Here is a 57,406-nt window from a genome sequence, read left to right as displayed (position 1 = left end):
TCCGGCAATCTATTGAGCTCGGCAATCGTGGCGTCGAAGTCCTCGTATTCGCCGCGCTCGGCCAGCAATGCCAGCACGATCAGCAGCGACTGCAGATAGAAGGACTCCGAAGAGGTGTCGTCCTCCGCGAAGTTCGTGAAAGTGAAATCGGCTTCCCTGGCAAGCGGCGTGTCGGAATGGCCGGTGAGCGAGAGCGTGCGCACGCCTTTCTGCTTCAGGAAGGAAAGCAGCTGCACGCTTTCCCTAGTCGTGCCCGACAGCGAGGGGATGACCACGAGCGACTTCCGGTCCAGCCCGGCAGGTGGGTCAAGCACGACCTGGGCCGGATATTCCCCCCGCACCGGGAAGCTCGTACGGCGCTCGGCCAGCTCGATCGCGGGAAGGGTCAGAAGCTGCACGCCACCGGTCCCCATGAAATAGAGCCGCTCGACGCCTTCGGCGAGCTGTCGGCGTATCAACGCCCTCGCCTTCTCGGCAAAGGAAACGGCTCCACTCTGGATCTTGATGAAGCGGTCCTTGTCAAAGTTGAGCATGCAGGTCTTCCTCGTATTTTCTTCGGCAGTGCGTCCGCTCGTTGCAGGCACCCCGGCAGATCACCACGGTCACATCGATCCGGCTGGTTGTGAGATCGATCTCACATTTAACGCACGCATTTTGGCGGTTGGCAAGTCCCCCTTGTCGGACGAATCTGCGGATGAGCCTATTTGATCGGGCGATCAGCGCCCGTGCAGTTGCGAGACCGAGCCGCGAACAATGAGACGCGTCGGGAAGCGCGTGTGCCGCGGGGCCAGCTTCTTGCCGGCCAGACGATCGAGCAGCATTTTCGCGGCAACCGGTCCTATCTCGGATGTGGGCTGCGCGACGACGGTGATCTGGGGATCGGTGAAAGTTGCGAGATTAAAATCGTCGAAACCAACCAGCGAAACGTCGTGCGGGATCGACAGCCCCATCGAGCGCAGGCCGAGCAACGCGCCTTGGGTCATCAGGCTGTCCACGGTGAACAGGGCGGTCGGGCGATCGCGGCGGCTGAACAGTCGGATGGTGGCTTCGATGGCATGTTCCACAGTTGATCGCGACACACTAACCAGCCAGGGGTCCAAGGCAATGCCGTGCGAAACAAGAGAATTCTGATAGCCCGCAAAACGCTCCTGCGCGGTGAAGATGCGCGATTCGTCCCGCAACAAGCCGATTCGCTCGTGACCATTAGCGACAAGATAATCCACGGCCTCGCGCGCGCCGCCCTCATTGTCGACGATAACACTGTCGCAGTGCACCTCCTTGACGACGCGATCGATCAGGACGACTGGCGTGCCCTCACGGGCGAGCTGCACGATATGCTGGCTGTCCGTCGCGGAGGTGGGTGCGAGAATGAAGCCCCGGATGCTGAGCGAGCGCAGGCTCTCGAGCAGTTCCTTTTCCTGTTCGACATTCTCCTCGCTGCTGGCGATCAGGAGATTGTGGCGATGTCTGCGCAGTTCGGCCTCGATGTCATGAGCGATGCGCGCGAAGAACGGGTTCTGAATGTCGCCCGGAATGAAGCCGACGATCGGCAACTGCCCGCTGCGCAGGGCCTGCGCCACGAGGTTGGCGCGATAGCCCAGTCGCTCGGCCGCTTCCAGCACGCGCAACGCCGTCCCGTCGCCGACGTAACCATAACTGTTGAGCGCCCGCGCGGCCGTGGCGCGCGAAACGTTGGCTGCGGCGGCAACGTCTTTCAAGGTGATCCCTTTCTGCGTCACGATCCTTGTGCTCCTGAGACCTGGGCATTGGCTCAGGCCGCCCCTTCGACGGGCTTTGAGCAGCTCTTGTGCCGCATATTGGTGCCTTGCTGCAACCGGCGCCGGACTCCGGCCGGCTATCGCCCGTTCGGAGTTCGCGAACAGGTAAGATCGCAAGCTTTAGGAGCGCTTCCTCAAGCGAACCGAGCCGGCCGGAAATTGGCCAGCAACGGGTGTTCATTTCCGGTGGCGATCTCGCCTGCAAGCAGTTCTCCGGCGATCAGCCCGAGCGTCGCGCCGCTGTGACTGAAGGCAACGTAATATCCCTCAATGTCGTTCAGCCGGCCGAGAACGGGCTCGCCATCGCCCGGGATTGGCTTGGGGCCGACCCCGTAGCTTTCCAACTCCAGCTTCGGATTGCCCTCAAGCACCTTCGAGGCTTCTTCGAGGAGCCCCTGAAGGGTCGAAGCCTTCACTCCATAAGTGCCGTCGGAATTGACGATTACCTCTTCTTCGGACCACGCGGAATCGAGTGCGAGAGCTCCGTTTGGCGTCGGGCGCACGGCAACTCGCGGCGTGTTGAGGACCGCCCGAAGTGGCAGAGCGGCAGGCTTGGTCCTGACCAGCAATGCGATCGGCGTTCCGTCCGGAATGTGCTGGCCGGTTTGCGCCACCGTGCGCGGCACCTCGCTGCCCGTCGCCAAAAGGACTGCGTCAGCAGCAAATGTGGCGCCCGTCGCTGTGCTGACACCAGTGACGCGCCCATCGGCGACTGTCACCGTTGCGCGCCCGGCGTCGGTGACGAGCTGACCGCCCCGCCCTACGAATTCCGCCACAAGCAGTTTGATCAACGCCGGCAGATCGACCCAGCCCTCACCCGGGTTGAAGATCGCCCCCTGGGGCGTGACGGCGTTTATCGCGACGCCGGGCGTGGCTGAAGGGATGTCGCCTGCGCGCAAATGCCGTGCGTCATATCCGAGGCTCTTTTCATGGGCGAAAGCTTCCATGATCTCATTCGAGACGTCGTCCGCATCCCAAGTCAACCCGCCGTCGAAACGTAGCCAGGCAGCATCCGGGTATTTTGCCGACAAGGTCCGGTAGCGGTCTATACCGACCATGCGCAGCCGATGATACTCAGCCGAGCGCACACGTGCGGAGTTGAGCCAGGCGAGCGAGCGTCCGGACGCTCCACTGGCCAGCGGTCCGTCGTTGACGAGGATGGTTTCGATGCCGAGCCGCGAGAGATGAAGCGCGGACGAGACGCCGAAAATGCCGCCGCCGACAACGACAACTTTTGAGACCAGGTGTGTAGGCATGGAATATTCTTTCGCTGTGGAGAATGATCGGTGTGAGCGGACCGGGTCGCCCTGGTTTCTTCGGCTTCAGATCAAAGCACTTCGTCCAGGAAGTGCTTTAGACGCGAGCTCTTGGGGGTGTCGAAAACCGCTGCCGGCGGGCCACCCTCAACGACGCGGCCTTCGTCCATGAAAATGACCTGGTCCGCGACCTTGCGGGCAAAGCCCATTTCATGGGTCACGACGACCATCGTCATGCCGCGCTGACCGAGGTCCGCCATCAAGTTGAGCACGCCTTTGACCAGTTCGGGATCGAGGGCGCTGGTCACTTCATCAAACAGGATGACCTCCGGATCCATTGCAAGCGCGCGGGCGATTGCCACACGCTGCTGCTGACCGCCGGAAAGACTGCCGGGGCGATGGTGTTTGCGAGCAGCAAGGCCGACATCGGCAAGACGTGCCTCGGCGATGCGTTCGGCTTCCTGAGCCGGAATGCCCTTGACCTTGGTCAGCGACAGCGTGACGTTTTCAAGGGCGGTGTGATCCGGGAAAAGATTGAATTGTTGAAACACCATGCCGACGCGCCGCCGCAGCTTCTCGGGTTTCATAGCCAAGATGCTCGCCCCATCGAGCAACACATCGCCGCCCTTGGGTTCGACCAGACGATTAAGGCAACGCAACAGGGTCGACTTGCCTGAACCCGAGGGACCGATGATGCAGGTGACTGTGCCTGGCTTGACCGTCAGGCTGACGCTCTTGAGGACGTCGAGCTCGCCATAGGCCATATCCAGATTGCTGACGACGAGGCTGCCGCCCTTGAACAGGGGACGCGCCGAACCTGCGTCTGAAGTTGGACCGCTGGCGGCGCCTTCCAGTTCGCTCACCTCGGCCAGGCCACTTGTGACCACGCCAGCTTTTTGCTTTCCCGTCCGCAGCCGGTTGTCGATGTGATTGACCACATGGGTTAACGGCACGGTTATGACCAGATAGAAGACGCCCGCCAGCAGCAATGGTGACAGATTTCCGGTGACCACCGCCTGATCCTGACCGACACGGAAAATTTCGCGCTCCGATGCGAGCAGGCCGAGAAAATAGACGAGGCTCGAATCTTTGACGTTGCCTATGAACTGGTTGACCAGGGCCGGCAGGACGCGCCGGATGCCTTGAGGGACCACGATCAGGCGCATGGCTTGGCCGTAGCTCATGCTGAGCGCCCTGCAGGCCTCCATTTGGCCGCGCTCCACGCTCTGGATGCCCGAGCGGAAGATCTCGCCGATATAAGCGCCAGCGATCAGGCTGAGCGCAAGAATGCCAAGCGGATAGGGCGAAGGGCCGAAGATTTCGCGGCCGATACGGGCAAAACCCTGGCCGATCAGCAGGATCGTGACGATCGCCGGAAGCCCGCGGAAGACATCCGTATAGATTCGGGCCGGAATGCGCAGCCAACGCGATTGCGAAATGCCCATGATCGCCAGGACCATGCCTATCGCCACGCCGAGCACCGTTGAGGCGGCCGCAAGGATCAAGGTGTTTTTCAAACCGATGGTGATCATGCTCGGCAGCACGTCAGCCATGGTCTGCCAGTCGAGAAAACTGCGACGCAGGTTTTCAAGCCAGTTCATTCGGTCCCTTTCTCATTGCGCTGTGATGCGAACCCATCGGAGTGCGGCCAGTAGGTTTCCAGCCGCCGGCCCGGAGGCGGCGGCTGGGGCGGTCACTTCTTGGGGAGATACTGATCGGGCATTGGCGAACCGGGGAACCACTTTTCATAAAGTGTCTTCCACGTGCCGTCCTGCATGGCTGCATGTAGGGCGGTGTTCAGCGCGTTGCGCAGCTTGTCGTTGCCTTTGCGAATGACGAAGCCTGCCGGCGCGTCGAACGACGGAATATTGACTGCAATCTTCAGCTCCGGGTAGCGCTGGCCATAGTCCTTGGCCGCCTCGTAATCGAGAAAATGAGCCTCTACCGTGCCGTTGTTGAGCGCCGAGACGGCCGAGTTGTTGTCGGGGAATTTGACCAGATCGGTTCCGACGAAATTCTTCGCAGCATAGATCTCCTGCAGCGTGCCCTGCACGACGCCAAGACGCTTGCCCTTGAGCCCGTCAGCCGATGTGATCGTCTTGTCGGCGGTCAGGACCGACAGGTAGCCGGCGAGATAGCCGTCCGAAAAATCAACGGTCTTCTTTCTAACTTCCGTCGTGCCGATCGCAGCCACCGCGACGTCGAAGCGCCCATTGGCAACCGACGGCATCAGGGCCGAAAATTCCTGGCCGGTGAAGATTACCTGATCCGGTTTGAAGCCAAGTCGGCTCGCCACATTCCGGAACAGTTCAATGTCAAAACCCGTGAACGTGCCATCGGACTGGGTAAAGGCGTAGGGCTTCGCATCGCCCATCGTGCCAACGCTGATGACGTTGGCATCGATAAGGCCGTAGGGATTATCTTCCGCCGCGTTGGCGTGCGAACCAAAAGCTGCTCCGACACACGTAATTGTAAGTGCCACTGCCCTCGCCCGGGCCGGCGACATCAGCCATTTGAGAATTCTGAACTTGCTCACGTCTTCTCTCCACTCTGAAGGTCTGTTCTTGTTGGGCCGCCTTTCAGTCGCCTCGGCTCTGGGAAGCGGCCTCTCGCGGTGTAGTGCTCCCGCAAAAGAGACCGGTTTCTATATGCTGAGACCGGTCTCTTTTGTAAGACTATCGACCGATTGACCTTCCGTCAACATTTCTTGTAGTCGTTATCCGATGACGAAAGCCCCCTCCAGAGCTCGACCCAAAACGGTCGCCGACGTTGCCCGAGCGGCAAACGTTTCGAAAGCGACGGCCGCCCGCGTGCTGGGCGGGTATGGCGTCGTCAGCGACACAGTCCGTGCCAGTGTCACGGCAGCCGCCAAGGCTCTCGATTACCGACCGAACGAACTCGCCCGCAGCATGACGACCGGCAGGTCGGACATCATTGGGGTGGTCGTCGGCGATATCGAGAATCCGTTCTTCAGTCTCGCCGTCCGAGGCATCAGCGATGCGGCGAAAGCGGCCGGCTTCAATGTCATTCTGGCGAATTCCGGCGAGAAGATCGAAGCGGAAAAGGCCGCTGTACGGCTACTGATCGGCAAGCGCGTCGACGGGCTGATTGTGACGCCGTCGGAGTCACGCGACATCACCCATCTGCGCGACATCCATCGATCCGGCCGGCCGCTTGCTCTGCTTGACCGAGCCCTGCCCGAGCTCGATGTCGACACTGTCACTGTTGACGATCGCGAGGCCGCCATACGGGCGACGCGAGTGCTGATAGACGCAGGCCATCGCAACATCGCCTATGTCACCGCGGTGGAAGGCAACGGCCACGAATACTTCGATCTGCGGCAAATCTACACGTCCTCGGTCCGGGAGCGCATCGATGGCTTCCTCGCCGCTTGCAGGGACGCCGGAATTGATCGACCTGAGCGCCACGTCCGGCTCGGCGCGACAAGCTTCGAAGAGACACGCAGGCTGGCGGACGAACTTCTTTCCAGTTCTGAACGACCTACGGCGATCCTTGCCTCCGACAGTGTGATTGCGCTGGAAATCCTCAGGGCTATTCGTCAACGCGGCATGAGGATTCCCGACGACATTTCGTTGATCACCTTTCATGATGCGGATTGGACCGGTGTGACAACTCCGCCGATCACCGTCGTAGACCAGCCGGTCTATGCACTTGGCCACACTGTCGCGGAACTGCTCATTCGCCGCCTGAAAGGCGATATTAAACCACCGGAAAGGCTGGTCCTGCGGACCGCCATCATCAACAGAGGTTCCGTGGGTCCACCACCTGTCATGTGGTGATCTCGTTGGAGATCACGCCCACCAGGCCAAGCCGGCGCTCGGGAATGGCGAGGTCAACAAACGCTCGGCGTCCCGGTGGTGACCTTGGCCTCAAATTGCAACTTGGATAAGGTTCGTGGCATGCTGGATGCCATTCACCACGTTGCGCTGATCTGCACCGACTACGACCGGTCGCGACGGTTCTATGTCGAACTCCTGGGCCTCGATCTGATCCGGGAGGTTTATCGGGAGGAGCGGCAGTCATGGAAAGCGGATCTGCGGATCGGGTCTGTCCAGCTGGAATTGTTCTCCTTCCCTGCGCCAGTGATGCGGCCGTCCCATTCGGAGGCGACAGGTCTGAGACATCTGGCATTTGCCGTTGCCAATCTTGACCCCGTAATTCACCGCCTGGAAAGCGCCGGCGTTGCCGTTGAGCCAATCCGGATCGACCAATATACCGGGCAACGATTTACCTTTTTCAACGAGCCGGATCAATTGCCGCTGGAACTCTACGAGGCGCTATAAAAAAGTCCGCTCTCGTTGCTACGCGTGGAGGCGCGAACGCCGAAATCAGCCAACCCGGGTGCATCGAGAGGCTCCGCCGCTTGTCAACAGGCCGGCCGCTCTGCGCCTTGTCGACGCAACCGGCGGTGACCTGATCGTTGGCGCCGAGCACAAGCTGATAACCGCAATTGCCCGTAAGCGAATGGCGGGCGGTTTCGCCATAGATCTCATCAAAGTTTTTGAGGTCCTGGATGATGAAGGCCATTTTTATGTTGTAGCCGGCCACATAGGGCAGCTTGCTGGTGATCTCGGTGACCTTTCTCAGCTGCCGGAACTCGTCAAGCAGAAAGTAGATGGGCAGCGAGTTCGGCTCCTGCCTGAGCAGCAGCGTGTCGAGCGTCTGTTGGACAAAAAGTGATAGCAGTGGCTTCAGCATCGCCACGTCGGTGATGTTGGGCGCCAGGTATATCGAGATCGGCCGATGCTTCAGCGCACGAAGATCCATGTCGGTGACCTTGGTGGCGGCGACCACGCGCTCGTTGCGAAAGGGCCGCAGGGCCTTCTGCACGTCGAGCAGCGCGGAGGCGGCGGCGCGCTCCGACAGCGCGATATAGGCGTTGAAGCTTTCGAGCGTGAAACGCGACAGGTTCGGCTCCTTTTCCTTAATGAGGGTCATCAGGGCCTGGAGATCGACGCCGCTGTTGAAGAATGAAGTCACCTCGCCAAGATCGCGGCGGCCGCGGTAGAAGTCGCTCTCGTTCACGTAGCTGATGGCGCCAGCCAGTACCAGCTGTGCGGTCGCCTGCCAGATCGCGTTCTCGGAATCGGCACTCTCCGGGACGAGAATGCTCGCTATGTTGAGGATGTCCGTTGTGCGATCGCCCCGGTCGGGCCTGATGAAGTCGAGCGGATTGTAACGATGTGTTCTTTCGCTACCCGGGGCAAACAGGAACACCTGGTTTCCTTTTGCCTTGCGATACCCCGCCGTGGAACGGAAGATTTCGCCCTTGAGGTCGGTCACGATCATCGACCCCTGGTGGGTGAGTGCATTTGGAATGACGTAGCAGGTTCCCTTCCCCGAGCGCGTCGGACCGATCACCAGATGGTGGCGCTCGTCATGAACGCGAAGCACATGGCGGCCGTAGCGCCCCAGAATGTGTCCGTGGCGCCGGAACCACCGGCCACGCCGTAGCGAAGTAGCGTTTTGAAAACGAGCATTGCCAAGCGGTTCAGAAACACGTTTCAAACCGAGATAGCAGATCGCTGCGGCGACAAGGATCGAGACTGCGGCTGCGCACAGACTGATCCGCTGCAAGACGGCATTATGTGGGTAACGGGCAAGCTGCTGGAGTGCCGCGAACGGATTGGTTGTTGCCGTGACCTGCAGGATACGGCCGTCGCCGTACAGCAGCTGTAGCGACAGGCCGTAGACAAGCAGCCAGACGACAAAGCCAATCGCGAGGCAGAAAACGAGATAGGCGATGCGCAGCGTGCCAGTCATGATTGGTTCATTTTGGAGAAATAGATTTCCGACACGCCGCGCCGTCCGCCATCGCGCCTCAGCTGGACGACGATCGGGATGACGCTGCGAATGTAGGAGATAAGGTCGGCCTTTGAGTAAGCTGCCGACACTCCCGATTGCATCACCATCATGGCGAGCTGCTCATAGGCCCCGCGAGGCGTGTCGGCGTGGACTGTCGACATCGAGCCTGGATGGCCCGTGTTGATGGCACGCAAGAACGAGAACGCCTCGACTCCCCTCACCTCGCCAACGAACAGCCGGTCCGGGCGCATGCGCAGCGATGCCTCGAGCAGGTTCTGGATCGTGACATTCGCCGTGCCCTGATCGCCTTTGGATGAAAGCAGGTGAACGGTGTTGCGCTGTGGAGGAAACAGCTCGCGCGTGTCTTCCAGCGTGATCAGGCGCTCGCGCTCGTGAATGGCCTTGAGGCAGGCGTTCATGAATGTGGTCTTGCCGCTCGAAGTGCCACCACTGATCAGGATGGAGACGCGGCCGAGAATGGCGGTACGGACAAAGCCATAGGCGTCGTCCTTGCGCAAGAGCTCTATCAAGCCGCGATCGGCATCGTTCATGCCGCTGATCGCAACCGAAACCTTATCGAATGCGCCGGCGTTGCGATAATCCTCAAGCGTGAACTGGCCCACGACTTGTTTGCGGATTGAAACCGCGCCCCCCTGGGGCGCTGCCGGCGGCAGCACGAACTGGATTCGCTCTCCGGTGGGAAGTGCTGCGCTGAGGATCGGATTGGCGGGACCGATAAACTGATTTGTGGCGGCCGCTACCCGTTCACCCATGTGGACGATCTCGGAGGCGGTGAGGTTTGGAACATGATGGTATTCCATGTGGTCGGCACCAAGCCGCTCGACATAGACATGGCCAGGTTTGTTGATCGAGATCTCCACGACTTGTGGATCTGTCAGCAGCGGCTTGAGCGGTTCGAGAGACCGGTCAAGGAAATAGTGCCGGTCATTGGGGTCAGTTGAAGCCGCGCTCATGGCGAATTTCCTCCAATGCCTCTGCGACCGGGTCATCATAGATGGCGGAAAAATCGAGGTCCTGGCGCACGAAAACGAAAATCCGCTCGCCTTGCGGCACGCTGATCGTGGGCGGGATTTTCAGGCTCTCGCCAAGCGCCTGATTGGCCATGTCCGAGAACGTCTGGGCGATGGTCGAGCGTGCGATATCCTCGGCGCGCTTTGCCTCGTCGCTGCCGCCGGTAGCGGCCTGGCTACCATAGCCGGTCAGATAGCTGGCGCCGCCGCCCACGATGGAAAGCAGGATGGCCGCACCGAAGCGCTCCCGAAACTTGGTGTCAACGCGGCCGGTAAGCCCGGAGCGACCAAGACTGTCGGCGCCGATGGAGTTCAGGCGGACACTGACACCGTCATCGCGAAGCAATCGCGTCCAGATGACGAAGATCCGCCTCTGGCCGCGGGTGATTTCGGACTGGTATTCGCCGATCAGCCGCGTGCCAGTCGGGATAAGAAGGCGCCGGCCGTCGAACGAATAGACGTCATCGGCGACGATGGCGCGGATCTGACCCGGAAGGTCGCTGACGATCGCCGTCTCGAGAATGCCGGGAATGAGCGTGCCTTCCCCAATCAGAGCATCGATGCGGGCGATCTTCGTGGCCCGGGCCGAGCGATCGCCGATGCTGGCCGCTGCCGCGAGGAACTTGCTGTTGCGGTCTTCGCCGGCAACGGCGCGCGTCTGCATGTTCTCGGTCGCCGCGCCTTTGTCTTCCTCGATGGAACCCTTCTCGTCGAAGACGATCATTTTAGAACGAAAGCGTTTGGGAAACTCATCGTCGGGGGCTGCGGCAGGTTCAGGAGCAGACAAAGGCGCTGGCGGCGGCGGAACTTCAAAAGGCGTCGCCTCCGGACTTGGCTCTGCTGCGGGCGGTGGCGGCGGCAATTCGATCACTTCGGGCGCGGTGGGCTTGGCCGGCTGTTCTCGCTCACGCATGAACGAAGGCGGCCGGAAACCCGTGGTCGAGAATTCCTCGTCGCCAGTAGGCGCGTGGCCCTGCGACGGTTGACGCCCAGCCAAGGTAAAATAGCCCGCGACAAGGCCCAAAAGGATCAGGCCGACGCCACCGGCAAGGTGCTTGCGCCGCATGGAGCGATCGGCAACAGCGGGATCGTCATTGCCGGCCAAAGCCTCTAGTTCGGCACTTCGCTGGATCAATTCCCGCTCCTCCCGCGGACCTTCGCCTTGTCGTCTTGCACTGGAGACAGCACATTGGAATCGGGCGCGCCGAAATCGGGCTTTCGCAGATTGAAGATGCACAGCCACTGATTGCCGTCGCGCAGCGTGAATTGGGCGGCCACACCGTCGACCACGATGTACTCGCCCTCCTTACGAAAGTTCCTCAGCGTCTCCGAGAAGTCGGAATTGACAGCGAAGATCGCAGGGGCGCGCCGGCCGAAGCGGAAGAAAGTCTTGATGCCGTCATCGAAGAGCAAGGATGGCTTCAGCCGCTCATCGCCGGAAAATGAATAGTCGATGTTGACATTAGCTTTGTCGATGGCGGCGATGTTGGGCCAAGCCGCGCGCTGTTCGGCTTCGCTCCTCAGCGCGGCGTCGCGGTCCTTCTCCGGATACGCGAAACGGATGCCGAACACCTGCCTGCCTCCAGCGGACGCATTGTCATGCAACTCCAGAAAGTAGATGCGCCTGCTGGTCACGACATTCATGTTCGTTGTGACGTTCCTGGCGACCGGCTTGACGAAAAGGACGTTGCCCTTCGCCGCCGGAACGACCTGCCAGCTTTCGCTGTCGCCGAGCGATATGGTTTCGAACTTCTCGTCTTCGTCGAAGACGATCATTGTCGATATCCCATAGGTGGCAAAGACTTGGACAACGTTGTTTTCCTGGTAGGTGACGCTGGTGATGCGGGCGTCCAGGCGACCGCCCTTGGGCGTCTGCGCGGCCAGCGCCGGGCAGGTGCACTGGACCAGGATCAGGTATGCGACCACGACCAGACCGCGTGCCATCATTCGACGCCCAATGTCACCGTTTCCTGGTCGCGACGGTAGCTGTAGACCTGGAAGCCGAGCGGATTTTCGAAGCGCCATTCGTTCTTGAGCGGACTCTCGGTGTAGCGAAATCGCGCCACCGAAATCCAATGCCTGTCGATCGCTTCGGTCTCGCTCTTTTCGGTGGTCGAGAAGCGCACGATCGCCGTGCTGCCGTTGGGAAAACTGACGGACTTGATATCGACAAGGACGCGCTTCAGCCGCCCATATACTTTCGCCGGATTTTGCGCGTTGGCGGCGCTGAACTGCATCTGCAGGTCGCGCGCCGCCTCGCCAGTCGACAAGAGCGCCGCGATCCCGAAATATTCATCGATTGCAAAAGGATCATATCCCTCGCGGTTGCGAATGTAGCGAACGACATTGGCCTGGGTGACAGCCTCCTGATCGCTCAGATCAGAGCTCCGCGTCAGTCCCGACTTGACCTCGATGTAGCCAGTGTTCTTGTCGACCTCGACCAGATAGGGCTCGAAACTCTTCAGCGGCAGCATCAGCACCAGGGCCAGCAACGCAAGGGCTGCGACGGCGGCAAATACCAGCGTGAACAACCACGCGATGCGGCTGGAGCGTTTGGCGCCCTTGAAGATCTCGTGCTCCCAGACGTCACCGTCCTGGAAGTAGGATCGCAGCTTTTCGTCGAAGGATTCTGCCATTGGACGTCGCGGTTCGTTGGAGGATAATTCTGTTGCGTTTTGGTGTTATCGCGTCTGCGCGTTGGCGCTGATGGCGCGCTGCATGGCCTCGCGCGACAGCGTTTGAGGGCTGCGCAGTCTGGCCTGCACACGATTGACCGCGGCCTGCATTTGCCTGGCCGAGCCGGCGACAGCGGCGCGCCCGGACAGAATGCCATGGCCGGTGAGGGCTCGTGAACGCTGACCGACCGGCATTGCGAGCCCGCCGACGATGCCTTGTGCCAGCGACTGGATCTGGAAGAGAACGAAGCTGCCGGCCAGGCACAACATCACGAAGGCTGCAAGATCGCTGAGCTTCAGCTCGCGATTGCCCGAGATCTGGTTGATCTTAGTCAATTCCGGCGCCATCGCCGCAATCAGGAAGGCGGCGATCACGTAGACGAACAGGGGTATAAGCGCGTAGAGCAGGGACTGGTTCAACCATCCCATCGCATAGTTGCGCGTCACATCGAAGAACATGCAGGCGATGAAGATCGGAGCAGTGCCAAGCAGAACCCACAGGATCACCTTGGCCAGCACCAGGATGCCCAGCGCGACGGAGACGAACAGCCCGGCAAAGGCCATGATGATCATGCCGATCAAGGCGGGCAGTACGGAGAAATAGCCGGCCTGTTCGGAAAATGTCGACGCCGCCAGGTTGGCGGTCTGCCAGATCTCCGACAGGCCGTTGCTGGGGTCCGTCACCCCGGTGCCTGATGCCGCCAGTATGGCGCGCCCCGCCGCCTCCGGGACCTTGGTGATCCAGCCATAGACCAGAGCCTGGAAGTTTGACCAGGTGCTGACCAGAAGGAGGATCGCCATGACGCGGACGATGCGGCCAACGATCCCGGCAATGCTGAGCCTCGACGTTCCCAGGACCAGTTGCGCTCCGTAGAACAGCACGACCAGCATGAACAAAAGACGAAGCAGCGGCTCGATGTCTCTGCTCAGAACCTGAAATGCGCGCTCGGAGAAATTCTCGCCGGAAGCATCGATGCGCTGCAGCAGTTCGCCGATGAAATTGTCCACGTTCGCCCTATTCAGATCGAGAAGGAAGCTCGCCGATTATTGCCCATGCCGCCGGACTGTCGGGGTTGACCGCCCGCATCGGCCCGCATTCAAGCTCGGCGCCCTGCGCCGCATAGGCCGTCTCAAGGGCCGGCCGTTTGCAGGGCGCGGATTTCTCCTTTGGCGTGCCGCACCCGGCAAGCAGCAGCGCCAGGAGGCTGACCGCGATCGGTCCGTTCCGCCCTCGTATCATTCGTAGGTCAGCGCCTTCTTGGTGTTCGAGATATCGGTTAGCCGGCGCTGGTTCTCGGCCTGTAATGCTTGGACGGCACCGTTCATGACGCCGATCATTTCGTTCAGCGTCAGTCCGGTTTGGACCTGTAATTGTGTGTTCTGGTCGATTGAGCCCTTGATGTCCTGAGTCTGGCCGATCCCCTGCCCGGCGCGCTCGAGCGCGGCACGCCGCGTTTCGACAGCCTGTCGCGAGCCTGTGATCAGCGCCGACACGCCGAGCACCGTCTTGACCATTTCCTGGTAGGATTTGTCGCTGGGCAGAGAGCTTTGCTCTTTGCCTGAAAGCGATTTCACCAGCTGCATGCCGTTGATGAACATGGTCGCCGCTTTGGCGATTTCCGGGCCCATGGAGCCAAAATCCGGCACGCCGTTCTGAAGTACGCTATCGAAGGAAGGTATCGAGGAGACGCTGAAACCGTTGCCGATCGCCAGGTCCTTCAGCGACCCGGCGTCGCTGCCGCGGTTGCCGGTGACCGCCTGCAGGGTCTTTTCGACGGTGGTCAAGATATCCTTGTTGGTGTCCAGGATTTTCGCCGTCTTGTCGGCGGTGTCCTTGGCGACGGCATAATTCGTCCTGTCGATCACCGCAATATCGGCTTTGGCCGGCGTGACGATCGCAGCCGCGGTTACAAATGCTAGAGTCCGTATCATTGGAGACCTCCTTTTTGGGGTTTGAGAAGCAGCTCGACGTCCCGTTCGAGCTTCTGCACGCAGGCTTGCGCTTGGCTGCTCCAGATCAGACCGGCGCGCGCATCGCAAAAGCCGGTTGTCTGATCATCGGGTTTCGGATGGCTGCCCGAACGGCTGGCCCCCGAAAGCTCGCTGAGCGTCACCGCGTTGTTCGAATTGACCAGGTCGGCAAAACTGGCGCCGAGTTGGATCAGCCGGTTCAGCATTTCGAGATTGGCGTTGCGCGTGCCGGAATTCTGGTCCCAGCTGTCTTGAACCGTGTCGGTGGCAGCCGTGCCGAGCTGCTGATACCAGGACGCGACATCGCCTGAGCCGGCGCCGACCGCACTGGTCAGCCCCATGGCATTCAAGGTTGCGGTGCGCATGCCGTCATAGGCGGAGCCAGTGCCGCCATAGTTCAACGGAATGCCGGACTTGTCTGAGCCGCCAAAGGCCGGCAGCCACCTCTGCGTTATCGCCGCGACATAGCCCTGCGTCTCTCTGAATGGCGGGATGCCCCCGTACTTTTCGACGTTGCCGGCACCTGCGTTATACGCGGCCAGTGCAAGCGAGGCGTTTCCATTGAAACGTCTGAGCTGCTGCTTGAAGTAACGCGCCCCGCCACGCAGGTTCTGCTCGATGCTGTTTGCATCGACGCCAAGCTCGGTGGCGGTTCCCGGCATCAGCTGTGCCAGCCCAATAGCGCCAGCGCTCGATCTTGCGCAGGGGTTGAACCTGCTCTCCTGGTAGACCAGGGCAAGAAACTGGTTCTCGTTGACGCCCTCCTCGCGGGCGACGCGGCGAACGAGGCCAGCGATGGACGGATTGGCGTTCGCCGCGGCAACCGGATCGTCCTTGCGGCCTGGCCGATACATCGCGCAGGTGACGCTTTGATCGACGCTGTAGCGGTCGCGATCGGCCTTCTCGATCGCCGTGACATTGCTGTTGCGATCCTTTCGCCGTTCGAGCACCGAGCCGTCGATGATCGCCACATCGGCGGCCGAGGGCGAGGCAAGAAGCAGCAGAAGCAGGGGAAGACGCCGCATCATATGGAAGCCTCCCAGCCACAGAATTCCGCCAACCACAGCCCGGGGGCGTCACCCAGGCGCGCTCGCAAGGCCGCGCATGCCTCGACGGTCTCCTTGCGGCCCGACAGGATCTTGAGGATGTCGGGCATGGTCGAGAGATCGAGGCGGGCAATGACGGAATCGTTGCCGTGCTTGATGAGGAAGGTGCGCCGCTCCGGTGGCGTGTTCCTGACAAAGGCGAACTCCTTGGCGGTCAGCCCGAAGCGGCCGACATAGCTCTCCTCATCGGCGCGCGGATTGGGAAAGTGCAGGTTGGTCGAGGACTGCTCGATGAGGGTGTGCGACTGTGGCGCCTTGGCGATATCGGCTGCCGACTGCGTTCCGAAGCCGACGATCCCGTTCAGTTTGCGGATCGTCTTCATCTTGTCGACGATGTAGCCGGAGAAAGCCTTGTCCTGCAGAAGCTTCCAGCCCTCGTCCATGAAGATTAGGACAGGATCCCCGGTCAGCAGTTCTTCGAGACGGTGATAGAGATACATCAGTGCAGGCGTGCGCACCTCGGCATTGTCCAGCACATGCGTCATGTCGAAACCGAAGATGCGGCTGCCGGAGAAGGACAGCACGTCGCGCGGCGCATTGAACAGCCAAGCCTTCTCCCCTTCGAACCAGGGCCTGAGGCGGGACTGGAGATCGTTGGCGTTGGAGCGCGATCGTCCCATCAGCAGAGCCGACAGATTGGCGAACGTGCGCTGCGGCGCCGGCACCTGGCAGATGCGGGCGATCGCGCCTTCAAGCGTGTGCTCTTCCTCCTGCGAGAAGCCGCGGCCGTCGGCGGGTTGCAGCATCGACTTGATCAGCCGCAGCAGGAATTCGCGGTTGGCCGGCGTATTTTCCATCTGCAGCGGGTTGAATCCGGTGGGGACGCCAGGCTCCAGCACTTCATAATTTCCACCCACCGCGCGAATGAAGATCTCGGCACCGCGGTCTTTGTCGAAGAAGACCGCGCGGGGCTCAGGCGAGATGCGAAGCGCCTGCGCGAGCAGGAAGCTAAGCACCACGGTCTTGCCCGAACCGGTCGGCCCAGTGACCAGGAAATGGCCGATGTCGCGCTGGTGGAAGTTGAACCAGTAAGGCGTCTGCGATGTCGTCTCCAGGATCGCAATCGGCAAGCCCCAGTGATTGCCCGTGGCCCTGCCGGTCGCGAAATTGTGCATGGAGGAAAAGCCGGCGAAATTGGCGCTCGACAGCATGGAAGAACGCGCGATGTAGCTGTGGTTGCCCGGCAGCTGTGCCCAGAATGAGGCCTCCATATTGAGGTCTTCGCGCAGCCAGGGGATGTTCATGTCGGTGAGGCAGGCGCCGAGTTCGGATACGGATCTGTCGACGCCGGCAAGGTCGCGCGCCAGACACAGAAGGCTGAAATGATGATAGCCGAACACCGCCTCCTGGTTGACCAGGCTGTTGAAGGCAAACTCGATGTCGGTCTCGACCGTGCTGCCCGCTTCGTCAGACGCTTGGATCTGCCGCTGCAGTCTTGCGATCCGCTCTTGCGCGATCGGCTTGTCAGCGATGGTGAATGATTGGGTGAGGATGAATTCGTGGTTGAGCTGCAGCAGCCCGTCCAGCATGCCCGGCCCTGAAAAGGGCGGGTATTCCTTGATCGACAGCATGGCGCCGAAGCGATGCTCAGCCACTATCGGACCCTGCGCCTGCAGCGTCCTTTTGGAAAAGTGCAGCCGCGAGGTGCCGACATAGTTCCGGATCGCCATGCGCGGCAGCCGCATCGGGCCGGACGTCCCGCAGGTCAGAAGCGCGTTGAAGAACCCGCACGGCTCCGAATAAGGCTGGCCGTCGCAGTAGACGATGCCAAGCGGCCGGGCCCCATATTTCTGCAGGTCGCGCGTAAGGTTGGAGACCACTTCCTCCAGCTCGTTGATGCGCTCGTGAACCTGCTGCGTCTGGCTGTCCTTGTCACGGGTGCGGCTGAACAGGCCAGACAGGCTGTCGGCTACTGCCAGCGCGCCACGCATGCGCGAGCGCACGACGGTGAGATACAGCTCGTTTGTGAACATGCGGCGCTGCCTGAGCTCAGCCATGTAGCGTGAGTTGAGCAGATCACAGAACGGGTCCGAGAAAGAGCCGCCGATCTCCGGAACGACTTGCCTGCGGATGACGGTCGACCACAGCGAAAACCGGCTCGAGCCAAGCGCCCGGATCATGGTGTTCTGCACGCTGGCGCGCATGTTGAGTTCGGCCTGGTCCTCGGTCTGGAAGAACAGGCCGTCGAGCTTGATGACGCTGAGCAGCGCTCCGCTTTCAAGACCGATCACAGTGTTGGCGAGGTGGCGCATGTAAGGCACGTGCATGGCCACCGGTCGGTCGCGACGCCGTTCGCGTCCAAAGCCCAGTTCTTCGGCGACAACGTTGAGCATGATCAGACTCCGTAGGAGTTGGTTTGCCAAAAAATCCTGTTTGGCGTGCGCGGTGTCCGGCGACCCGCGGTCTGGGCCAGATCAAGGATGCGCACGTCACGGCTGCAGAGCGCAAAAAGGGCGAGGTAGGTGACAGGCGCGATTGCGGCTGCCCAGAAGCTGCTGGTCACCAGGAACGCGATGAGCGTGATGCCGACGATGATGTAGAAAGCATTGAGCGGAATCCCCCACATCATCGGCGGTCGGGTGAGCCCAATGACCAGAGGCGTCATTTGCGGCCTGTCTTCGGGGCGCTCGCTCATCACTCAGTTCCCGACAGCCGATATCATCTGATCGACGATCGCCGGCGCGCCGAACACCAGCCCGATGCCGATTACCACAGCGCCGGCGGTGAACCAGGACAGGCGTCCGGCGAAGGCCAGGAAGCCAAGGCCGATGACCGCAATGATGGCGAGCAGACGTCCGAACGGGCCGGTTATGAAATCGACGATCATCTGCACGGCCGTCTCGAGCGGTGCGAAGGCGCCGGAGGTCTGCGCAAAGGCGGGCTCGGCAATGGCGCACAGCGATAGGCTCAGGGCCAAGGCGATGCCGGCAATTCGAAATGTTCGTGTCCGTCGAGCGTTCGAGAAGCCTCGCTTCATGTCTTCCTCCGCTAGAATTGCAGGATGCCGCCGACCCATTGCCGCGGCTTGCCTGGAGAGTTCGTTCCGATTAGAGAAGGCGCCTTGCCGGCGACGCCAGGATCGGCAGCTGTGCCGGTGCTGGCCTGCCGTTCCAGGTCTGGCAGCTTCAGCTGTCTGTTGATGACCTCGGCCACGAACCGGACCGTTTCCGGGAAGGGTGGCACACCGCCATATTGATGGATCCTCGCCTCGCCGGCGTTGTAGGCGGCTGCAACGATCAGCGGATTGCGATAGGTGGCAAATAAATCCCGCAACAGCCGCACGCCGCCATCGATGTTGTCGGCCGGATCGCAGACGTCGCCGACGCCGAGACGGGCTGCCGTCGCTGGCATCAACTGCATCGGGCCACGCGCACCTTTCGGAGAATTTCGGCTGCTGTCGAGGCGGCTTTCGGCCATGGCGACGGCGATCGCGAAATCACCATCGACGCCATATCTCGATGCCGCCTGCGCGATCAGCCGTGCGATGTCTTCCGGGTTGAGGGGTGACGGCCCGCACTCGCTGCTGACGGGAAATCCGTTGTCCGTTGAAGTGGAGTCAAATTGACTATGATCGGTGAGGCGCCATGCGCTCGCCGTCTCCCCCGGCGGCGTAACCTCCAGGCCATTGCCCTCCGGACCCTGGGGTTGACGAATTCTGCCATCGGCGTCGAGTACATACTCTCTTGCCGCGTCCGCCCAGCGGGCACGGAAGATGCTGTCGATGGCGTTGCTCTCTCCCGCGCTCGCGCTGAAAACCGGCTTGTTTTGCGGCGGTTGGCGCAGATCATGGTTTTCCGCCGCGCGGGTCGACGAGAATGCCGAGGGCCAACCAAGCACGGCCGAAGTCAGCAGCAGGAGAAGCCGCCGGTTCGCCAATCTGGACAAGGGAGAAGCCATCGCACGTTCCATGCCGCCGGATCGAAGTTTCCATAAATCGGTAGCCGACGGAAAAAAGAATGTCAAATCGATATTGTTTTCCTGTTGCGTGGAGGATCGAGAATTGGCAAGGTGGATCGAAACGACATGCTATTTAGGAGCGTCCAAGATGAGAGCCAGCGTCGGCGGCGGTTTCGCCATTTGCCTGGCGTCATTGGTGCCGGCCATCGCGGCCGGATCTGTCGATCAGGCCTACATCAGGTCACTCGCCGCGCCGGGAAAGACCGTCCTGGTGGTGGAATATTACGATGGCCTAGGGAGCATCGCCGAGCGCAAGGGCTTCGCGTCGACCAGCGGCTTCAAGGCCGTCTCGCCGACCGACTTCCGCATCGATGCAAACACGGTGATCCACCTCTATGGCATCGAGCCCTGTGAGGGAGATCTGGTCAACCGCCGCGAGAATTTCTCAGGGACCTGCGCCGACTATGCCAGGAAGGGACTGGAGACGCTGTTGCAGTCGCCGAAGGTGATCTTCTGCCGCGCCTTCGTCAGCGAAGCGAACGCGCCGCGCCAGGATGCGACCTGCTACGGTTACTACAACTACCCCGGTACCCTCGACACGGTCGACATGGTCGAGGAGCAACTGGTTTCGACCGGGACGCACCGGATCGCCAGAAAACCTGATGGCACGCCGGTGCGAAAGGATCTCGCGGAAGCAGAGAAGATCGGTCGTGGCGGTTATGGCATGTGGGCCGATCCCAGGATCAAGGGGCAAGCGCAATGAGGAGCGTTCGTATTCTCCTGGCCGTCACGCTCGCAGCGGCTCCGGCAAGGGCCGCGGCACCGGGATATTTCGACCTGCGATCGGGCGTGACGCTCGAGAGTGGCGACAGCTGGGTCGAAGCCGGCACAAAGTATCGTCTGTACGGTACCCAGGCGTGCCTTCGCGGAACATTCTACGCCGATGCCGGCGGCCACCGAGCCGATTGTGGTGAAGCTTCGCTCGCGGTGTTCGCTGCCTTCATCGCCGATACCAGGCCTGAATGCGCGCCAGTCGTAAGGGTTGGCGACACCTTGCATGTTGCCTGTTTCGTCATGATCGGAGGTGATCGGGTTGATCTTGGCAGCCTCATGATCACAAGCGGATTTGCCTTCGCTGCATTGCGCGCTGACGGCTTGCCTTATCACGCCGGCTACGCCGTCGCCGAGCAGGCGGCGCGCGACAGACGCGTCGGGCTGTGGCAGTTCAAGGGTGTCCAGCATCCAGCGATCCTGCTTGGCCAGGCTGCCAGCGCAATGGCGCCGCGATGAGCATGAGACATGTGCTTTGGGTGCTCACCGGGCTCGCTTGCTCTTGCCTCTCCTCTCCTTCGTCTGGCGCTGACATCGCCAAAGCGGCTGGTGGCGGGCAAAGTCGCCCGGCTTCCGTGACCGCCAGGCAAGCTTCAAAGGCGATTGTGGGCCGGGCCACCGTGCTTGACGGCCGCACCTTGTGGTTTCCTCGATCGGCTCAGCAAGTTCGCCTGGCCAGCATCGACACCTGCGAATTGCCACAATGGGCCTTTGATCCCAAGCGTCAGGGAGAAAGTGCTTTTCTAAAGCCCATACCGTGCGGGCCGTTGGCCAAGGCCTGGCTGAAGCGGATGGTCGGCGACAGACAAATTGCCTGTTTTGACGCGTCCTATGATCGCGGCAGTGCCCTCAGAGCCAGGTGCCTGGTGGATGGACACGACCTCGCCGTGGAGATGCTGCGCGTCGGCTGGGCGCGGGTTGAGACCGGGTTCCCTGCCCACTCACAATATTTGACCTGGCAACGCCACGCCATGTCAGCGCGTCAAGGAATGTGGGCAACATACGTCCTCGATATGGATGAATGGCGCGCCGAGGCCGTCGACAGGAGTTTGGGCCGAAAACCAGTCGCGGATTCTAATCTGCTTGCCGAGCGGCGATATGAGATCACGCCGCCTTTTGTAGAGGCCAGAAGGCGCGCTTCCCGCTCGGTACGGTAGCGCCGCCGACCGCGTCCCCGCCGGCTCAGCAACGGCGAAAATAGCTGGTCTAGCGATTTTCCCTTGAGGTGTAGCGCCAGCAACCGGACGCCGGCCATTGAAGCGGGTGGCACTACGCCTTTGGATCATATCAGGGACGTCACGGGTTTTTTCTCCGCAGAAAACCGGTGATGTCCGGCTGGAATTCCCTGACGCTGGCTTCGACTTCGGCGACCTCTGCAGGCTGCAAATGCATCTTCCGCGCCAGGATTGCAGCGATCAGATAAAGGATTTTCTGCTCGGCCTCGCAGCTTTCAACGGCCTTGCGCTGGATCAATCGCCGCCGCGCAGATCGTTCAAGAAGCCGGCTTACAACCAGACCCAGCCAGGCCGCAGCGGACGGCAGACTTAAACGGCGGGCACTCCTTTTCCGGGAGAACCTGTCAACGGCGGCCATGAGCCGCCGGTGGCGTTCGATGCAACGCTGCATCCCGGTGGCGGGATTTGCGATCTTGGCGCGGCCGACGTCTGAAGCGTTTGGTGGAAATCCATCACCGGCCTTGAGCGGTCGGCACGGGGCGGCGCCATCCCGAGCGTGCCTTTGTCCCGTCATCCTTCCCACATCGACCTGAACAGATTGGCGCCAGAAGCGACCATGGTGGCCGAGATCCTTGCATGCCAGCTTTGGATCTGCTCTGGCCGGCATGTGATGAACGACATCCTTCCTCCGGGCTGGGTAGCGCGTGAAGGCTAGCGCAACAACGTCTCGGCGTTGCACTAAAGTTAAATAAAATGATGTTAACCGCCAGAAACATGTTGTTCGTACATTGATATTCCGGCGTTTCCTCCACCAGTCTTGCGCGCAGTGCAGTGGCTCGGGAACAATGCGTGCTTTGCACATCGACACTTTGGAACGGGGAAAGTCGCTCTCTAAGAGAGCTCAAGACTGTAGTTTGTTGCCCAGCTTTGAGAACACCGTGTACCAGAAGCGATAGTCCTCCTCGCGCCCGTCGAACTTCGCAGTCAGCGCGCACCATGCCGCGGCGGTCGCCGCGTCAGGGCCGTAGAGTTCGATCGTTGCCTCTACTGTTGCTGCTGGATCGGCCAATTCCCACAGCGTTAATCTGCCGTAGCCGGCGCCGGAATCGTAGGAGTGGATTTTTGGCATGCCAAGGCCTCCCGCGGGTCGGTCCGGCAGGGGCAGCTTTGCGCTGCGAGGCCGGACGTTGGGAACCCACCTGGAGTGAGCCACGATCCTGAGCGGTTACGCCCATGACGTTTCGTCGTGTCGTCCCTGGCCTTCCACAGCTTCGCAAGAAGTACTCGCGGAAGCTGGCGCAGATGCGATTTATTGCAGAGCCTTCCTGTGAAGACAACCGGTCTGCGCGCGCGACTTTGCCTGCGGTATTGGCGACCAGCGACAAGACTGGGCCTTGCCCGGGCGATGCTTGATTCTGAGGCGTGCAAAGGCCCTTAACTGATCGAATGATCTGCGAGGCGCTCGACGCCGATTAGGGGCAACACTTGCCCACCAAAAAAACAACGTCCATGCTTTGCCTAGGCAAGTTGCCCGGCTTCCCCCACGGGATTGCCGGCCGCTCACGCCCTATTTCGCACTTATCCGAAGCTCGATGGCCAAAGGCTGGGGTCGCGAAGATCCTGTGGGCCCAAACGGGTCGATGAGCCCAGTTGAGGCGATTTAGGGTCAAGCCGGACGATATGACTTTCCCGAGGCGGCCCCCGAAGCTCGCGAGTTCAGGCCCGACGCCCTCGGCACCTCCTACGCGGGTGTCTTCGATGTTGCGGCGACGGCCGAATTGGTCACAAAGACGGTCGGTCGCAATGCAGGCGTCTCACTTATGGGCCTTGCTTGCTCCAGCTGGCCGATCCCTAAATTCATCGGCGCGCCGTCCCCAAGCGCGCCGGGCTCTGACCAGAATGCCTAATCATTGCTTGGTCAACACCCCGGTATAGGTCTTTCCGGCAAGCGACAACGTTTCGGCCAGGGTTCCATCGGGCAGCATCTGAAAACTGACGTCGGCACCATTTGGAAAACGGCCAAGCCTCAACGTATTCCCTACGATCTTCCCTGCGCCGGCAGCCTCGCCCGGATTGTTATCGTCCAGAACTCCCCAAGCGTAGTTGACGGTCACCTTTCCGTTCGAGGAAACGGATTGAACATCGAGCCTTCCTTCAGATGTGCTCTCCAATCGGCCAACCCAACTGCCCGAAAAGACGGCATACTTTGCCGGAACGTCTTTTCCAGGAGGAGTGATTGTCGGCGATTGCACCATCGTTGCAGGGCCAGGTGGAACAGCCGGGCTTGATGCTGGTTCAACAGCGACGGATTGCAGAGGTTCTTGAGGTGATTGGCATGCGGCTAAGGCAAGTGCCGCGAAGACAAGTATGAGGTTCCGCATCTCGTTCTCCCAGTGTCCCCGATGAAGGAGCAGATGATGAAACACCGGTTCGCCCAACTCAAGCGGTCCTAAGTTCAAGCTCCGTGAGAGCCCGTCGCCATGTCTCACTCGGGGCCGGAGCCGAGGCAATACCGCCGAGCCTGATTGGTCGCTGCGTTGCTGGACGGCGTTAGCCTGCAGGTCTCGGCGAGCCATGGTGCACGCCACAACATCCCAGGCACAAGTCCGCGCCTCTAAGCCCAAAAGACGAATACCTATCCGAGTTCGTGGATAGTGACGCCCGGCACGATGGTCTTCGCGATCTCGCACAGGTGCTGGTGGTGCGTGAGATAGATCACCTGGCCGGCATCCGCCATTTGACCAAACAACCTGAAAACCTCCTCTGAGCGGACGTGGTCGAAGGTCTCCATGATGTCGTCGGCGATGAAAGGGACCGAAGGGCGAAACTGCGCGAACTCATAATAGCCGGCAAGTCTGAGAGCCAAATAGAGCTGAAAGCGCGCGCCTTTTGACAGCGCCTCGGTCACTTTCGACTGCCCGTCGCTCTGCAGGGCGATAAGGACTTCGCCACCTTTCACCGGTTGGGTTGTGAGCCCCGAGTAGCGCCCGCGCGTCATCAGCGCGAATGCGTCGGAGGCCCGCGCCATCATCCCGGAGCGATGGCGCTCGCGATAGACGCGCAAAGCATTCCCGGCCGACATCACGCCCAGTTTCAATTCGATGTAGCGGACCGCCTTATCCTCGATTTCCAGCAGGACCGTGCGTCGCTCGGCGTCTATGCGCGCAACGGCGCTGTCGCCACCGATGGCGTCGAGCTTGTCGCCCGCCCGCGTTTGCCGGATCAGCTGTTGCTGGATTGTTTCGTCAAGCTGCTGAAGCCGCTGCTCCCCTTCCGCTTTCTCGATTGCCAGGCCGTCGAAATCGAGCGTATCGAGGATCGAACGTGCCTGCTCGAAACCCTCCACGCCGAGTTCGGCTGCCAGCTGGTCCTCAAGTTCGGTGACTGTCGCGCGCAGACGATCGCGCTCTCGCAACAGCTCGTCGCGTTCCACGACTTCAGCAACCGTCGCTACCGCAAACGCACTCAGGACCTCGTTCTTGCGTCGGTCATGCGCCGAAATGTCAGCGTCAAGGATCTCACGACCGTCCAGGAGGCGTTGCAAATCAGCAGCGAGATTTGCCTTCGCCTCGCGCGCTCGATCGGCACGCGCCAAGCGCTCAGCCAGCCGGATCGCCAATTGTTCTGGCTCTTCGTCGTTCGCCGGCTCGCCCGCTTCAGCTGCTACCGCCGCAACATCGAGCACGAAATTTTCGCGGTCGGCCTGCATCTTCTCGATGCGCAGTTGCATCGCGTCGCGCTCCTGCAGGCTCCTGGACAGCTCACTCAGTTGGTCGAGAACGGTGCCGAGACCCGCTGCGGAAAGCCCGTTCTCGAGCCAGGTGCCTCTCAGCGCCTCGACAATGCCGGCCAGCCACTCTTCCTCACGGCGCTCTGTCACGTCCACAGCCCGTCGCCGGGTGGCCAGCTCTTCCTGTCTGGCGCCGACTGTCTTGAGCGCCTCGGCATATTCGGCGTCGACCTTGCGCTGCCGGTCGAGAAACGACTCGGCGACAGCCATGATCGTCTCGAGGCTGTCGCCGTTATCCGGACCGATGCCGACGCTCTCCAGCGCCTTGGTGAGTTCCAGCCTCAGCCGGGCCTCGTCATCGGTCGCCCGCCCAACCTTTTTGGCGGCGAGTTCGATCTCCTGCCGGGCCGCGAGCGCATCGGCGCGGGCCGAAATGCGATCCTCCATCGATTCGACGAGGCTGTCGAGCGATGCCCCCAGACCTTCGCCAAGCAGGTCGCTGGCTGCCGCGCGCATCTGCGACAATGCGGCGTTCGCCTCCATGTCGGTCTGCGCAAGCTTGTCGCGGATACGTTCAATGTCGGCTGCTGTTTCCGCGAGGCCGTGCGTTACCGCCCGGACATCGGCAAGCGCGCCCGCGCCAGCCAATCTGCTCGCACCGACATCGTCGTCGCGCGCCAGCGCCGCGGCGAAGGCGTCGGCTGTTTCGCCGCTCAGCGCACCGCGATGCCTTGCCCACGCTTCGTCGCGGCTACGCCGGATGCCGGCGGCCACGTCATCGTCGGGGACGTCGACCGCGGCGCGAAGCGCGCGCAGACGCGCCGCAAGCAGTTCGTGGTTGCGCTGGTGTTCGGCAACACGTTCGGACAGAACGGTTTTGTTTCTGCCAAGCTCCGCGGCAAGCGTTTTCCAGACGCCAATCTGTCTAGCGCTCGGAACTGCGATGCCAGCCAGCCCCCGGGCGTCGCCGGACCAGGGATGCAAACGGCCAAGTGCCGCCTCCCATTTGATCACGCCGGCGTCCTGCGTCTCGCGTGCCGCCTTGATGTCGCCGAGGTGGCCGCTCGCCCTCGCCTTCGCTAGGGCCGCGTTCAGCCTGGCTCTGGCCGGCTCGGGCACCGCCCGCTCCTCGCCAACACGGTCTCGCGCCGCCTGCAGCGCATCGAGGGCTGCCGCGGCCTCGTCGCGGGCAACGCGTGCTGCAGTGGCAATCCCGGACCGCTGCTCGACCATGGTGCGAACAGCGCCGATAATAGCGGCCGGCAAGAGCAGCGCAGCGGGGTCGCGCTCTGAAGATCGTCCGAGCGCGGCAAGGCAGCTCGCCACGGCGTTGTCGAGGATTTGCAGGTCCATCCTGCGATTGGGAAGGTCGAGGCCCGCCGAGACATGGCGCACCTTGCTTTCCGCCAGGCTGCGGATGCGCTCCGAGACGCCGAGGATCGCCTCATCGACGTCGACCGAGGCAATCTTCGTTTTCAGCCGCTCGACCTCGTCGACGTTTGCGGACAATCGCGTTCTCAGGCTGGCATCGTCATCGATCAGTCCGGCAACGCTGCCTGTCCAGGTCCGCGCCGGTGAAGCGATGTTCGGTAGGTCGGCCAGCCGGGCTGTCTTGCGCCGGATGTCAGCGAGGATCGGACCGGCGCGCAGGTATCTGGCAATGGTGTCAAGCCGGGCCGACAGCACCGATCGCTCGGCGATGGTCCGGTCATAGTGTTGTGCCGCCTCACGACGCTCGGCTTCCAGGCTCTCATAGGCCGAGGCCAAGGTGTCGATCTGTTCCCTGCTGGATTTCAGCTCGGCAAGACGCTTTTTAAGCAGCGCAAGCTTGGTTCCATGCGCCTGTTTCCGGTAAAGCCCGTCCGCTTCGGTCTCGAGCGCGCTCAACGTGTCGCTGGCATGTCCAAGACCAGCGCTGGCTGTAAACAGCAGCTTGCCGAGGTCGCCGCGCGATTCCAGGATCGACTTGCCGCCAGCTTCCAGCGTTTCGTCGTCCAGGGAAAACATGGTCTGGTAGGCATCGCGCGACAGGCCGGCCAGATGAGCCGCTATCGCCATTTCGCTCACAGGTTGGCCCATGGCGTCCAAGAGCGAGTTGCTGCGCTGTTTGGTGCGCGTGAAGGCGTGCTCCGTGCCAGCCAGTTCGAGCACCCCGCCAATGCGCATGGCGCTGTACTCGTGCAGGAAATTGTAGCGGCTGCGCTCCTCGATGCCGAACAGCAGATCCAGATAGCCCGACAGCGCCGTCGACTTGCCGGCCTCGTTCAGGCCGAACACGATATGCAGGTCGGGGCCTGATTCCGGCTTGGGTCCGAAATCGATCATCCTGTCGGTGAACTTCCCGTAACGGATAAGATCAAGGCGCCGCAGCCTCATTGCGCGCCACCTGCCTTGAGACGGGCCGTGACGAGGTTGGCACCGCCGGCGAGCACCTTGTCGAGGAAGAGCTCCAGCCCGGCCTCGTCCTTTCCGGCGAAGTCGCGCCCTTCGGCCGGCAGATCCGCGATCATCTTCTGCACGAACGCCCTCGCCTCGGCCCGGAAGGCTTGCGAGCCCGCGTCGGCACGCATCGATTGCGCGAGCTCGAAAATCGGATCAGCTCCGTCCTCGGCCGTTCCGGCCCTGGGCGGACCGAGATCATGCTCCAGCTTTTCCACCCAGGTGTCGCCCACCTGTTCGGCTGCCTGCTCGGCCTCGGCGAGCAGCAGGTCGCGGTCGCGGATCAGTGCCCATGACACAGGTGACGCGCCCGTCAGGCTGAGGCGGATGACAGCATGACGCGACCTGACGGTGGTCCGGATAGTTTCGAGCGCGGTGCGGACGCGCCCAACGACTTCAGGCCATTCAACAGTGCCGGTCAGGCCGACGCTCGCGCGCTCGAATTGCGCGACACTGGTCAGCCTTTCCTCGATCTCGATCGAACGGTCGTCGTGTATAGTCACAAGGGTGACGGACTTTGCGCCGGCTTCGTTGATGTCCCTGCCCTGCGGTATTCCCGGCATCACTACGGTGCTTGTTCCGGGATGGACTTGGCGGACATGGATGTGCCCGAGCGCCCAGTAGTCGAAACCATGGCCGTGCAGGTCGGCGAGACTGCACGGGGCGTAGACGTCGTGACCTGGCGACCCTGCCAGGCTGGTGTGCATGATCCCGACATTGACCGCGCCCTCGCGGGCGGCCGGATATTTCGGCAGCAGACTGTCTGGCGCCTTGGGATTGGCAAAGCTCAAGCCATGGAACATCACATCGAGCCCGCCGGCTGTCTGCAGCACCGACTGGGGCCGGGCGCCGAAGATCGTCACGGTGTCGGGAAACACCAGCTGTTTCGATATTCGCGACAGCGCATCATGGTTGCCGCGGATCTTGAACACCCGGATGCCGGCCTGATGCAGGCGTGCCATTTGCGACGCGAGGAAACGTGCCGTTTTCATCGACGTCTGGTCGCCGTCATAGAGATCGCCGGCGATGACCAGCGCATCGACATGCTCGGCAAGGCACAGATCCACGATCGAGACGAATGCCTGGCGGCTGGCATCACCGACGAGCTCGGCAAGCTCGCGGTTTCGCAACGCGAGCGAACGCAGCGGCGAGTCGAGATGAATGTCGGCGGTGTGTACGAATCGAAATGCCATGACGGTCTCCAGCCTCCGAACATAAGGGGTTCAACAGAGGCCGAGGAGAAATTTTTCTACGGGGCGTGTCGTGAGATTGAGCAACTACTCACTTCGCTTTTTTGCGAACGTGTTTGCCAGCCCCTATCGCTTTGAGGGTGCGAATGGCGGCAAGGCTGCCAATGCCCTAGCCACCACCCATCGGGGCCGTCGGTTTTCGCTCGGAGAACGTGGCCCTTCCTGAAGCGGGACGACAACTTCCTTCCAAACGTCAAACTTAGCTTCCTTTCGATTTCGTACCGATCAAAAGCGTCTGTAACCTAAAGCCCAAGCGCGCAAAGTCGTTTGCGACACAGGCACCGAAGTGTCCGCTTTGCGCCCAATGGCGGTCATAGAGGTCAACCTCGTCACTGCCTGAAAGCAGACATCGCTGGGGACCATAGTAGAGGTCACAGTTGCGTCATATTCGGACCTACGCGGGGACAAGCGTGAACGTCTCAATTCCGTTACATTCCAGTCCAAACGAACGCGCGTCTCGGGCGCGCAATGAGCCAAGCTCGCAAACAACGTTGTCGGAATCCACGCAGATGGTGCGACCTCAACGGCTCAGGGCGTCCAGCGCCCTTTGTGCCGCGATGAGGTCGACGATTGTATACCTAGTGTTAAATGTGTGGACCACCGCTTGCAGACGCGTCGCGGCCTCATGGACACGACCTTGACGTGCCAGAACCGGTGCTAGTTGCGTTGCGGCGCGAAGCTCGAAAAGTCTCGCTTGCTGCCGACGGGCAGTAGCAATCGCTGCTTCGAAAAGGTGCGCGGCACCCGTCAGGTCACCTCTATCTGCTGCGATCCGGCCACGAAGGCGGATACATTCTGCCAGATAGCTCGCCTCGTCCGTGTCGCAAATGAGGGTATCGACATCATCAAGCATTTGCGATGCATCTTCGATGCGACCGGCCCGCAGGAGAAGATCACAAAGTTCGCATACTTTCTCAGGGGTATGAAATACGACGCCCTGCCCACGCCAAAGAACCACACTCTCCCGGACGTCATCGATGCCGGCATCCAGGTCACCTAGATGCGAGCGGGCATGGCCACGCCACCTGAGGCCACTGCTTCGACGCGCCGTGTAGCCATGCCGTTCGCAAATCTCGACGATCTTCTTAGCGTTATCGAGTAATTCCTTGTATTGGCCGAGTAGCGCGCACAATTGGCACTGCACGAGAAGATGCCACGCGAGGTCGAAGGGCTTATCGAGCTGGTCAAAATCTCGCGTCAGGCACTCTTTCTCTTCGACTGCAGCATCAAAGAGACCCAATATAATCAGCGATTCGCTGAAATATGCCTGGGCAGACACACGTTGATCCGCACCGGCGAACGAAATGCGACGACTTGGGTCAACACGATCAATCAGATCTAAGGCATTCCGCAATGCCTCCGCTGCCAGTGGTTGTTCTCCTCGGTTGGAATGAGCAATTCCCTTCGTTGCCCAAAGACCACCCAGATGGGCCGTCGGAAGGAGATCGGCACCGTTTGTGAGCTGCTCTTCGGCCAGGGTCAGGTAATCGTGATTGCGCCCAGTGACATAAAAAAATGCGGCGAGTGAAAGCGCAACGTCACATTGCAATTCGACCGATGCAAGTGTTCGCGGCGGCAAGACGTGCATCCTCAAGCGTCTTCCCAAGGCGCTCAGAGCGATACCCTTCAGCCTGCATCAAGGCATTGGCCATCGCAAGGTGGAGATGTGTCATCCGTTCGGCGCCGCCGGACATATCGCCAAGTCTCGTGCTGCAATCAATAGCATTGGCAAAGGGCGACACGGCTTCCCGAGTGGCAGCTCTGGCCACGGCGGCCCTTCCCGCCTTTTGCCAGTGATCGAGCGCGCCCGCCCAATCCCCAGCTTCTTGAAGGTGGTGCGCGAGGAGCTCGGGTTGCGCTTCAGTGATTTCGGTCCACTTTTCCTCCAACACGTCTGCGACACGCTTATGTAGCTCCTGACGCTTGGCGCGCAGCAGCGTGCCATAGGCTGCGTCCTGAACGAGCGCATGCTTGAAGAGTAAGTGGCCAGTGGCCGGGTCCCTCGGCAGAACACCAGACCGGCGCCGACGAGTTGATCCAGTGCGCCATTCAGATCAGCGACATTTCGCTGTGCGACCGCTGCCAACAATTCGTAGGAGAACTCCCGACCGAGAACCGCGCCGACTTGTGCGACCTCCTTAACGGTTGAGCCGAGGCGATCGAGCCGCGCCATCAACGAGGCATGCAGTGTGGCGGGGACGTTCAACGCCGTCGCAGCAGCTCTTGAGAGCACTGTCCTGGCGTTGCCGCTCTCCAACACCGCCTTGGTTAGCTCCTCGACGAACAGTGGCACCCCATCCGTGCGTTCAATGATCTCGGCGACAACATCGCTCGGCAGCTCTCCGTTGCCGACGACCCGTTGGACCAGCGCGGCGCCGTCGCGACGGTCCAGCCGGCTGAGGGCAAGCAGTCTGACATGTGCCTGCCCGGTCCATGGCGCTTGAAATTCCGGGCGAAAGGTGACGACCAGTAGCACCGGCAGGCTCGACATGCGCTCGATGATAAGGTCGAGCAGTTCCCGCGAACTGGGGTCGATCCAGTGCACATCCTCGAAGAGCATCAGCACAGGACCTTGTCGCGCCAGGTCTTCGAGCTGCCGGAGCAGCGCATCGAAGGTTTTCTCTTTCTTACGCTGGGGCGTCAGTTGGAGAAGCGGGAAGCGGCCTTCGGTCGGCAACGACAGCAGCTCGGCCAGCAGCGCCCCGTCCTCCGGCGAGGCCGGGGCAAGCAGGGCCGCAAGCTTATCCAGCTTCCTCTCAGGCGGGTCGTCGCGCTCCAACCCGGCGGCACGTTCTAGCTGCGCAATGGTCGGGTGGAGCGCGCTGTCTTGATGGTGCGGCGAACAGAAATAGCGCAAGCGGGTGTGTGGCTCATTCTGGATCCGCTCCTGCAAGGTGACGGTCAGGCGCGACTTTCCGATGCCGGGCTCGCCTGAGAGCAGCACCACGCGACCTTCACCACTTTTCGCGCGATGCCAGTGACGCTGCAACAGGTCGACCTCCTCCTCACGCCCGACCAGCGGCGTGGGCGTCGTCCCATGCAGCGCCTCGTACCGGCTTTCGACAGCGCTCTCACGAAACACCTGATAGGGATGGATCGGCTCCGGAAAGCCTTTCACCTCGACGGCGCCAAGATCGCGATATTCGAAAAGATCGCCGACCAGCTGCCGCGTTTGCGGCCCGATCACGACCGCGTCGGGTTCGGCAAGAGCTTGCAGGCGGGCGGCGAGGTTCGGCGTCTCGCCCACGACGCCGCGCTCTTGCCCTTCGCCGGCGGTGATCAGATCGCCAACCACGACCTGTCCGGTGCCGATGCCGATACGAACCCGCAATGGCTCGGGCTCTGGGAGTCGCCTGACGGCATCGACGAGAGCAAGGCCAGCGCGCACCGCCTGCTCGGCGGCGTTCTCGTTCGCCTGCGGGTAGCCGAAATACACCAAAACTCCGTCGCCCATATACTTGGCGACAAAGCCGCCGAAGTGGGCGACCGTATCGGCGACACAACGGTGATACGCTCCGATGATCTCACGCAGGTCCTCGGGATCCAGCCGTGTCGCCAGCGCCGTCGAGCCGACGAGGTCGACGAACATAACGGTCAGCTGTCGACGCTCCGCGCGAGATTCCGAGCGTGGAGGCGGCCGACGAGCCGTGGTGGGCCGGATCTGATCTTCGGCCAGGGCCGCAATGCCGCTGAGCAACTTACGCCGATGCCCAATCGACGTGATCCCGAGCGCCGTCAGATCGTCGGCGGTCAGGCTTGGAAGCACCTTTTCATCGATGTCGTGGCTACCGAAGGCGTCGGCATACTCGCCGAGGCCGAGGCCACCAGCCATGCCCGAACATCCACGTGCCTACCTCCCAGGCGGTGGAGGCTTTGCCCGACCACTATATCGCAAACACTAAGCCTGGTCGCGTCTCTCGCGATGAGCAATGCCCCGTTGGCGGTGCGTTATCTTATCAGTGAATGATGCCACCAGTCCCGAATTTTTACTGGTGGGTAGCCTGCATTCAGATGGCATATTAGGACAAGTTAAATTAATATAGAGTGCGGCCCACGACCATTCGCGCGATTGATCTCCACTTTGGAGGAACTGGTATCCAGAAACCGGAACGCGGGAGGATGAAATGACTTTGAAGCACTGTCTTCTAGCCGTCGTTTTCACGTCACTGTGCATGGGTTCTGCCCAGGCCCAGTCTGCGAAGGAAGCCATCGAAGCCGCTAATGCCGAGTTCGTGAAGGCTTATAACAGCAAGGACGCGGCCGGAGTTGCGTCGAAGTACGCGGATGACGCGGCCGCATTCCCGCCGGATATGGCGCGTGTCGACGGCCGCCAGAATATCCAGAAGCTATGGCAGGGCGCGATGGATATGGGCATATCGGGGCTCACGCTTTCGACGCTTGATGTCCAAGAAAGTGGAGATTTTGCGTTCGAGTCCGGGAGTTTCTCTCTCAAGGCACCCGGCAAGGATTCGAAGCTGGTCGATGCGACCGGGAAATATGTGGTGGTCTGGAAGAAAGGTCAGGACCGCACCTGGAAGCTCTACCGGGATATATGGAATTCCGACTCGGGGAAATGAAAGGCACGTACGACGCTATGAGTGGCGCCATCTCGCCGAGAACTTCTTCTGCGACCTCAAGCAATTCAGGCGTGTCGCCGCTTGATACGAAATCGCGCGCTCAAGAGTGCAGCGCATAACCGCACGGGCAATTGGTGAGAAGGGAAGGCTGGCGTGCGCGGCGCACGGTTTGAGTGCCGCGTTGACCCAAAGACCACACTGAAGAAGCGCCTCAAGTCTGTCGTAGGGACTTCAGCAGGCAACTATTGGCAATAGTGCGGGGAGAGCGCAGGATCGTCCAAAGGGCCTTTGTTTGCGAAGGACATGGCGCGATGAGTCAATTTGATAGCGAACCAGTTCGTGATCCTGCCGGCCTCGGCTTCGACAAGGGGCGGCTGGTACGACTGAAGCAGTGGATGCAGCGCTATGTCGACACCGGGCGCTGGCCGGGTGGTGCGGTGCTCGTCGCGCGCCATGGAGAACTCGCCTTTTTCGACTGTGCCGGTTACGCGGATGTCGAAGCCAAGCGGCCCTGGCAGCGCGACCTTATCGCCCGCATCTACTCGATGACCAAGCCTGTCACCGCAGTTGCGCTGATGATGCTGTACGAGGAGGCGCGCGTGCATCTCGACGATCCGGTCGAAGCTTACCTGCCGGAATTCAAAAACGCGCAACTTCTGATACCGGGCGCTACATCGCTGGATCAAACAGTGCCCGTCAAAACGAAGATAACGATCCACCATCTGCTGACCCACACATCTGGCCTAAGCCTTTTTACGAATCCCGGACTGCTCGGTGAAGCTTATGCCAAGGAAAAACTTGGCCTCGCCCTTGCCTACGGTGGGCTCGACAAGATGGTGCGCAGGATTGCCGAGCTGCCATTGGAATGGGAACCGGGCAGGAAATGGCAATACAGCACCGGGTCCGATGTCATCGGCCGCATCGTGGAAGTCGTTTCCGGAATGACGCTCGACAAGTACTTCGCGACTCGCATCTTCGAGCCGCTCGGCATGACCGACACCGGCTTCTCTGTGCCGGAGTCTGAGATCAGCCGTTTTCCCCCGCTCTATGAGGCGACTGTTGGCGGCATGGCATTGCACGAAGCGCCGGAAGTTTCAGCGTGGCGGCAAGCCAGGGTTGATACGTTCTGCGGTGGAGGCGGGCTCGTCGGAACCATCGACGATTACTGGCGGTTCGCCGAAATGCTGCGGGCTGGAGGTGTACTCAACGGCGAACGCATCCTTAGTCCCCGCACTTTGAGCTTGGCGGCGTGCAATCACCTACCGGGAGATCTTGCCTCGATGGCAACCGAAGTTTGGGCCGAGACACAGTTCGATGGTGTCGGGTTCGGCCTATTAGGCTCTGTCGTCCTCGACCCGGCCAAGGCACAAATTTCGGCGCAAGTGGGTGATTATGGCTGGGGCGGAGCGGCAGGCACCTTCTTCTGGGTGAGCCCGGGCGATGACATGGTTGTTGTTCTCTTCACGCAACTGCTGCCTTCGAGCGCCATTCCCGTGCGCAAAGAGCTGCGCGCACTCGTCCATGGCGCGTTGACGGGGGCCTAGACCTCTCAACAGAAGCTGAGCAAACTTTGCGCATAGCAAGCTGGGCCGGCTCGACTTCGTCGTGCTCGATGAGCTCTTCGCGCAAGCCGGCGGGCAGTGCTCTTCCACCTCATCAGCCAGCTTCACGAGCGGACCTCGCTTCGGCCATCGGTCACCTCACGACGATGGCCGCACCACCTCAATGTCCGCTATTGAATACCCTAGTCGCGAACCTGCCAGTCCGCTTCCGGCCCCATTGCGGTCATTCCATAACTCTCGCTCGACTACACCCGAGTGGCTCCAACGGCCCGCGCGCAATCTCAAATAGTCATCATAGGTCTGCGGCTTCCTTCATCCGCGCTAGATGCTCAACGCAGATTTGCTCCGTGCGTTTGTGCAGTTCCGCTGTGCGCTCACCCAGCCAGACGAGCGCCTCTTCGCTAATGATGTAGTGTCTTGAGTAGCGAGCCTTCACATAGGCTTCGTTCAGCGTGTTGAACCACGCGCGATGACGCTGCTGATCCCGCGGCCAGACTTCAGATAGCCGCCGATCTTGGTCTTCAGCCAAAGAGCGCAGAAATGTAAGTTTATGGGATGGCGGACTATAGTTTGTCAGCACCAGTAACAGCGTTGCATAGGTATGTTCGATGGCTTGATGAAGAGTGAATGCGGCCGCTTTTCTCCATCCGCCGTCTGTGCGCGACCTGCCAAGCTGAAACGCGAAAGTCTCAAGCCATTGCTTAGCGCCTGGAGCCCTGTTTCGGAAATTATCTTCCGTGATCAGGTACGCCGCTTTCGGCGTAAGCGGCCTCGGCTCGGCCAGAGGCTCGTCGTCGAGTTCATAGAGGACAATGCCCTCGCGGCGAATGTCCGTGAAAAAGTACTGCCCCTGGCGCAGCGCCGTGTTCACGAAGCGGCGGCTGTGCACGATGAAGCTGGTCGGGGTCTTGATGGCGCGGTCGCGCTCCAGCCGGTCCTTGGCCTTGTACCAGTAGGCGAAGTCGGAGAGCTTGTTGTTGTTGACGATCACCAGCAGGTCGAAATCGCTGCGATAGCCCTTCATCGTCAGAGGTTCGTCGACCCAGTCGCCGCGGGCATAGGAGCCGAACAGGATGATCTTCAGGATGCGGCCGCTCTTCTTCCACTCTGCGCTGCTCTCCGCCAGCGCGTCCTCGAATTCCAGATGCAGGATTTCGACCACGCGGGCGAGCTCCTCCTGCTTGTAATCCGGCAAGTGATCGATGCTGGTTTTCATGCGGGTCGGTTCATGGGTTGGTGAAGGCTGGAGCGCGTGGAAGCGCTGGTTATAGCAGGCTTCGTTCTATGGGAAAGGCTGCCTGGGGCGCGCGTCGCATCAACAGAGTCTAGCATGAGAAAACGCGGATCGACAAATCTAGGTGGGGCAACGAAACGGAGCCGAAGGTGATCCGCAAGTCCATGATCTGGGAGCGGGAGAGGCTTTGTTGTCATTATTGACCTGATCTGCCATTCTGGCGTCCGGCGCGCCGGATTCGATCTGCGAAATCGCCCTGGATCGCGGCGAAAGACTGAGCTGCCCTATGAAACCATTGATTGCGGTCTGCTCGCAGGATGCGGACTTCTATCTTCTCCTTGGCCACATCCTCGAGGTCGATGGCTTCGCCAGCATGCTGGCCCCCTGCGTCGATGACGTGCTGGCAGTCGTCTCCGACAGGCCAGTCGAGGCTGTGTTGCTGGACTGTCGGCCAGACAACAAGGTGGCGGCACAAAGCGCTCGGTTGAAGCAGGATGCCCTGCTGGGCGCCCTCCCCTGTGTGGCGCTGGTTCATCCCGGCGCTGAAGCGCAGCATATCCAGCTCTTGCAGTCGGGTATCGACGAGTGTTTCGTAAGGCCCTTCGCGCCGGCCAAGCTGCTCCACTACCTGCGCTCCAGGCTCGCCATTGGCCAGGCGCCAGGGCCGGCGACGCGCGGTGGGCGACCCCTCGTGTACGCCGATGTCGAAATGCGGGTCGACACTCATCGCGTCTCGTGCGCTGGCAAGGAGATCGCGCTTGGGCCGATCGAATTCAAGTTGCTGCGCCACATGCTGGAGAACCCCGAGAAGGTACTCAGCCGTGAAGAACTGATTGGCGTTGGCTGGGCGAGCAGCCGCGGTGTCGGCGCGCGCACGGTCGATGTCCATATCTCTCAGCTGCGAAAGCTGATCAGCCAGTGCTCGCGGGCCGCCGCCATCCGCACCGTCAGGCTCGCCGGATACGCACTGGCGCGCAGACCCTTCTGATCATTTCAGCGGGTGAAGTCCAGTCGATCCTGGGCGACGACCGCATGCCATGCTGGCTCTCTGGCTAAAGGCAACCCTGCCTTGTGATCTGTGCGCAATACTGGTGAAGTATAGAATAAATAACACGTCATGTACGTTACACAAAAGATTATTTTGTTCGTTGTTGCGCAATGGCGCCCCGGCTGAAAGCATACGGTAGAAGTTACATCAGAGCCGACTAATACGTTGCTTTTCAGGAGTGTCGCTCATGTTGGACGGAGCAGGATTTGGCGTGGCTGTCGGCCACCATGGCGAGCTGGTTCAGGGCCTGTTCGAGGACGATGGCGCCCGCCTGCGGCGCGCGCTGGTTTCGCTGCCCTGCCGCCAGCTGAAATCCAGGGCGACGTTCATCGCAAGCGACGGCGGTGGCGTTCGTGTGCTGCCGGGCTCGTGCGACAAGGCCAGGCGGGCCGCGGAACTGACGATCGCAAGGTTCGGCCCTCCGGGGACCGGCGGCAATCTCGCTATTGACAGCAACATCCCGGTCGGGCGCGGCATGGGATCGTCGACGGCCGACGTTCTGGCGAGCATTCAGGCAGTCCTGGATTGGCTGGAGATCGAACCGGCGTCGGACGAGGTCATGCGCGTCGCTGTCAGCGCCGAAACCGCCTGTGACTCCACCCTGTTCAAACAGCAGGCTGTGCTTTTTGCGCATCGCGACGGCATCGTAATGGAAGCCTTCCGCAGGCCGCTGCCGCCAATCCATCTGATCAGCATCGACACAACGCCCGAGGTGACTATCGATACGCTCGAGTATCGGCCGGCGCGCTATGACGCCCTGGAAATCGAAACCTTTAGGCCGCTGCGCAGTCTGCTGCGGACAGCCATCAAGCATGCGGACGTCCGCATGCTGGGTAGGGTCGCGACGGCAAGCGCGCGGATCAACGAGCGCTTCCTGCCAAAGCCGGGTCTGGACGAGATCGAAACCGTCGGGAGCCGTTTCGACGCCATTGGCATTCAGGTCGCCCATAGCGGCACGGTTGTCGGGCTGATGTTTGATGCGCTTGACCGAGACGCATCCGTGAACATCAACGGCGCGATGGACGCGTTGCGACATTCCGGCTTCGAGCCGGCGATCTTCCGTCACTGACAACCTGGCGAAGGGAAAGCTCGATGTCGATCCATGTGCTGATGCGCCGGCTGGAGGATTTCGAGGGGCCGCGCCTCGTTCCGCTCGGCGCAAACCTCTTCGGCGCCAGCTTCTTTCTCATGAAGCTCCTGCCGGCCCGGTTCATGCTCGAGCGCGCCGTCGAACAGGGACGGTTGCGACCGGGTGGGACAATCTGCGAATCCTCATCGGGAACCTTTGGTCTTGCCTTGGCCATGCTGGCTGTTCAGCATGGATACAGGCTGATCCTGGTCAGCGACTGGGCGCTCGATCGCCATCTCCATAGGCGCCTCGTCGAACTCGGCGCCGAGGTGACGGTCGTGGACAGCCCGGCGCCCTCTGGCGGGTTGCAGCAAGCGCGGCTCGATCGCTTGCATGAGTATCTGCGCGACATTTCCGGCAGCTACTGGCCCTCGCAGTACGACAATCGCGACAACCCGCTCTCCTACGGGAAAATTGCCGAACAGTTGATAGACAGGGTCGGCAGGCTGGACTGTCTGGTCGGTCCGGTCGGATCGGGTGGTTCCATGAGTGGGACATCGCGTTACCTGCGCACTCTGTTTCCCGAGCTCCATGCGATCGGCGTTGATACGCCCAGCAGTGTGCTGTTTGGCCAGCCGAGCGGCAAGCTCAACCTGAGCGGGCTAGGTGGCAACATTCTTCCCGGCAATGTCGAGCACAGCCAGTTCGACGAGGTCCATTGGCTCACGCCGGCAGAAGTCTTTGACGCCACGCATCAGCTTCATCGCGAGCACGGGCTTTTCATGGGCCCGACCAGCGGCGCGGCCTACAGGGTTGCCGAATGGTGGTCGCGTAACAACCCGGACAAGAAGGTGGTCGTGCTGTTTCCCGACGAGGGTCACCGTTACGTCGAAACCGTCTACGACCAGCAATGGCTTGCAACGGTGGCCGGGTGGCCAGGTCCATTGCGTGCCAACCCGGTCACGGTCGGCGCACCGACCGAGCCGATGCCGGCATGGTCCCGTTTCGGCTGGGGGCGCAGGACACTGGAGGAAGTGCTGGCGCAGGCCGGTAGGGAGTGATGCGGCCGGCGGACAGCGCAACGGGTTCTGACGGTTTTGCCCGAGCGCTGGTGGCGCAATCGCCAGGCGGCTCCGGCAACAACCCCGCCACTGGCCGCCCGGCAGCCATGCCCGGCGGGCCGGGCCGCGCGGTAGAGGGAGCTGAGGCCATGGAGTTTCGAAGTCAGAGGCTCAACCATCGGCGTCCGAAGATACTGTGTCAAAGCCGGTCCATCCTGCCGATCTACGCCATGCTTCTCGCCATGCAATGCGCGCGCAGCATGTACATCGTTCTGGCGTCGTGGTTCGCGCTGCAGATCACTGGTGAAATCGCCTCGGTCGGCAGGGTCTTGATCTGCTGGCAATTGCTGGCCTTCACCGTGGGGCCGTTCCTCGGACCCCAGATCGACCGCTGCCGCCGGCGCAGGGTGTTCATGATGGGCGAGACAATTCATGGCGCGGGCGTAGGCCTGCTTGCCGTCCTCGCCTGGTTCTGTTCTCCACAACACACACCGATCGGCGTCCTCTACGCCACCGCTAGCCTCATCTCGGTCGGTTCACTTCTCTCCTATCCCAGTAGCCAGGCGTTGATAAAGCTGGCTGGCGCACGAGTGCTGATGCGCACCGTGTCCATGGGCATTTTCTCCAGCCAGATCGGAAATATAGCAGGTGCCGCAATTGCCGGGCTTTGTCTGATACTTGTCGGCGTGGCCGGCAGTCTGGCCATTTGTGCGGCCTCCTCCTTTCTGGCCGCCCTGTTCGCGACGTTCCTTTATGACCAGGATGTCACCGGACCGAAACGCCCTGGTCTCCACATTGCGCATTTTATGGCAGGTCTTCGGGAGACCATAGCGACCCCCCGTCTCAGGTCGGCGGGCCTTGCACTGTTGCTGGCCTACGCATCGGCACATGCCTCCAATGCGCTTCTTGCCGGCTTCGCGCGCTACGAGTTGAAGCTTCCAGCCACCCTCTATGGCTGGCTTGCGGCGATGTATTCCGGAGGTGGCCTGATCGGAAGCCTCACCCTTGCCTGGCTTTCCGGTGTGGCAAGGGAAAAGCTCCTCCTTGCCGTGGGAACCATGTTGCTCGCTGGCGCGACGGCGGCCTTTTCGACCTCCCGAACCATGGCCGAGGCTGTGCTCTGGCAAGGTCTCATCGGCCTGTCCTTCATGATGGTGCGTGCCGGCGCGGACGTTACGATACTGAAGGTTGTACCAAGCCCGATGGTTGGCCGCGTGCGCAGCAATATCGATGCTGCAATCGGGCTCGTGGCAGTTCTGATTTACCTACTGCCGGGTCTCATGCCGGGTGCTCCTACCCGTCACATCTTTCTCGGTCTCGCCAGCCTGTTTGCCGTGGGAAGTTGCGGCGTGCTTTGGATACAATGGCGTCAGGGATTCTCCAAGCCATGGTGACCAGGTCGGCCCGGACCGCCCGCTGGCCGGCCTATGAAGCGAGGACAAAGTCATGAGGTCGCCATCGAAATCCCGTGGGCCGGCATTGGGTGAAGCGGGGGCTTCGTCGATCGTGCCGCGCCTGGACGGGATCAGCCTGCAGCGCGTGGCGCCCTGCGATCGGCCCGCCATCAAGACGTTGCTGCTCGATGCTGAACAGGAACAGTTCGCCGGCTCGGTGGATGCTGTCTTTGACGAACTGCAAAACAGCCAGCATCCGCAGTTCGAGCATCCCTTTGCCATTGCCGCCGCCGACAACACGGTGGGCTTCTTCATTCTTCGCGAGAAGCAGGCACTGCCGCCGTGGGCGCCACGAGACGCGGTCACATTGCACAGTTTCCGCATCTGCCGCACCTTGCAAGGCATGGGATACGGCCGCGCCGGGGTCGGCCTGGCGATCTCGTGGCTGCGGCGGGAACGTCCCGATATCAGGCAGTTGATGCTTGCCGTCAACACCCGCAATGCTGCGGCGAAATCCGCCTATCTCAAAGTGGATTTCAGCGACACCGGTGAAGTCTTCCACGGTCCGATCGGCGATCAAAACATCCTGACGGCGAGGGTTCCGCGCGGCTGTGGCTGACGCGACTTTCCCCGCGTCGGTCTTTCCATTTCTGTCAACTAGGTATACTAGGTATAGCTACATTGGGAGGAAGCGATGCAGTTTGTGACGCAGCGGTTTGCCGCATTTGCCTGTTTTACCAGGTACCAGGACCTGCCGGACTCGGTCGTCGAGAAGACGCAGCGCGCCATTCTCGACACGATCGCGGCCCTCGTCGGCGGCGCGCCGACCGACAATGCGCGGCTGTCGCGCATTGCCGCGAGAGCTTGCTTTGGACCAGGTGCGTCGCACGCCTGGTTCGCCGGTGCCGGGTTGCATCCGCTCGGCGCTCTGTTTGCCAATTGCGCAGCGGCGAGTTCGCTCGACGTCGATGACGGCCATTGTCTTGCGGCGGGCCATCCGGGTGCTGCCATCGTTCCCGCCGTGCTGATGGAAGCAGCAAAGCTGGGCAGCGATGGCCATGATGTGCTCACCGCGACCGCGCTCGGCTACGATGTCGCCTTGCGCATCGCCGCTGCGCGCCGCTTCACCGACACGATGAGCTTTGCCAGTGGTCAGTGGACCGGCTTCGGCGTCGCGACCGCAATCGGATGGCTGCGCGGCATGCAAGCCTCCCAACTCGCACACGCAATCGCGATAGCAGGCGCCGAAGCGCCGCAAAACCTGCCGCAGGGCGATTGCCAGGCGAGCTCCGTCAAGGGCAGCAGCCCCTGGTCGACAGTCACGGCGCTGTTGGCGGTCGATCGAGCCGGTGCCGGCATGACCGGCTCGATCGACTTGCTGGACCGGGCCCACGCCTACGATGTCGACGCCATCACCGCCGACCTTGGCAGCCGCTGGCTGATCACCGAGACCTATCTCAAACCCTATGCGGCCTGCCGCTATACGCATCCGGTCATCGATGCCGTGCTCTCGCTCGTTGCGGATCGCGATCCAGGGGAGCCGATCGATCGGTTGATCGTCGAGATCTTTCCCGAAGCGCGAAAACTGCCCAACGAAATCGCGCCCGACTCGCTCGAGGGCGGGCAGTTTTCAGTGCCCTTTGCAGCAGCACTTGCCGCGCTGCGCGGCGCGGCGGCCTTCCGGCCTTTGCGTCCGTGTTCGCTTTCGGATCCGGAGGTGGTGGCGCTCGCGGCGAAAGTCGAGATCCGCTATCCCGACGACCTGGCCGGCATCTTTCCGCAGCGCACGCCGGCGCGGGTGACAATGGTTGCCGAGCGGCGCGAGCGCGTCGTTGACGTGCCGCTCCCGCTGGGCGACGCCAACAACCCCATGGACCGCTTGAGCGTCGAGGAAAAGCTGCATGACCTCGGCCGCGATATCCTGTCGCGGGACGCTCTCGAGCAACTTATTCGGTCCGTGGGGTTGCTCGAAGAGGGAGAGATCGCACCGCTGTTCGCTTGCCTGGCGGCCCATCCAGGCGACGGCGTTTAGGTGGCGGCGGCCGCCATGTTTCGGTGGTAGCTGAACAGTGAGGAGACCCCGCCCGGCTATGCGCTCACTTTCCTTCTTGCGCGCGCCGCTTTGGGCGGCGGGGGCGCCTTGCGGCCGAGCCCGATCGATTTCGCCAAGGCGGACCGTTGCGCGGCGTAGCTTGCCGCGACCATAGGATAGTCCTTGGCCAAGCCCCATTTGGCCCTGTATTCATCGGGCGTCATGCCAAGCAGGCCCAAATGACGCTTCATCGATTTGAATTTTCGGCCGTCTTCCAAACTGACGATGTAGTCAGGAAAGACCGACTTCTTTGGATTGACAGCAGGGACCGGCGCGGGTCTGACGGCGACCACCGGCTGCTCCAGCTTCAACAGTGCGGCATGTACGCTGGCGATCAGATCGGGTAAGCCCGTTGTCGGCACCGGATTGTTCTGGACGTAGGCGGCCACGATGTCGGCAGTCAAACCGATGGGGTCGACGCTCTCGGTATTGGTCAATTGGAACTCCTGTATTGCCCTGTGCAACACGTTCCTATTGCGGAATTCCGGATTTCGCAACGTCCTGACGTCAGGTGGATACATGGCCCATCGAAGCAACAAGGGGCCGCAATCCGAATTCGGTTCCACGCCTGGCTGTTCGGCGATCAAAACCCGCCGGCGCATATATAGAACTGTCCCATCAATGGCGGCACACCATCAGAAATCGACCTTTCATCTGTGCCCAAGCCTTCATCTCACTCTTACCGGAATGCCCGCTCGATTTGATCGGCCAGTGGCTTGACGAGGTAGGACAGCATTGTCCGGCTGCCAGTCGAAAAGAAGGCTTCGACGGGCATGCCAGGGGCCAGGGTCAAGCCTTTCAGCTTTTTCAACTCTGTGCTCGGCAGGCTGACCCTGACCGTGTAGAAACCCGCGCCGCTGCGCTCGTCGACGCTCAGATCGGCGGAGATCTCGCTGACGACCTCGGTCAGTTTCGGCGTTATGCGTTGATTGAACGCCGACAGCTTCAGCGTCACCTGCTGGGCCAGTGAGAGCTGGTCGATATCCTGCGGCGCAATCCTGGCCTCGGCCGTCAGTTCGCCCGCCACCGGCACCACCAGCATGATCACCTCGCCCGGCGATATGACGCCGCCGATCGTATGGACCGCTAGCTGGTGAATGACGCCATCCTGCAGGCTTCGGATATCGATGCGTTTGAGCTGGTCTTCGGCAGAAACCTTACGTTCGACGAACTCGGATATCTTTCCCTGGACATCGCGCAGTTCAGTCGCTCAGGTTCAACGGACACCCCGGCGACCACTGGCGTTGGAGAGGTCGCCATTTTGCCAGACGAGCGCCCGAAACGATCGCGGGCCGGAACAAAGCTCTGCTAGACTAGTCGACGGAGGCAATGCCTTGCGAAAAAGCGCGATATTCGCAACCGCCACTCGAAGTGCCGACCAGTACGACCCTAGCGTCCCGCCCGACCGTGCCTTGCGCGACGAGCTTTCGCAAGCCGGTCAAGACCGCCGCGCTCGACAGCTCGAGATAAAAGCCGTAGCGCCGCGCCAGCCGCCTCTGGTCGTCGTAGGTCGGTTCGTCCTCTACGACCACTGCCGATCCGCCGCACGAGGCAATCGCATCAAGGGCCTGATAGGTCACCGTCGATCCGCCGATTGACGTTAAAGCCGAATGGCCTTCAAAGTGGTCGCGGTAATCAGCGCCTGCAAGCGCGTTTGAAATGCGTGCGAAGGGCTCAACGGCATGAATACGCGGCAGTTCATCGATGAGCCCTGCCTTTTGCAGATCACAATAGCCGCGCGCGATTCCCCAAAGCAGATCCGCCCTCGATGTCGGAACGATGATGTCGGTGCATGCATAGGTGCCCAGCTGAAGAAAAAGCTCGAAAGCAAGCGAACGGTAGCCATCCACCCCGAACGGATTGCTGCCCACCGCTGGGACAATAAAGTTGGTGGCCGGATACCAGTCCCCGGCGCGGACGCGATCGGCGAGCACCTGCCAGCGGCGTTGCGGCGTTTGCGCGGCCAGCAAGGTCGCTCCGTGCATCTCGATTGCTCGCCGCCAGTTCGGGTTCATCGCAGGTGTGGTGACGATCACGCAGTCGAGCCCCGCCTGGGCCGCGTAGGCGGCAAGAGAGACGCCGGCATTGCCGCTGGAGGCAGCCGCAACCGTCTCGGCGCCGCTCTGCAACGCGCGCTGGACGACAAACCGGCTCATGCGGTCCTTGTGCGATCCGGTAGGATTGGCGCCCTCGTTCTTGAGATGGAGCGCGTGGACTCCGATCTCGTTTGCAAGGCCCTGCATCCGTACCAGAGGCGTGTTGCCCTCCCCCAGTGTCGGGCAGTCCGGGTAGGCCTGCCAGTCACCGACGCGCTCCAGGGACCTGGGAAGGTCCTGATAGTCGATCGCCAGGCTTGCCGGCATGTTCTGGTCAAGGCAGATCGGGCAGCCTTCGAAGTAGTCCGCCACCGCAAAGACCGCCTGGCAGCGGATACAGCGCATCCCACTCACGCGCGGATTGAGCCTCGGCTCTGAGCTAAGCATGTGACGCCCGTTCTGGTCCGGCGTCCAGGTCGGCCATCACCTTGAACAGGCAATCGCCGCGCTCGGTAAGTGACGGCGCCCTGCGGCACGCGACTAGCCCGGAGCTTTCGAAGAACAGCGCTTCGGGTTCGCGCGTCGGCAGGTCCGGAAAGTGAATGCGGCCGGCGATCTGGCCGCCGACGACCTCCTCGCCGATCTCCGCGGCCGGCTCGAAGATGCCCCGGTCACGGGCATAGACGAAAGCGCTATGGCCTTTGACGGTCATGAACCGCGTCGGCGGAGCCGGTTCGACGGCGACCTCGCGCAAAATTCCCTGGTCTTGCAGCAGGCGCTTCAATCCAGCTTCGGCGAGCGCTAAGCCCTCTTTCGACAGAGTCGCGCCGCCGCCAAGCTCCGTGGTCAGAGCGAGCGCGCCCTGTTCCTGTGCGGTCGCCGCCAGGGTGGTCAATCCGCCACCCCCGGTGCCGTCGCTGACGAAGCTGATTGGAGCGCCGAACAGGCGCAAAAGGCGCAGCAGTTGTTCATGTTCCCCGGCGGTCCGCCCTGGTCGCACCAGCGCGCTTGCCACATACTCGAGGGAGCGTCCGCCGGAGTGGAGATCGACGACAATATCGGCCATCGGGATCAACATTTCGCAGACATAATGTGCGATCATCTGCGTTGGGGTACCGGCGGCATCGCCTGGAAACGAACGATTGAGATTGCCCTCATCAAGGGGCGACACACGCCGGCCGGCGGCGACAGCGGGAAAATTAAGAGCCGGAAGGATGATCAGCCGCCCCGAGACCTGGTCATGGCGGATCTCACGGGTGAGGTTGCAAAGGGCGATCTGGCCCTCATACTCGTCGCCATGATTGCCTGCGATGAGCAGCGCGGTTGGGCCGCTGCCATTCTTGATGCAGACCAGCGGTATGGGCACGAAGCCATAAGCGGAAAGGTCGGTCGAATGCGGTAGCCTCAGACAGTCCGACTGCTTGCCCTCGGCGTCATAGTCGATCGGGGTCCAGATGCGTGTCTTACCGGCCATGTTCCACCCTCTCAATTCAGCGAAGCATCTTGTCCAGAAAGAGCCGCGTCCGTTCCTGGCCTGGCGCGGTGAAGAAACTGGCAGGGGATGCGATCTCGACGATGCTCCCTTGGTCCATGAACACCATCTGCTCGGCAACTTCGCGGGCAAAGCCCATTTCATGTGTGACGCAAAGCATCGTGGTGCCGTCCCTGGCGAGGTCGGTCATGACGTCGAGCACCTCCTTGACCATCTCGGGATCGAGCGAAGAGGTCGGCTCATCGAACAGCATGATCTTGGGGTTCATGCACAGCGCGCGAGCGATCGCGACGCGCTGCTGTTGGCCGCCGGATAACTGGCTGGGATATTTGTGTGCCTGGTCGGCAACCCTCACCCGCTCGAGATGGTGAAGCGCCACGCCTGCCGCCTCGGCCTTCGATTGGCCGAGCACGCGTTTCAAAGCGAGGATGCAGTTGGCCATTACCGTGAGATGCGGGAATAGGTTGAACTGCTGAAACACCATGCCGATGCCGCGCCGAAGTCTCTGCAACTGCCGTCGGTCGCGGCTGAGATCTATGCCGTTGACGCGAACGGCGCCCTTCTGAAAGGTCTCCAGACCGTTCAGACATCTGATGAGCGTCGACTTTCCCGATCCGGAGGGGCCGCAAATCACGATCCGCCCTCCCTGCGGCGCGGCAAGATCAATGTTCTTCAGGGCGTGAAAGCTGCCGAACCATTTGTTGAGCGCGACCGTTTCCAGCGCTGGCGGCTGGACGGGTTGCACCGCCCCAGCTGGTTGCCCGATATCCGGGGCTTGAGAGCTGTCCTGTGGCATGGGCTGGTTCATCATCTTGTCGGCCCAAGCAGCTTGCGTTCGATCCGGCCGACCAACCATGCGACCGTCAGCGCCAGGAGAAGAAAGGCGAGCCCGACGACAGTCAGCGGTTCGGCGTAGCGGTAGGTATCGGAGGCGATATCCAAAGCCTTGCCCAGCATCTCCGGCACGGCGATGACCGCCAGGTAAGGTGTGGCCTTCAGGATCGAGACAAAATAGTTCCCGACGGGGGCCGCGACGTTGCGCAGCATCTGGGGAGCCAGCACGAACACTACAATGTCGGTCCGTGTCAGTCCCAACGCCTTAGCTGCTTCCGCCTGGCCCGCGGGAATAGCATCGATGCCCGCCTTGAAAACCTCGGCCAGATAGCCACTGAAATAGATGCTCAGGCCCAGTATGCCGACCAACAGCGCCGGCAACGTGACGCCATAGTGCGGCAGGACGTAGTAGAGAAAATAGAGCCACGCCAGCACCGGCGTGGACCGGATGAAGTCGATGACGAAGCGAACCAGATAGCCGGCAAGGGAGGCCGCCCGCCTGGTGATCTCAAGGCAGAAGCCCAATGCCGAGGCGCCCAGGCAACTCGCCAGCGCCACGCCGATTGTGGTTCCGATGACGCTGAGAATTGTTGGAACGGTCGATACGGCGAATTCGAGATCAAAAGTCACTGGACCAACCTCGTGCCACGCCGATCCGACGCTCGACCCACCGGCCAAACATTGCGACTGGGTAACAGACGACGAAATAGGCGAGCAGCAGCGATGTGTAGACGCCCACCGGATTATACTCGAGCTCGGCGATCTCCTTTGCCCGAAAGGTCATGTCCGTCAGGGTGACGAGCGAAACGAGGGCCGTTCCTTTAACCAGCTGGATGAACTGATTAATGAAGGTCGGTGCCATCCTGGTCAGAGCTTGAGGCAGCTCGATCAGCGCGAGGATCCAGCGTCGCGGCAGGCCAAGGGCCGCGGCAGCTTCGATCTGCCCCCGGTCCAGCGATTGGAGCCCCGCCCTGACAGCCTGGCTGGCGTATCCCCCGGTGTTTAGCCCCAGCACCATTGCGCCAACGATGGTCGCCGGCATTTGAACGCCAATGATCGGCAGGACATAGTAGAAGACAAACAGAAGTATGATGACCGCGGAACTGCGCCAGAACTCTATTATTGCTGTGACGGCAATGCGGGATATGCCGCTCGTCAGATACTGCGCCACGCCGAAGATCAAGGCGAAGGGCACGGCAAACAGCAAGCCCAATGCTGTAACGGTTGCCGTGGTCCGGAAGCCCGCGAAAATTCCAACAAATATTTCAACAATGGTCACGCGTGAACATCCCTGATCCCGTCCGTTGCGCTCGTCACGATGAGTGCTGCCGCAATCACGGAGCGTCCGGCCATCGCAGCTCCTGGCTTGGAATGCCGGTCAGCCCTGCCCCGCGCACACCTGCTCGCTGGTCAGATCCGGCGCGGCCTCCTGATCGCTGAAGCCGTTCTTCGCCATGATGTGGGCCAAGGTCCCGTCGCTCTTCAAGAGTTTGAGGCGCGAATTGTACATGTCGCGGAGGTCGCCATCTTCCTTGCGGAAGGCAATGGCTGAATAGCCGTAGCGCTCCTTGCCGTTCTCTTGCAGGCCCTGGAACGGCAACGCGCGTTCGATGCCCTCGACATTGTCGTCGGACAGAATGCGGGCCACCGTTGGCGCCGAAAATGCGGCGACGTCGATCCTGCCGGTGAGCAGTGCCGAGACATTCGACTGTATATCCGGGAACAGCAGCATGTTGGTATCGGGGACGCCGGCGGCCGCAGCATTCTTGGCCGTTGTACTGCCTCGTCCTATGCCAAACCTTATCTCCGGATTTGCGGCGATCTGAGCATAGCTGTGGACGTTCTTCGGATTGCCCTTGGCAACCAGGGCGGCGTCCGCGAGCTTCAGATCGGGGTCGCTGAAGGCGACGAGTTCACATCGCTGCGGCGTTATGTAGAGCCCCGCGGCTATGGCATCGAACCGCTGTGCCGTCAGGCCCGGTATCAAGGCGCCGAACTCGGTCACCACGATGTCCACCTGGCCGACACCAAGGCCTTTGAACGCAGCCTTGATCAGGTCCGGGTGAAAGCCTTCGGGCTCGCCACCGGCGCCCCGGAATCCCCACGGTGCGCCATTGGATATGCCGATGACGATCTTGCCTTCCCGCAAGACCCGCTCGGCAGTCGTTTCTGCCCGCAACGAAGCTGCGGTCCCTATGAGAAGGGCGCAGGCTGTGGCCACCGTGGCGATTGTTCTGAGCAGTCCAAGCTCACCGGGCATGCAGGTGTTCTCCGTTTCGCAAATCTAGGTAGACCAGGTATAACAGGTATGTCAAGATTTTATAAAGAAAATGTGTGACCATGATTAAGGCTGACGATGGGGCTCGGCGGACAACGCAAAAGGATGGACATCCCATATTCGTTGCGCTAGGTATTCCTAGTATACTTTGATGAGGCTGGAATGACCGGACAGATCGGGACTGCTCTTCATGAGGCCGTACGGCAGGAAATCACACGCCGGGTGCGATCGGCAGAGTACGGTGCGGGTCAGGCTTTGCCTTCCGCTGCGATCCTGGCAGAGGATTTCGGCGTCAGCGCCATTACCATCAAGCGGGCATTGCGCGACCTTCAGTCGGCCGGAATCCTGCGATCGGTGCCTGGATTGGGGACCTTCGTCAGAGAGCAAAGAAGGTTCATTCGTGATCTCGATTTTTCCCTCACCTCCTACGACGATGCCCTTCGACTTGGCCTGAAGCCGTCCATTCACCTCATCTCCTTGACGCGCGAGAAAATACAAGATCCGGCCTTCGATGTGCTCGAGCCGCCGGCCGGCCTGATGCTGTGCGTGCGCAAGGTGATTTTTGCCGACGATACGCCGATCATGTATGACACCTCCTATCTGCCTCGCTCAGTAAGTGACCAGGTGCTTGACGAATTTAGAGAGAAATTCATCAGCGACGTACTGCGCGATCACGGAACTCAGTTCACCAAGACCAAGTTGCTGATCGATGCCGCTCCAGCTTCTGACGAGGCGCAGCAGACCTTCGCGATCCCGAACGGCTATCCGACGCTTCGTCGGCTCTACCGACTGAGCACGAAAGAAAAATCGTTTTCGGTGTTCGGCGTAACGGAATCTCCGTTCGACCGGTTGGCTTGCGTGGTCGAACTCGACGCTGACCACAAGCCCCCGAGACGAAGAAAATAGCCCCCTCGAGTCTCCGCTGAACCCGAGGACACTAGGAATCAGGAGCAGATAAGCATGCTTCCAGTAATGCCATCACCCGATGTGCCGGTGGTTGAGCTGACCAGGCGCCTTGCTGCAGTCCGACGCGAGATGGCAGCCGGGGACATTGACGTCCTGGTGCTCACCGACCAGAAGAACGTGGAATATTTTACCGACTACAGGACGCTGTCCTGGGGCTATCATTCGCGCCCGTTGTTCGTCTTGATCGACCATCAGGATATTCGCGTCATTTCCAACAAGGTCGAAACCAGAAACCTTGAGTCGCGACAAAGAGCCTTCTCGATTGTCTACTACGCAGGCTATCTCGCCGAAGGCGCACGCGCCATCGTCGACGAAGTCCGCGCTCGCGATCCGGGCGCCTCCGCAACTGCCGCGATCGACTATGGGCAGGATATGTCGGGTCGCGGGTCGTTGGAGATCGTCGATGGTTTGAGAGCGCGGGGGCACAGGCTGGTGAGCGCGACGGCTTTGCTGTGGCGAACGCGCATGATCAAGTCGCCGTTCGAGGCAGAGCTCAAACGCATCTCGTTCGAGATCGTCAATGCAGCTTTTGATTATGCCGTTTCGCAGGCGCGTCTTGGCATTACCGAGGTCGAACTCTGTCGCCAGATCCAGACCCGCATCATCATGAACGGGGCCGAACGAGCCGATCCGATCGCTATGACGTTCTGCAGGGGTGAGTTCAACTACGGCCGTCCGCCAGGTCCTCATCCCTTGCAGGCTGGCCAGTACGTGTGGACGGATTTTCGATCTACCTATGGCGGCTACCCAGCAGATAGAAACCGCATCGCCCGAGGCGGCGCGCCTGATAATTGGGAGATCGAGGCCTACCAACGAACACGGTCGCTGACGGCGACACTCGCTAATGGGGTCAAGGCCGGGATGACCTGCGGCGATGTTTTCGGCGCGTTCGAAGAGCTTTGGGACGATGCTGGCCTGCCTCCCGCCTATGGGATGGTATCCCGCATTGGACACGGTGGGGGGCTCGATGTCACGGAGCCTCCGTCTATCTCCAAAGGCAATCCAGAAGTCATAAGACCTGGCATGATCTTGCATTTGGAACCCAAGCTGGAGATCGACGGCGCTGTCTTCCAGTTCGAGGAGGTCATCTTTGTCGGTGAGCAGGGCATCGAGTTTTTGAGTGAGCTCTCTCCAGAGCAATTGCCAGTCATCACCTGAGCTGAACTGGCTGTGCCTGCCGGTGTCACGGACAGAAAGGCAACTGCATGCCGAGGAGGTTGCTGTGGTCGTTGGGCACCCACGTGAACCAAAGGGATGAAAGCCGGATGTTTCGGAAACCCGGCAACTGGTTCAATGAGGAGGTGGGCGAAGCGAAGAGCCGAGCAGCCTGCCGAAACGCGAGCGACGCCATGAAGCCACTGATCGTCATATGCTCGGATGACGCCGAATTCTATCTGATCCTCAGCCACGTTCTTGCGGTGGATGGCTTCACCAGTGCGCTGGCCAGCAACGTGAACGAAATGCTGGAGCTTGCCACCGAACTGGCCGTCCATGCCTTGCTGCTAGATTGTCAACCCGACAACCAGATGGCAGAGAGCTGCGGCCGGCTCAGACAGGATGCCAGGACAAGCGCCCTGCCCGTGGTTGCCTTGATTGCGCCTGGCGCAGAGAGCCAACATATCGCGCTGCTGAAGTCGGGTATCGACGAAGCTTTTGTCAGGCCGCTGGCGCCAGCCAAGCTGCTGGATTATCTGCGCTCCAGGCTCGGCGTCGACCGTCACTCCGGATCGCGACTGGAGACCGCCCTGTCGCTAAACCATGGCGACATCGAAATGCAGATCGATTCCCACCACGTGCGTTGCAACGGCAGGGAAATCGAGTTGGGGCCGATCGAGTTCAAGCTGCTGCGTCATATGCTCGAAAACCCAGGGAAGGTGCTCAGCCGTGAAGAGCTGATTGGGGCTGCTTGGCCCAACAATGTCCATGTCGGCCCGCGCACTGTCGACGTTCATATCAGCCGGCTGCGAAGATCGATCAAGCTGTCATCCCACCGTGATGTGATCCGGACAGTCAGACTTGGTGGATACGCATTGCAAGATCGAACGGCTTAAGCGCATTTTGGAATGCCTGTCATGGCTCTGTCGGCCCTTTCTGGGCAGAATTCCATGACAGCCACTATGCGACAGGCCGTTCATGCGGCACCTCTCGCCGGGGGCGGCGGTCCCGGGCCGCGTTGCGCCGCTCCTTCGGCGCCCCGTTTACCGGTCTTGAGGTCACGAACGTGCTGCGGCGGCGAAATGAAGGCCGTTGCATGTTCGGACATTTCGCGGCCTCCACTTTGTGCGCCCTTCTTTCTTTTTGCAGCTGCGCGGCGCCTGATCGGCAACACGCTGCCAATAGCGCACAAGCTCATCCTGGCGAGACTGCATCGGGCAGCAGTTGCAAAATGTTCTCCGGGGACGCCATGGTCCCTGTTCGCCACCCGTCGCCGCAAGGACGCCGGCGGGTTTGCCGGAAATCGGTACGAGATCTTCGCGCTGACTCTTGAACACGGCCTCGCGCAATATGCCGCGATCAGTCACGCCGCTGAATTGCACCTCGGCCAGAACGTCCGGCCGTACCCACGTGGCTTTCGGTTTATTGACAGGGTCCGACAATGGCGATTTGCCGATGACCAGCGGATCGAGCGCCGGCTGTGCTGAGGTACACGGTGTCGGGACGAAGGTCTTCCAGGGCGGCGAGGCTCATCGCGTCAATCGCCGCTTCGGTGACGCAGAGGCGGGACGCCTCGGGTCGGCCGAACCGGAACAGAGCACCTTGGCGCCAGCCGTGGCATGCCGCGCCAATGCGGTCCGCGTTTTCCCAGCCGGTGACGGTTCCGTCCACATCCCTATGCGCGGCCCACATGCTGCCATGCGGCCCCTCGCGCAGGAGACCGGCGGCGGTTGCGGCGCGCAGAATGGGATCGGGAAGATGACGACCGTCTCGCAGGTAGGTAGCACCCCGCCGATCCGCGCCACAGCTTGCGCCGGGCCTGCCAGCGATCCGCTATCGCCATGTCGGCCTCCCGCTCACGGAAGCTGCGCTGCCAGACTGGCTCGGTGGCCACGAAACGGACGAGGTCGGCCACCTGATTCATCGTCTCGACGAAGGGCACGCCCTTGAGATGCTCGAGCAGGCCGAAGACATCGCCCTTGGCGTCCGAGAGCGGGTCGAACCAGCCCTTGCCCTCGTGGATGACAATGATGATCGATGCTTCCCGGCGATATTTCATCGCCTTGCGCATGCTTTCCTTGAGATCGAGGACGAAGCCCGCGTGTTCAAGCACTGCGGCGCAGGGCACCTTGTCCTTCAGCTCTACAAGCTTTGCTTTTTCCATCTTCGTTCGCGCACCTTGTCGCGCTCCCAATTTTCGACTCCGCCCAATATTCTCTGGACAGGCACCGGAGGCCGCGAAGAGCAAGGCAGGCAACGGCGCGGCCGGCGATCCGCATTTATGCCCGGTTTGCACGGGAGCGAAGGCTGCGGCGCGCTTCCCTTGCCGGGCGCAGCGCCCAACCGGCAGCAATTCACCGTCGGCTTCGGCGGCACTCCTCCTCAGCAACCGCTGCACAAAGCGTGTCGATGTCTGTTTCCGCTGCGGCGCGACGCCACCCCAGCGGCCACCTTTGGCCCGGGGCGAGAACCCGCCCTATCTCGCCCTGCCAGTGCTCGCGGGCAGCGCCGCCTTTGGAACAGGCGCGAGCCAGTCGGCCACGACGAGCGTGCCGGCATATTCTGAGTCCCTAATGGAACAAAGGGGGCCAAGACAGATTTGAAAGGGTCCGTTGGCTTTGAAGTGGCGGATGGCTGGGCCCTCCGCGAGGTGCCGGCCGGCCTCCACCAATTAGGGCGCAGGTCACATGACGACAGGATTACAGCTATGAAACGTGTCCCCCTTATTCTGCTCAGTTTGGGTGCCATGATGATGCCCACATCACTGCTCGGTGCTGAACAGTGGGAGGGCTTTGGGATCAAGCATCTCGGATTTGTATTCGATGTTCCTCCGGGGTTTGTGCTTGCCCAGCGCTCCGATCAAGGGGCAGCCTTTGAGGGAAAAAACAACGCGTTTCTCGCAGTCTGGGGGGCGCAACTCGGCAAAGCGAGCTTTCGCACCGAGATTGAGCATCGCATGGCGGTGAACGAGAACGACGGCTGGAAGGTGACCTATAAGCGCGTGACGCCGCAATGGGCCAGCTATTCAGGACTGAAAGACGGTCAGATCCTGTATGTCCGCGCCATCAAAATCTGCGGAGACAGAGCTGCATTGTTTACGGTCACGTATGCTCGCAACGAGAAGGTCCCTTATGATCCGCTTATCGTTCGCATGGTCAAATCACTCAAGGTCCAGAGCTGCTAGGCGGGTGCACGGCGCCAGCCGTTGCGGTGCTGGACGTCGGCGGCTCCGTTCGGTGGTCGGACCCCACAGATCACAGCGAACCATCGTTTGCCCGTCCCAAACTGCGCAGCATCGACTTCTCGGCCGCTCCTGAAGCTCCAGCGGATCGGCTATGCGCGCCATGCGGCATCAAGCGATGCCGACGAGGGGCGCTGTGCCGGCCTTCTCTGAAGAAAGGAGCAGCCGTAGGAGCGTCACCCAAGGGGCGGCGGTGCAGGCGCGACGCGGGACCGAATGCAACGACGAGACCGGTTAAGAGAGTAGCCCAAACAGCGTCAGCATAGCGCCGCCGGGGGCGGGACGCGGGGCAGACTCCCGCGAGGAGCGCGGTATGGATTGCTGGAAAGCTGCGCTGCGCTTTGGTCTGACATCCAGCCGCTGCGTACGGCAGCTTCTGGGAACTCGCCCCGGCTGGGCTTCGCTTCCTAGGCAGAGGCGCGCTCTGATACGACCCCGAGAAGGTCTTGGAGCTCCCCCTTGGGCAGTGGCCTGGACAGCAGAAAGCCTTGTAGCTGGTCACAGCCGAGTTTGCGCAGATAATCGCATTGGCTCTCCGTCTCAACGCCTTCGGCAGTGGTACTAAGTCCGGTCGCATGGGCTAAGTTGATAATCGCCTGAACGATCGCCTCGTCACCATTGGAGCGGCCAAAGCCCTGCACGAAGCTGCGGTCGATCTTGATCCTGTCGACTTCCAACGTTTGCAGCCTTCCCAGAGAGGAGAATCCAGTGCCGAAATCGTCAAGTGCAAAGCGCACCCCGATGCTGCGCAGAGCCTCAATGTTGTTTCGGCATTCGGTCCTGCGCTCCGAGAGCGCGCTTTCGGTAACTTCGATTTCGAGCCGCCGCGGATCCATGTGCGTCTCCAACAAGATACTCGTCACCCTCATGGCGAAACTGGGATTGTTCAGCTGCAAGGCTGACACATTTACCGCCAAGGTCTCGATGGGCCAGACCACCGCGTCAAGGCACGCCTGTCGGAGAACGAGTTCGCCAAGCGGTTCAATTAGCCCTGTTTCTTCCGACAGCGGTATAAACAAGTCTGGCGCAACCCAGCCCCGCTCCAGATCAGACCAGCGGGCCAGGGCTTCGACACCCGTCATCCTGTTTGTGTCGGCGGCGTATAGCGGCTGATAGTGGACCTGGATCTGGCCTGGCATCTCCAGCGCTTTGCGCAGGTCCTGTTCGAGGCCCTTACGCATGGCCAGCGTCAGGTCCATCTCGTGCCCAAAGAAGGCGTAGCTACTGCGGCCGCCGGCTTTAGCATGATAGAGTGCCACGTCGGCTTTCCGCACCAACTCGACCGCGTCCAACCCGTCCTTGGGTGCAACCGCCACCCCGACACTCACGCCGACAAAGACCTGCACCCCGGCGACTTCGAACGGCCGACGGGCAGACTCGATCAAACGCTCGCACAGCGTCCTGACCTCATCCTCGCCTGCGAGCGAACGCTTGATGATGATGAATTCATCGCCACCCAGACGCGCCACTGTGTCTGCTTCAGTCGTCAGCCGCCTTAGCCGGTCCGCGAACTCCCTAAGCAGCTCGTCACCGGCAGGATGGCCGAAGCTGTCATTAACCTGCTTGAACCGATCGAGGTCGAGGTAAAGGATCGCCAGTTGCTCGTCTGTCGATGGCAGGCGCGCCAACGCATCGGCCAGACGCTCGTTGAACTGACCGCGATTGGGCAGCGCCGTAAGCAGATCGTTATGAGCGAGGTGGTAGATCCGATCCTCAGTCTCGATCAGCTTCAACGTCCGCCTACGAAAGGCAATCAGGGCCACGATAACGCCCGCCAGCACCAAGCCGAACAAGGCGCCCAGAACTGGAACCAGTTGAAAGAGGACAAATGCTCCGGGCCGGTAGGGCCGCCACACGAAGAAGCCGATAGGGCCAGATCGGTCGACAACGGGATAGGAAGCCTCTCCGGAAGCAACCTTGTCGGCCCAGGAGAACCGCGCGTCATCGAGCAGATAGTCTTGGCGCAAAGAAGTAAGAAGACTGCCATCGAGATACCGAACGGCTACATGCAGGAATTCCTGACCTGGTATTTGTGCGATGTGGCCACTGTCGGAAACCACAGGCTTGATGCTGACGACTGCGGGGTGACCGGCGATAACGGCCATATCGGAAGCGCCTATGGTGAGCACCTGTCCCGTGACACCCTCGGTATCTCCCCGTTTCAGCCTGGCTCTGAGAGTCTGAACGAGAGGTGCGGTGGTCGCCTGTATGGAACGGTAGCTGCCGGGGTCAACGATCGAACCGTCGGAGAACGCATAGACAGGCGCATTGTTCGCATCGAGAATATAAACCTCGTCATGGCCAAAGTAGGTGTGCATCCAGCTGCCGAGATTGGTATCGAGCCATTTCGCATCGCCGCTGCGCAACGCGTTAACGGCGTCGTCCCAAACCGTGACGCTCTC

Annotated in this window: 51 protein-coding genes and 3 pseudogenes (2 of these 54 only partly in view); 17 read left to right on the top strand and 37 right to left on the bottom strand. The window is 61.2% G+C overall.

The window, feature by feature from the left end; translation table 11 throughout:
• From O7A60_RS24530 to O7A60_RS24510, 5 genes are all read right to left on the bottom strand, one after another.
• Positions 1–533, bottom strand: partial view of an SIS domain-containing protein gene (locus O7A60_RS24530; protein ID WP_337108372.1) — the 5' portion only. The gene continues 481 nt to the left of window position 1, outside the view; the window shows 533 of its 1,014 coding nt (coding positions 1–533); the start codon lies at positions 531–533; its stop codon lies beyond the left edge, outside the window.
• Positions 534–716: 183 nt separating this feature from the next.
• Positions 717–1,739, bottom strand: a complete 1,023-nt coding sequence (locus tag O7A60_RS24525) for a LacI family DNA-binding transcriptional regulator (protein ID WP_337108371.1) — start codon at positions 1,737–1,739, stop codon at positions 717–719.
• Between the two features lie 173 nt (positions 1,740–1,912).
• Positions 1,913–3,034 (bottom strand): NAD(P)/FAD-dependent oxidoreductase, encoded by a 1,122-nt coding sequence (locus tag O7A60_RS24520; protein WP_337108370.1) that lies wholly within the window; start codon positions 3,032–3,034, stop codon positions 1,913–1,915.
• Positions 3,035–3,105: 71 nt separating this feature from the next.
• Entirely contained in the window at positions 3,106–4,635 is a 1,530-nt protein-coding gene (locus tag O7A60_RS24515; RefSeq protein ID WP_337108369.1) for an amino acid ABC transporter permease/ATP-binding protein, read from the bottom strand.
• 92 nt (positions 4,636–4,727) lie between these two features.
• A complete protein-coding gene (locus tag O7A60_RS24510) occupies positions 4,728–5,540 on the bottom strand; it encodes an ABC transporter substrate-binding protein (protein WP_337108386.1) in 813 nt (270 codons plus the stop codon).
• Positions 5,541–5,757: 217 nt separating this feature from the next.
• Here O7A60_RS24510 and O7A60_RS24505 point away from each other — a divergent pair, with 217 nt between their 5' ends.
• Together O7A60_RS24505 and gloA2 are read left to right on the top strand one after the other, a co-directional pair.
• Complete coding sequence (locus O7A60_RS24505; RefSeq protein ID WP_337108368.1) at positions 5,758–6,834, top strand: LacI family DNA-binding transcriptional regulator; 1,077 nt, start codon at positions 5,758–5,760, stop codon at positions 6,832–6,834.
• Between the two features lie 120 nt (positions 6,835–6,954).
• A complete protein-coding gene (gene gloA2 / locus O7A60_RS24500; RefSeq protein WP_337108367.1) occupies positions 6,955–7,338 on the top strand; it encodes an SMU1112c/YaeR family gloxylase I-like metalloprotein in 384 nt (127 codons plus the stop codon).
• Positions 7,339–7,423: 85 nt separating this feature from the next.
• On the opposite strand, the pseudogene O7A60_RS24495 reads toward gloA2, so the two are convergent.
• From O7A60_RS24495 to O7A60_RS24440, 12 genes and pseudogenes are all read right to left on the bottom strand, one after another.
• Positions 7,424–8,818, bottom strand: a pseudogene (locus O7A60_RS24495) (type IV secretory system conjugative DNA transfer family protein); the annotation flags it as partial.
• Positions 8,815–9,834 carry a P-type DNA transfer ATPase VirB11 gene (virB11, locus tag O7A60_RS24490; protein WP_337108366.1) on the bottom strand — a complete coding sequence of 340 codons (1,020 nt, stop codon included), beginning with the start codon at positions 9,832–9,834 and terminating at the stop codon, positions 8,815–8,817. The gene virB11 and the pseudogene O7A60_RS24495, both read right to left, overlap by 4 nt.
• Positions 9,815–11,023 (bottom strand): type IV secretion system protein VirB10, encoded by a 1,209-nt coding sequence (virB10, locus tag O7A60_RS24485; protein WP_337108385.1) that lies wholly within the window; start codon positions 11,021–11,023, stop codon positions 9,815–9,817. The genes virB11 and virB10 overlap by 20 nt, the downstream gene beginning before the upstream one ends.
• Positions 11,023–11,835 (bottom strand): P-type conjugative transfer protein VirB9, encoded by an 813-nt coding sequence (virB9, locus tag O7A60_RS24480; protein ID WP_156938212.1) that lies wholly within the window; start codon positions 11,833–11,835, stop codon positions 11,023–11,025. The genes virB10 and virB9 overlap by 1 nt, the downstream gene beginning before the upstream one ends.
• On the bottom strand, positions 11,835–12,527 hold the full coding sequence (locus O7A60_RS24475) for a VirB8 family type IV secretion system protein (protein ID WP_337108365.1): 693 nt from the start codon (positions 12,525–12,527) through the stop codon (positions 11,835–11,837). The genes virB9 and O7A60_RS24475 overlap by 1 nt, the downstream gene beginning before the upstream one ends.
• Positions 12,528–12,572: 45 nt before the next feature.
• Complete coding sequence (locus tag O7A60_RS24470) at positions 12,573–13,574, bottom strand: TrbL/VirB6 family protein (RefSeq protein ID WP_337108364.1); 1,002 nt, start codon at positions 13,572–13,574, stop codon at positions 12,573–12,575.
• Between the two features lie 228 nt (positions 13,575–13,802).
• On the bottom strand, positions 13,803–14,498 hold the full coding sequence (locus O7A60_RS24465) for a type IV secretion system protein (protein ID WP_337108363.1): 696 nt from the start codon (positions 14,496–14,498) through the stop codon (positions 13,803–13,805).
• Positions 14,495–15,562 carry a lytic transglycosylase domain-containing protein gene (locus tag O7A60_RS24460; RefSeq protein ID WP_337108384.1) on the bottom strand — a complete coding sequence of 356 codons (1,068 nt, stop codon included), beginning with the start codon at positions 15,560–15,562 and terminating at the stop codon, positions 14,495–14,497. Before O7A60_RS24460 ends, O7A60_RS24465 begins: the two co-directional genes overlap by 4 nt.
• On the bottom strand, positions 15,562–17,976 hold the full coding sequence (locus O7A60_RS24455; protein ID WP_337108362.1) for a VirB4 family type IV secretion system protein: 2,415 nt from the start codon (positions 17,974–17,976) through the stop codon (positions 15,562–15,564). Before O7A60_RS24455 ends, O7A60_RS24460 begins: the two co-directional genes overlap by 1 nt.
• A 2-nt stretch (positions 17,977–17,978) precedes the next feature.
• Entirely contained in the window at positions 17,979–18,278 is a 300-nt protein-coding gene (locus tag O7A60_RS24450) for a VirB3 family type IV secretion system protein (RefSeq protein ID WP_337108361.1), read from the bottom strand.
• A gap of 3 nt (positions 18,279–18,281) precedes the next feature.
• Entirely contained in the window at positions 18,282–18,620 is a 339-nt protein-coding gene (locus O7A60_RS24445; protein WP_337108360.1) for a TrbC/VirB2 family type IV secretion system protein, read from the bottom strand.
• Positions 18,621–18,631: 11 nt separating this feature from the next.
• On the bottom strand, positions 18,632–19,540 hold the full coding sequence (locus tag O7A60_RS24440) for a lytic transglycosylase domain-containing protein (protein ID WP_337108359.1): 909 nt from the start codon (positions 19,538–19,540) through the stop codon (positions 18,632–18,634).
• A gap of 148 nt (positions 19,541–19,688) precedes the next feature.
• Between O7A60_RS24440 and O7A60_RS24435 the strand changes: the two genes are divergently transcribed.
• Genes O7A60_RS24435 through O7A60_RS24425 form a run of 3 tightly spaced genes read left to right on the top strand, consistent with a single transcriptional unit; the run spans position 19,689 to position 21,528 of the window.
• On the top strand, positions 19,689–20,303 hold the full coding sequence (locus O7A60_RS24435; RefSeq protein ID WP_337108358.1) for a hypothetical protein: 615 nt from the start codon (positions 19,689–19,691) through the stop codon (positions 20,301–20,303).
• Positions 20,300–20,830: a thermonuclease family protein gene (locus O7A60_RS24430; RefSeq protein ID WP_337108357.1), complete on the top strand. Its 531-nt coding sequence runs from the start codon at positions 20,300–20,302 to the stop codon at positions 20,828–20,830. Before O7A60_RS24435 ends, O7A60_RS24430 begins: the two co-directional genes overlap by 4 nt.
• On the top strand, positions 20,827–21,528 hold the full coding sequence (locus O7A60_RS24425; protein WP_337108356.1) for a thermonuclease family protein: 702 nt from the start codon (positions 20,827–20,829) through the stop codon (positions 21,526–21,528). The genes O7A60_RS24430 and O7A60_RS24425 overlap by 4 nt, the downstream gene beginning before the upstream one ends.
• A gap of 139 nt (positions 21,529–21,667) precedes the next feature.
• On the opposite strand, the gene O7A60_RS24420 is transcribed toward O7A60_RS24425, so the two are convergent.
• From O7A60_RS24420 to O7A60_RS24390, 7 genes are all read right to left on the bottom strand, one after another.
• Positions 21,668–22,213: a hypothetical protein gene (locus O7A60_RS24420; protein WP_337108355.1), complete on the bottom strand. Its 546-nt coding sequence runs from the start codon at positions 22,211–22,213 to the stop codon at positions 21,668–21,670.
• 234 nt (positions 22,214–22,447) lie between these two features.
• Complete coding sequence (locus O7A60_RS24415; RefSeq protein WP_337108354.1) at positions 22,448–22,675, bottom strand: hypothetical protein; 228 nt, start codon at positions 22,673–22,675, stop codon at positions 22,448–22,450.
• 778 nt (positions 22,676–23,453) lie between these two features.
• Complete coding sequence (locus O7A60_RS24410; protein WP_337108353.1) at positions 23,454–23,927, bottom strand: hypothetical protein; 474 nt, start codon at positions 23,925–23,927, stop codon at positions 23,454–23,456.
• A 254-nt stretch (positions 23,928–24,181) separates the two neighbouring features.
• Positions 24,182–27,652 carry an ATP-binding protein gene (locus tag O7A60_RS24405; protein WP_337108352.1) on the bottom strand — a complete coding sequence of 1,157 codons (3,471 nt, stop codon included), beginning with the start codon at positions 27,650–27,652 and terminating at the stop codon, positions 24,182–24,184.
• Positions 27,649–28,908, bottom strand: a complete 1,260-nt coding sequence (locus tag O7A60_RS24400; RefSeq protein WP_337108351.1) for a metallophosphoesterase family protein — start codon at positions 28,906–28,908, stop codon at positions 27,649–27,651. The genes O7A60_RS24405 and O7A60_RS24400 overlap by 4 nt, the downstream gene beginning before the upstream one ends.
• A 577-nt stretch (positions 28,909–29,485) precedes the next feature.
• Positions 29,486–30,544, bottom strand: a complete 1,059-nt coding sequence (locus tag O7A60_RS24395; RefSeq protein ID WP_337108350.1) for a hypothetical protein — start codon at positions 30,542–30,544, stop codon at positions 29,486–29,488.
• 90 nt (positions 30,545–30,634) lie between these two features.
• Positions 30,635–32,797: an AAA family ATPase gene (locus O7A60_RS24390; RefSeq protein ID WP_337108349.1), complete on the bottom strand. Its 2,163-nt coding sequence runs from the start codon at positions 32,795–32,797 to the stop codon at positions 30,635–30,637.
• A 292-nt stretch (positions 32,798–33,089) separates the two neighbouring features.
• Between O7A60_RS24390 and O7A60_RS24385 the strand changes: the two genes are divergently transcribed.
• Together O7A60_RS24385 and O7A60_RS24380 are read left to right on the top strand one after the other, a co-directional pair.
• Positions 33,090–33,542, top strand: coding sequence for a YybH family protein (locus O7A60_RS24385; protein ID WP_337108348.1), 453 nt, complete (start codon positions 33,090–33,092; stop codon positions 33,540–33,542).
• A 311-nt stretch (positions 33,543–33,853) separates the two neighbouring features.
• Complete coding sequence (locus O7A60_RS24380; RefSeq protein WP_337108347.1) at positions 33,854–35,086, top strand: serine hydrolase domain-containing protein; 1,233 nt, start codon at positions 33,854–33,856, stop codon at positions 35,084–35,086.
• A 310-nt stretch (positions 35,087–35,396) separates the two neighbouring features.
• Here the strand turns inward: O7A60_RS24380 and O7A60_RS24375 are convergent, their stop codons facing one another.
• Positions 35,397–36,320 (bottom strand): nucleotidyltransferase and HEPN domain-containing protein, encoded by a 924-nt coding sequence (locus O7A60_RS24375; protein ID WP_337108346.1) that lies wholly within the window; start codon positions 36,318–36,320, stop codon positions 35,397–35,399.
• 304 nt (positions 36,321–36,624) lie between these two features.
• On the opposite strand from O7A60_RS24375, the gene O7A60_RS24370 reads away from it, so the two are divergent.
• The 6 genes from O7A60_RS24370 (at position 36,625) to O7A60_RS24345 (ending at position 42,942) form a co-directional block, all read left to right on the top strand.
• Positions 36,625–37,326 carry a response regulator transcription factor gene (locus tag O7A60_RS24370; protein WP_337108345.1) on the top strand — a complete coding sequence of 234 codons (702 nt, stop codon included), beginning with the start codon at positions 36,625–36,627 and terminating at the stop codon, positions 37,324–37,326.
• Between the two features lie 415 nt (positions 37,327–37,741).
• Positions 37,742–38,455 (top strand): GHMP family kinase ATP-binding protein, encoded by a 714-nt coding sequence (locus tag O7A60_RS24365; protein ID WP_337108344.1) that lies wholly within the window; start codon positions 37,742–37,744, stop codon positions 38,453–38,455.
• 23 nt (positions 38,456–38,478) lie between these two features.
• Entirely contained in the window at positions 38,479–39,516 is a 1,038-nt protein-coding gene (locus tag O7A60_RS24360) for a pyridoxal-phosphate dependent enzyme (RefSeq protein ID WP_337108343.1), read from the top strand.
• Positions 39,517–39,665: 149 nt separating this feature from the next.
• A complete protein-coding gene (locus tag O7A60_RS24355; protein ID WP_337108342.1) occupies positions 39,666–40,910 on the top strand; it encodes an MFS transporter in 1,245 nt (414 codons plus the stop codon).
• Between the two features lie 52 nt (positions 40,911–40,962).
• Positions 40,963–41,529, top strand: coding sequence for a GNAT family N-acetyltransferase (locus O7A60_RS24350; RefSeq protein WP_337108341.1), 567 nt, complete (start codon positions 40,963–40,965; stop codon positions 41,527–41,529).
• 75 nt (positions 41,530–41,604) lie between these two features.
• Complete coding sequence (locus O7A60_RS24345; RefSeq protein ID WP_337108340.1) at positions 41,605–42,942, top strand: MmgE/PrpD family protein; 1,338 nt, start codon at positions 41,605–41,607, stop codon at positions 42,940–42,942.
• Between the two features lie 56 nt (positions 42,943–42,998).
• Here O7A60_RS24345 and O7A60_RS24340 read toward each other — a convergent pair whose 3' ends face one another.
• The 8 genes and pseudogenes from O7A60_RS24340 to ehuB all read right to left on the bottom strand — a co-directional run bounded on the left by O7A60_RS24340 (position 42,999) and on the right by ehuB (position 49,624).
• Entirely contained in the window at positions 42,999–43,439 is a 441-nt protein-coding gene (locus O7A60_RS24340) for a Ros/MucR family transcriptional regulator (protein ID WP_337108339.1), read from the bottom strand.
• Positions 43,440–43,681: 242 nt separating this feature from the next.
• Positions 43,682–44,206 (bottom strand): annotated as a pseudogene (locus O7A60_RS24335) (HlyD family efflux transporter periplasmic adaptor subunit); the annotation flags it as partial.
• A 109-nt stretch (positions 44,207–44,315) separates the two neighbouring features.
• Positions 44,316–45,410, bottom strand: a complete 1,095-nt coding sequence (locus O7A60_RS24330; protein ID WP_337108338.1) for a threonine synthase — start codon at positions 45,408–45,410, stop codon at positions 44,316–44,318.
• A gap of 67 nt (positions 45,411–45,477) precedes the next feature.
• A complete protein-coding gene (locus tag O7A60_RS24325; protein WP_337108337.1) occupies positions 45,478–46,512 on the bottom strand; it encodes a succinylglutamate desuccinylase/aspartoacylase family protein in 1,035 nt (344 codons plus the stop codon).
• A 16-nt stretch (positions 46,513–46,528) separates the two neighbouring features.
• On the bottom strand, positions 46,529–47,275 hold the full coding sequence (locus O7A60_RS24320) for an amino acid ABC transporter ATP-binding protein (protein ID WP_337108336.1): 747 nt from the start codon (positions 47,273–47,275) through the stop codon (positions 46,529–46,531).
• Positions 47,276–47,337: 62 nt separating this feature from the next.
• Positions 47,338–47,994, bottom strand: coding sequence for an amino acid ABC transporter permease (locus O7A60_RS24315; RefSeq protein ID WP_337108335.1), 657 nt, complete (start codon positions 47,992–47,994; stop codon positions 47,338–47,340).
• Positions 47,984–48,643, bottom strand: coding sequence for an amino acid ABC transporter permease (locus O7A60_RS24310; protein WP_337108334.1), 660 nt, complete (start codon positions 48,641–48,643; stop codon positions 47,984–47,986). The genes O7A60_RS24315 and O7A60_RS24310 overlap by 11 nt, the downstream gene beginning before the upstream one ends.
• Positions 48,644–48,742: 99 nt before the next feature.
• Complete coding sequence (gene ehuB, locus O7A60_RS24305; RefSeq protein WP_337108333.1) at positions 48,743–49,624, bottom strand: ectoine/hydroxyectoine ABC transporter substrate-binding protein EhuB; 882 nt, start codon at positions 49,622–49,624, stop codon at positions 48,743–48,745.
• A 180-nt stretch (positions 49,625–49,804) separates the two neighbouring features.
• Here ehuB and O7A60_RS24300 point away from each other — a divergent pair, with 180 nt between their 5' ends.
• From O7A60_RS24300 to O7A60_RS24290, 3 genes are all read left to right on the top strand, one after another.
• Positions 49,805–50,548: a GntR family transcriptional regulator gene (locus tag O7A60_RS24300; protein ID WP_051442831.1), complete on the top strand. Its 744-nt coding sequence runs from the start codon at positions 49,805–49,807 to the stop codon at positions 50,546–50,548.
• A gap of 54 nt (positions 50,549–50,602) precedes the next feature.
• A complete protein-coding gene (locus O7A60_RS24295) occupies positions 50,603–51,766 on the top strand; it encodes a M24 family metallopeptidase (RefSeq protein WP_337108332.1) in 1,164 nt (387 codons plus the stop codon).
• 71 nt (positions 51,767–51,837) lie between these two features.
• Complete coding sequence (locus tag O7A60_RS24290) at positions 51,838–52,659, top strand: response regulator transcription factor (RefSeq protein ID WP_337108331.1); 822 nt, start codon at positions 51,838–51,840, stop codon at positions 52,657–52,659.
• Positions 52,660–52,920: 261 nt separating this feature from the next.
• Here the strand turns inward: O7A60_RS24290 and O7A60_RS24285 are convergent.
• The 3 genes and pseudogenes from O7A60_RS24285 to O7A60_RS24275 all read right to left on the bottom strand — a co-directional run.
• A pseudogene (locus tag O7A60_RS24285) lies at positions 52,921–53,235 on the bottom strand (ATP dependent DNA ligase); the annotation flags it as partial.
• A complete protein-coding gene (locus tag O7A60_RS24280) occupies positions 53,186–53,506 on the bottom strand; it encodes a DUF3991 domain-containing protein (protein WP_337108383.1) in 321 nt (106 codons plus the stop codon). The pseudogene O7A60_RS24285 and the gene O7A60_RS24280, both read right to left, overlap by 50 nt.
• Positions 53,439–53,927: a hypothetical protein gene (locus O7A60_RS24275; protein ID WP_337108329.1), complete on the bottom strand. Its 489-nt coding sequence runs from the start codon at positions 53,925–53,927 to the stop codon at positions 53,439–53,441. The genes O7A60_RS24280 and O7A60_RS24275 overlap by 68 nt, the downstream gene beginning before the upstream one ends.
• A gap of 543 nt (positions 53,928–54,470) precedes the next feature.
• On the opposite strand from O7A60_RS24275, the gene O7A60_RS24270 reads away from it, so the two are divergent.
• Positions 54,471–54,947 (top strand): hypothetical protein, encoded by a 477-nt coding sequence (locus tag O7A60_RS24270; RefSeq protein WP_337108328.1) that lies wholly within the window; start codon positions 54,471–54,473, stop codon positions 54,945–54,947.
• Between the two features lie 464 nt (positions 54,948–55,411).
• Here the strand turns inward: O7A60_RS24270 and O7A60_RS24265 are convergent, their stop codons facing one another.
• On the bottom strand, positions 55,412–57,406 hold the 3' portion of the coding sequence (locus O7A60_RS24265) for a putative bifunctional diguanylate cyclase/phosphodiesterase (RefSeq protein WP_415926852.1). It continues 270 nt past the right edge of the window; 1,995 of the gene's 2,265 nt are visible here — the last part of the coding sequence; its start codon lies beyond the right edge, outside the window; its stop codon occupies positions 55,412–55,414.

The sequence above is a fragment of the Mesorhizobium salmacidum (SeqCode) genome (assembly GCF_037179605.1).
Classification (GTDB): Bacteria; Pseudomonadota; Alphaproteobacteria; order Rhizobiales; family Rhizobiaceae; genus Mesorhizobium; species Mesorhizobium salmacidum.
Note: the sequence above shows the minus strand (reverse complement) of the source record. Positions and strands in the feature narration are given on the sequence as shown.

What these genes read in the sequence shown, in the direction of transcription:
- O7A60_RS24370 (WP_337108345.1), top strand. Translation starts at nt 36,625, where the DNA reads ATGAAACCATTGATTGCGGTCTGCTCGCAGGATGCGGACTTCTATCTT.
- O7A60_RS24460 (WP_337108384.1), bottom strand. Translation starts at nt 15,562, where the DNA reads ATGCGGCGTCTTCCCCTGCTTCTGCTGCTTCTTGCCTCGCCCTCGGCC.
- O7A60_RS24465 (WP_337108363.1), bottom strand. Translation starts at nt 14,498, where the DNA reads ATGATACGGACTCTAGCATTTGTAACCGCGGCTGCGATCGTCACGCCG.
- O7A60_RS24510 (WP_337108386.1), bottom strand. Translation starts at nt 5,540, where the DNA reads ATGTCGCCGGCCCGGGCGAGGGCAGTGGCACTTACAATTACGTGTGTC.
- O7A60_RS24415 (WP_337108354.1), bottom strand. Translation starts at nt 22,675, where the DNA reads ATGCCAAAAATCCACTCCTACGATTCCGGCGCCGGCTACGGCAGATTA.
- O7A60_RS24475 (WP_337108365.1), bottom strand. Translation starts at nt 12,527, where the DNA reads ATGGCAGAATCCTTCGACGAAAAGCTGCGATCCTACTTCCAGGACGGT.
- O7A60_RS24505 (WP_337108368.1), top strand. Translation starts at nt 5,758, where the DNA reads ATGACGAAAGCCCCCTCCAGAGCTCGACCCAAAACGGTCGCCGACGTT.
- O7A60_RS24350 (WP_337108341.1), top strand. Translation starts at nt 40,963, where the DNA reads ATGAGGTCGCCATCGAAATCCCGTGGGCCGGCATTGGGTGAAGCGGGG.
- O7A60_RS24515 (WP_337108369.1), bottom strand. Translation starts at nt 4,635, where the DNA reads ATGAACTGGCTTGAAAACCTGCGTCGCAGTTTTCTCGACTGGCAGACC.
- O7A60_RS24355 (WP_337108342.1), top strand. Translation starts at nt 39,666, where the DNA reads ATGGAGTTTCGAAGTCAGAGGCTCAACCATCGGCGTCCGAAGATACTG.
- O7A60_RS24455 (WP_337108362.1), bottom strand. Translation starts at nt 17,976, where the DNA reads ATGCTCAACGTTGTCGCCGAAGAACTGGGCTTTGGACGCGAACGGCGT.
- virB9 (WP_156938212.1), bottom strand. Translation starts at nt 11,835, where the DNA reads ATGGCACGCGGTCTGGTCGTGGTCGCATACCTGATCCTGGTCCAGTGC.
- virB11 (WP_337108366.1), bottom strand. Translation starts at nt 9,834, where the DNA reads ATGAGCGCGGCTTCAACTGACCCCAATGACCGGCACTATTTCCTTGAC.
- O7A60_RS24295 (WP_337108332.1), top strand. Translation starts at nt 50,603, where the DNA reads ATGCTTCCAGTAATGCCATCACCCGATGTGCCGGTGGTTGAGCTGACC.
- O7A60_RS24325 (WP_337108337.1), bottom strand. Translation starts at nt 46,512, where the DNA reads ATGGCCGGTAAGACACGCATCTGGACCCCGATCGACTATGACGCCGAG.
- O7A60_RS24270 (WP_337108328.1), top strand. Translation starts at nt 54,471, where the DNA reads ATGAAACGTGTCCCCCTTATTCTGCTCAGTTTGGGTGCCATGATGATG.
- O7A60_RS24390 (WP_337108349.1), bottom strand. Translation starts at nt 32,797, where the DNA reads ATGGCTGGTGGCCTCGGCCTCGGCGAGTATGCCGACGCCTTCGGTAGC.
- O7A60_RS24375 (WP_337108346.1), bottom strand. Translation starts at nt 36,320, where the DNA reads ATGAAAACCAGCATCGATCACTTGCCGGATTACAAGCAGGAGGAGCTC.
- O7A60_RS24380 (WP_337108347.1), top strand. Translation starts at nt 33,854, where the DNA reads ATGAGTCAATTTGATAGCGAACCAGTTCGTGATCCTGCCGGCCTCGGC.
- O7A60_RS24275 (WP_337108329.1), bottom strand. Translation starts at nt 53,927, where the DNA reads ATGGAAAAAGCAAAGCTTGTAGAGCTGAAGGACAAGGTGCCCTGCGCC.
- O7A60_RS24440 (WP_337108359.1), bottom strand. Translation starts at nt 19,540, where the DNA reads ATGGCTTCTCCCTTGTCCAGATTGGCGAACCGGCGGCTTCTCCTGCTG.
- O7A60_RS24435 (WP_337108358.1), top strand. Translation starts at nt 19,689, where the DNA reads ATGAGAGCCAGCGTCGGCGGCGGTTTCGCCATTTGCCTGGCGTCATTG.
- O7A60_RS24430 (WP_337108357.1), top strand. Translation starts at nt 20,300, where the DNA reads ATGAGGAGCGTTCGTATTCTCCTGGCCGTCACGCTCGCAGCGGCTCCG.
- O7A60_RS24345 (WP_337108340.1), top strand. Translation starts at nt 41,605, where the DNA reads ATGCAGTTTGTGACGCAGCGGTTTGCCGCATTTGCCTGTTTTACCAGG.
- gloA2 (WP_337108367.1), top strand. Translation starts at nt 6,955, where the DNA reads ATGCTGGATGCCATTCACCACGTTGCGCTGATCTGCACCGACTACGAC.
- O7A60_RS24420 (WP_337108355.1), bottom strand. Translation starts at nt 22,213, where the DNA reads ATGCCGGCCAGAGCAGATCCAAAGCTGGCATGCAAGGATCTCGGCCAC.
- O7A60_RS24400 (WP_337108351.1), bottom strand. Translation starts at nt 28,908, where the DNA reads ATGGCATTTCGATTCGTACACACCGCCGACATTCATCTCGACTCGCCG.
- O7A60_RS24300 (WP_051442831.1), top strand. Translation starts at nt 49,805, where the DNA reads ATGACCGGACAGATCGGGACTGCTCTTCATGAGGCCGTACGGCAGGAA.
- O7A60_RS24520 (WP_337108370.1), bottom strand. Translation starts at nt 3,034, where the DNA reads ATGCCTACACACCTGGTCTCAAAAGTTGTCGTTGTCGGCGGCGGCATT.
- O7A60_RS24450 (WP_337108361.1), bottom strand. Translation starts at nt 18,278, where the DNA reads ATGAGCGAGCGCCCCGAAGACAGGCCGCAAATGACGCCTCTGGTCATT.
- O7A60_RS24410 (WP_337108353.1), bottom strand. Translation starts at nt 23,927, where the DNA reads ATGCGGAACCTCATACTTGTCTTCGCGGCACTTGCCTTAGCCGCATGC.
- ehuB (WP_337108333.1), bottom strand. Translation starts at nt 49,624, where the DNA reads ATGCCCGGTGAGCTTGGACTGCTCAGAACAATCGCCACGGTGGCCACA.
- O7A60_RS24385 (WP_337108348.1), top strand. Translation starts at nt 33,090, where the DNA reads ATGACTTTGAAGCACTGTCTTCTAGCCGTCGTTTTCACGTCACTGTGC.
- O7A60_RS24425 (WP_337108356.1), top strand. Translation starts at nt 20,827, where the DNA reads ATGAGCATGAGACATGTGCTTTGGGTGCTCACCGGGCTCGCTTGCTCT.
- O7A60_RS24405 (WP_337108352.1), bottom strand. Translation starts at nt 27,652, where the DNA reads ATGAGGCTGCGGCGCCTTGATCTTATCCGTTACGGGAAGTTCACCGAC.
- O7A60_RS24360 (WP_337108343.1), top strand. Translation starts at nt 38,479, where the DNA reads ATGTCGATCCATGTGCTGATGCGCCGGCTGGAGGATTTCGAGGGGCCG.
- O7A60_RS24445 (WP_337108360.1), bottom strand. Translation starts at nt 18,620, where the DNA reads ATGAAGCGAGGCTTCTCGAACGCTCGACGGACACGAACATTTCGAATT.